Here is a 48782-nt window from a genome sequence, read left to right on the forward strand (position 1 = left end):
TGTTGGTCAAGCGGCTGGATTTTTAATTGCCACTTGGCTGATTTTTAGTTTACCAAATACACTCATGTACTAAGCAGGGCGTTAGTTGTATGATCACCATAATTACAAGTGTTCACTCTGGGCGCTTGCATTTATATTTGACTCGGAATTATACAGAATGTCCGGTGGATTCTCTCGTGAATATGAGTGCAGCAAAAGCACTTCATAAAAGTAAGCAGATACGGTCATCAATTGGAGTTCACTTTGGAAGGATAGCAAATAATGGGTCAAGTTCTAGTCCGATGTGACCTTTAGTTAAACAATTACCTAGCTAAGCACGCCTCTTTCATAGGGAGGGGTCAGAAAGAAGTGAGCGTATTGATCGGATTTCTGTCCTCAACCTAGGGGAAAAAGTCGCTTCTTGAAAATTACCGACAATGAGTTGACACATACCAAGGAAAGGGCTTTCTGGAAAGGAATTCTGAACTGTGTTATAATAAAGTTGACCCGTTGTCACATATAGAGAGGGGCTTTTTTATGGAGACAGTGTTGACGGATGAAGTCCAAGGAATGGTTGAAACGGAATTGCGTAAGGGAACAAGTAAATCACGGATTGCTCATTTGTTATCCGTTCCTTATGACGAAGCAGTCGATGTTATTGAAGAGGTTAGAGATAGAATTCGCCCAGATTTAGGGGACGAGATTCAATTTACCTTTAGAGGACATCCAATGGTAGGTGTTATTGAAAAATTGTTGAATAACTCTGCAGTTGTACATATTTATTGGTCTTTATCTGATGTTATTCTTCAGGATATATGCGAAGATAAGACTATTGTGAACTTTAAGGATATTTTGAAATTCGTTAAGGTACATGATGGGAAAATTTACCCCATAACAGATTTGCCTGGTAATAATTAGTTACTTGAGTATGGAAGAGGAAAGACAGAAAGCTGGGATTTCCCAGCTTTTTTGTTTGAGTGGAGGAAATTAATGAGAGAGTCTATCAAAGAGGAAATGCAGGCTTGTATAGCTAGGTTTAATCCGACAGATCGTTATCGTTTGAATGAACTATGGATAGAATTAGATGATAAAGAGCCTTATAAAAAAGAAGTAGCTGAGTCTATGTTATTGGAAAGACGGTTGAATGATGGAGAGAGGGCAGATTATCTGAGCTTTTTAGGAGAAATCGAGAATTCCTCTCGTCTTATTCCTTTCTTTTATCATGGAGAACTAAGGCAGATATGTTTAAAAGATTTAGTTCCTCTATTAAAGACACCTTATTGGACTAAATGGATAGAATGCTTAGAAAGATTAACGGATAGAGACCCAGTTTTCTCTGCCATGTGTTTAGATTCTTACAAAATGCTGGTGATTTCTTACTATCCTTATTTGGAAGAAAACTTCGGGAAAAGCCCAATGGATTTCCTTCCTGAGTGGGTTGAGAACTGGAGGAGAACTTATGCTTAAAATATATACTGATGCAGCTGTTAATGCTAGGGGGTTAGTGGCTTTAGCTTTTCATGTAGTGGATGGGAAGGGAGGCCAATTGGACCAAAGTAAAGAAGGAGAAAGGGGATTGAATAATCACCAAGCAGAATTTGAGGCCGTTTTGTGGGCTTTAAGGGAAATTCGATCGCTTTACGGTCAGGAGGAACGGCTATTTCTCTACACAGATAGTCAAATTGTTGAGAAAGCTTTAGTAGGTTTTATTAAAGACAAGTCTATGTTTACTGAGATTACAGAAGCTATCAAAAAAGAGATGGCAGAATTTCCTGCAGTATTTGTTCAGTGGATTCCAGAAAAGCAAAATGCCAAGGCAGATCAATTAGCTAAAGCTCGGTTACGACGTTTAAAGTAGCTTAAGATACACTTGTTGCTTATGTCACAGTGAGTGAAGATGGATTGCTAAAATATTTTAAATACAAAGACAATGAACTGCCCCCTAAAGTTGGATCAACAATCTGACCTTAAGGGGCAGTTCTATAATGGACTATTAGCCTAAGATGTTTTGGCTTGAGAGGAACTTTTCTAGCCTATTTATCGCTAGGGAAAACATGTGGAGTTTGAAGAGATTTTTTATAACGTTCCTGGCGTTTCCTATGACGGTCTTTTAATAAAGAGCAATCCCATAAGCTGGCATAGCGGTCTAACGTAGAAAAAAGAATAGTATCGGCATCATCTATTCTATTGGAGGTTAGGGCCAGTAAAAAATCATCATCATAGGCGAGTAATTTGAAGAGCTTAGAGGCAATTTTGTTTGCCCAATGGATTCTTTTTTCTTCATTTTTGTCATGCAGACAAGCTAGACATTCTTCAAAATAGATAGCTTTTCTAAGGCTTAAGAGATAAGGAAAGTAAAAATGGTGGAGTAAAAGATAGATGTATTGAGTGGGAGTAAATCCTCTAGGTAGGAATCCTTTTGTATCTGTTTGAGGGAAAGAAAGCCAGTTGATTGGGTGAGGGATAGATGCGGTGATGGAACGGCGAATTTCCTCTTCATCCCACTCAAGTGGTTTAACGATTCGGATGACATGATAACAGATAGATATTTCAGGGAAAGTAATTGGACTAGTTGCAAAGTAAATTGGGGGTAAATTTGACGGTGATAATGGCTGAGCTAAAAAAGAACTAGGACAAGGGATTTCAACTTGGGACATTACTTTTGAAATAGGCTGATGGCAGTAGCGGTCAATAGTCAGGGCATATTGTTTAGCCTGCTTAGGGTCAGTAAGGGGAGTAGCGAAACAGATTGCATGAAAAAGAAGCCTTGACTCCAAGACAGAGTAAGGCTTCAATTGGTGACGTAATTGAAAAAGGTGATCGAACCATAGATCAAAGGCAGATTCTTGCATAGAACTTTCCTCCTAAGAGGCCGATTAATTTTTACGCTTGGCCCAGTATTGGAAGAGGTCAGTGCGAATAGCCCCATTATATAGTTTTCGACGTTTAGTAGCTTTTTGCCCGTAATAAGTTTCAAAAGAAAGATCAGAAGTAAGGATGTATTTACTCCAAGTATCAAGAGGTTTTAAGGCCTGCCCCATATCTTGATAGATGAGGTGCACCTTTTCCTCGTCTAATAAACGACCACCGTATGGCGGGTTAGTGACCAATATACCATTTTTTTCTTTGCTGGTAAAATCTTTAATTTGGCATTGCTTGAAATGAATATGATCTGCCACACCAGCTTCTTCTGCATTAGCTTTGGCTACTTCAATCATGCGGTGATCAATATCAGAAGCTTCGATTAAGAGTTCACTATCATAATCGATCGAATTTTCAGCATCTTCAATTTCTTTATCCCAAAGATCTTTTGGAAGGAAAAGCCAGTCTTGGCTGTTAAAGCTACGGTTTAGACCTGGAGCGATATTGAGTCCCATTAAGGCTGCTTCAATAGGGATAGTCCCAGAACCACAAAAAGGATCCGCGAAAGGTTTATCTTTATGCCAATTAGTAAAGCCCACAAGAGCAGCAGCCATATTTTCCTTCAAAGGGGCATCCCCCTTAGCTATACGGTAGCCACGTTTGAAAAGGCTAGAGCCTGAAGTATCTATAGTAAGCTGGACTTTATCTTTTCGAATAGCTACTTCTATAGGATAAAGAGCGCCAGATTCAGGTAAAAATCCACGTCTATGATAAACATCTTGCAGACGTTTGACGATAGCTTTTTTGACGATCGCTTGACAGTCTGGAACGCTATATAGTTTAGATTGGATGGACTTGCCTGAAACAGGGAAATTAGCATCTACTGGAAGCCATTTTTCCCATTCAAGGGCATAGCAAGCTTCGAATAACTCCTCAAAGCTGCTGGTAGTAAATTCCCCCATAACTATTTTCAAGCGGTCAGCAAAACGAAGCCACAAGTTCATTTCTGGTATAGTAGATAGATTTCCTTTGAAGAAAACCTTACCATTATCCACCTGAACATCGTAGCCTCTTTGACTGACTTCTTTTTTGACAAGAGATTCAATGCCACTTGCAACTGTGGCAAGAAATTGGATAGATTGTTTACTAGTCATATGTACTCCTTAAAAAAACCTGCTTATAGATTTCTGTAAGCCATGTTCTGTCCTAATAGAGCTGCAGGAACTTCTCTACTAGGGGTAATTATCTGTCTCCGGTTTCCCGGCTCCTCCACACGTTCAATTCCGTTAGAAGAGTGCCCCTACCAATAATGTTTGGGTTGCTCGCTCGAGGGGTTTACCGCGTTCCACTGCCGAGGTTTCCCTGGCACTTCGTCACTGTGGCACTTTTCAGGATTACTGAGGCATAGTTTCCCTTAGCCTGTTTGTCCGCCGTCAATATGTATTGCCTTAGCTTATTGTTTCGCTAAGCACGATCACTACTAGCATCTCAGCTAGTGCGAGCATGGACTTTCCTCACTTAACTTAATAAGCGCAATTACCCGAAATCTATAAATACAGAATAAGTGCAAGAATCAATCGACTTGCTCAAGGGTTTGAAGAGTGAGAGCAAGCCTTTAGGGGAGATTCATTAATCTTGTAAACGATCATCGAAAACGCGCTTTTCTAAATTAGACAAACGCTTGAGAATATCAAAGTTTGTTACTGCTGGGGTTGGACCTGTAGCAGTTATTGGGTTTGGCCTTGATTGGCTTTGTTGAGATAGTTCATCAATTTTTGCTTTTAAGCGAGCATTTTCGCTTTCTAAATAGTTGACTTGGTTTTTAAAAGTGGCGTAGTCTTTCATAATAATATCTAGAAAAGCGTCTACCTCTTCCATATCGAAGCCACGAAATGATTTTTTAAATTCTTTATCAAGGATGTCTTTAGGGGTCAATTGAATATCTGCCATGTTTTCCACCTCTTCAATGTATTTCTTCGATGAGCTTTAAAGCCAGATCAAGACGAGTACAAAACTCTTTATCCATCATACTAAATTGTTAGCAAACTTACAAATATTTTAAGGAATTTTTCGAAAAAAAACACGGACTTTTGAGCGAAAATTGCTCAATCCTCTTTGCCTATTGTAGAGCCTATTGACTCTTGAAGCTTATTGTAGAGGGATAAGCTAATAGGATTTATAGAATAGATAAACAAAGATAAGACAAAAAGAGACTTTTGCCATATAAAATTGGAATCGACTTGAAATAAGAAAGGGCTAGCTTATCGAAATTCTCTGCTTTTTTTGATACAATGAGTGCAATTAAGCAATCGGATGAGCTGATTAGTGAGGCAGTGGGATCAATAGACTAGACTTGCTCATTTATGGCAAGAGCTGATGTTTTCTCTGCCAGTCTTTTTTAGAAGACAAACTAGGAGTGAGATCTTCTAAAATATGAGCTATACAACAAAGATTTTTAAAAAGGATAGAGGAGAAAAAGGGGAGAAACTATGGAAGAAAGGTATATAAAAGTTAGCTTTTATCCCGAAAAAGAGGATTTGGCTGTTTTAGAAGCAAGTTTAATGCAATTAGGGTTCACCTCTTTGGAAATCCATGACCATGAGGATATCGAAAAGCTAAAAGAAGACTTGCCAAAGTGGGAATTACTGGATGAAGACATGCTTAACCATAAAGAAAGTCTAGAAGTGATAATTTATGTAGACTTAGAAGTATGGCAAGAGGGCTTTTATAAAAAACTCCTGGCTAGATTAGAAGAAGACAAATCTCGTGGACTTTTATCTCTAATTCCGAAAATAAAGAGCGAGAAATTAGAAAGCAAGGATTGGCAAGAGGGGTGGAAGGCTTATTATAAGCCTATTCACTTAACTAGGTTTATGGCTATTGTCCCTGTTTGGGAAGAAAATAGGGAAGAATTAAATCTGCCAGTAAAAATACTTTTAGATCCCGGCTTAGCTTTTGGAACAGGGAGTCATCCGACAACGAAAATGTGCTTACTTGCCCTAGAGCAATTTGTTCGACCAGGATATGAAGTGGTGGATGTCGGTTGCGGATCAGGTATTTTAAGTATAGCTGCTGGGGAATTAGGAGCTAGTCAAGTTTATAGTTATGATATCGATCCAAATTGCGAGAAAATCGTCTTAGAAAATGCACGTTTTAATGCTCATGCAGATCGTTTAAAAGTTGCTACGGGGAATTTGTTGGATGCATATACAGGGAAAGCAGACCTCATTGTAGCTAATATTTTAGCTGGAGTATTAGAGGAGATGGCCAAGGATGTGCCTAATGCCTTAAAGGATGATGGCCATTTGATTCTTTCAGGCTTTTTAAGTAGCCAAATGGAAAGGGTTTGTAAGCCTTTTGAAGAGGAAGGTCTAAAAGTTTTACAAGTCTTAAAAGAAAAAGATTGGACTTGTGTGGTCATGGCAAAGGAGGAGGATTAATGCAACATTACTTTATCGATGAAGTAGTCACTCTTAAGCAAATTTTGCCTTGTCCTGAAAACATTAGACACCATTTACGGGATGTGATGAGAGTCGATCAAGGTCAGATCATTCGTTTGCTTGATCAAAATGAAGAAGCCTTTTTGGCGGAGATTAGCTATCGAGATGGGGAAATTTTTCTAGAGATCCAGTCTAAGGAAAATTTGCAGGTAGAGCTACCAGTTCATGTGCATATTGTGTGTGGCCTGCCCAAGAAGGATAAGGCTGACTTTATTGTTCAAAAAGCAACGGAACTAGGGGCTTATGAGATTAGTTTTTTAGCCATGGAAAGATCAGTGACACAATGGGTTGATAAAAAAGTTAGTAAAAAGTTAGATAGGCTTCAGACGATTGCTCGTCAAGCAGCGCAACAAAGTCAAAGAACCCATGTTCCTAAAGTGAACTTTGTTAAAAATATAGGGGATTTATGTTTAGCAGATCATTTGCTTTATTTAGCCGATGAAGAACTTGCTAAAAAAAACACCAAGGCTTTTGACCTCACTGATCTAGCGAGGAGTCAAACACCAATACTTGCCATATTTGGCCCAGAAGGTGGTATATCCCCTAAAGAAAGGGAGTTCATTATTGGAGCTGGTGGGAAAGGGATTGCCTTGGGGCCTAGAATTTTAAGATGTGAGACAGCCCCCTTGTATTTTCTTAGTGGCCTGTCAGTTTTAGTGGAAGGAGGATGGTCATGGCTGTCGAAAAAGATTTAACCTATGAAGATGTCTTTAAGCTTTGTGAAGCTTATATGACAGAAAAGAGTTTAGAGACCGTTAAGAGAAGTTATGAACTAGCGAATAAGGCGCATGCCCATCAAATGCGAAAATCAGGAGATCCTTATATTATTCATCCTATTCAAGTAGCAGGAATTCTAGCTAAATTGCATTTGGATCGGGATACGGTTGTCACTGGCTTCTTGCATGATGTTGTAGAAGATACAGACTACACCTTAGAGGATATTAGTGAGCAATTTTCTCCAACTGTTGCCCAGTTAGTGGACGGGGTGACGAAATTAGGGAAAATCGAGTACCGTTCGGATGAAGAACAGCTAGCTGAAAATCATAGAAAGATGTTGCTAGCTATGGCAAAAGATTTACGGGTTGTGATGGTGAAACTAGCCGACCGTCTTCATAATATACGTACTCTGAAATTTCATCGCCCTGAGAAACAAAAGAAAATCGCTAAAGAAACCTTGGAAATTTATGCACCACTTGCTCATCGTTTAGGGATGAGTCGGATAAAGTGGGAGTTGGAGGATACCTGTTTACGCTATCTCAAGCCGAAAGAGTATTATCGAATTGTTCACTTGATGGATTCTAAGCGAGTCGAAAGGGAAGCCTACATTGCTAAGGTGATAAAAGAAATCCAAGAAGCAACAGAAGATTTGTCTATTAAAGAAAGTATCTATGGAAGGCCTAAACATATCTATTCCATTTATCGTAAAATGGAATCTCAAAGAAAAGAATTTTCAGAAATTTATGATCTCTTGGCCATTCGGGTGATTGTAAAGACGATTCGAGATTGTTATGCCGTCTTAGGTGTTATTCATACCAAGTGGAAGCCTATGCCGGGGCGATTTAAAGACTATATTGCCATGCCTAAAGCTAATATGTATCAGTCGATTCATACGACAGTTATAGGGCCTGATGGGCGACCAGTTGAAGTTCAAATACGGACTGAAGAAATGCATCGTGTAGCAGAATTTGGGGTTGCAGCACACTGGGCCTATAAAGAAGGTAGAACTCAAAAGGTTGAAGTTGAAAATGATCCCCTGCAAAAGCAGTTGGATTGGTTCAATGATCTGATTGAACTGCAAAATGATGCTAATGACGCTAAGGATTTCATCGAAGGCGTTAAAGAAGACATCTTTAAAGATAAGGTTTATGTGTTTACCCCAAAAGGAGATGTCTATGAATTGCCTAAGGGGGCTAGCCCATTAGATTTTGCCTATCATATTCACACAGATGTTGGACATAAAACGATCGGGGCTAAAGTAAATGGCAAGATTATGCCACTTAATTATCAGTTGAAGAATGGGGATATTATTGAAGTTTTAACCAATAGTAATTCGGCTGGCCCTTCTCTCGACTGGCTAAACCTTGTATCGACAAGAAAGGCCAAAAATAAGATCAAACGTTTCTTCAAAATGAAAGAGCAAGATCACTATATTGAAAAAGCTCGCGAACAAATTAATTTCCAATTGAAGGAACGAGGCTTTAATCCAAAAGAGGTCGTAACAAAAGCGAATATTAAAGAAGCTTGTAAGAGATTTAACTTTAATGGTGAAGAAGAGCTTTTGACAGCTGTGGGCTTTGGCGATGTTTCTGTTGGAAGTTTAGTGAATAAATTGACCGAAAAAATGCGGCAAGATCAAGATGAAGAAAATCTTCGCATGATGATGGAAAATGATCTCACTGAAAGTAAATATGCTTTACCGTCAGATGAGCAACAAAAAATGACGGTGAAACATCAAGGAGGAGCCATAGTTGAAGGGGTAGACAATTTATTGATTCGTTTATCCAGATGTTGTCACCCTGTTCCTGGAGATCCTATTGTAGGTTATATTACTAAGGGGAGAGGAATTTCAGTTCACCGTAAAGATTGCCCGAATATTATTTCAGCTGGCAAACATACTGAACGACTCATTTCCATGGAGTGGGAGGATACAAGTCAAGAAAAAGCGCTCTACAATACCTCTTTAATCGTGCGTGGCTACAATCGGAATGGCTTGTTGAATGAAGTCTTAAATGTTATTAATTCTAAGACGAAAAATTTGAATGGGGTTAATGGTAAGGTTTCAGATGACCAAACAGCAGAAATACAAGTCAGTATACGTGTAGGGAATGTTAAAGAATTGGATGCTATAGTCGACAAGATTAATAATATTCCAGATGTTTTTGAGGTGGAACGGATTATCAATTAATTGACCTCAAAATTTTATAGTAAAAACTGAATTCACAGAAAATCAATGGATACGCCTACTAAATATTTAGGAGGAAATGCGTTAAATCTATTCCCTATGAGTGACTTTGTAAAAGATAAGAAAGATTTATTTCATAGTATGGGAAGAAAGGAAGAAAAGATGAAAGTTGTTTTGCAACGTGTTAGCTCAGCAAAAGTAACTAGCGATGGGGACTTGCTAGGACAGATTGGCAGAGGTTTCCTCCTGCTAGTTGGTATTGCTGAAAGTGATGGAGAAGAAGATATTGACTATTGTGCTAAAAAAATAGCTAAAGTACGTTTATTTGAGGATAGTGAAGGTAAGACAAATTTAGATTTGCAAGCTATCCAAGGCGAAATTTTGTCTGTTTCTCAATTTAGCTTATTAGCGTCTACTAAGAAAGGAAATCGGCCAAGTTTTCTTGGTGCAGGGGATCCAGAACATGCCAAGTCACTTTATCTTCAATTCAACAAAAAATTAGAAGAGGCTGGTTATAAAGTTGAAACTGGGCGTTTTGGGGCGGATATGCAAGTTGAGCTTGTGAATGATGGGCCGATGACAATTTTGTACGATAGCAAAAATCGTCAATAGAAAAAAGGAGGTATTAAACCTCCTTTTTTTTCTGGGATAAATTTCTATGATATCCGCTTATTTTGTCTTACTTTGTGGGATTTTGCCTTGATTTTTAAAGTAATTTTCTAAACCATCGCTGATACGATAAACGAGCTGTTGCTGGTATTTCTTAGATTCAATGCGTTTGACGTCTTTTTTGTTATTCATGTAGCCCATTTCGAGAAGAACAGAAGGGCAGTCGCTTTCTCGAAGAACCATAAAGTCTCCGAATTGATCGCCATTATTTTGAATGTTAATTTTCTTTAGGGAATGGTTGATCACTTGGCTTAAGGCTAAATCATGTTTGTTGTAATAATAGCTTGTAATACCGGAATTTTCGTTGTTTTCTCCTGAAGAGTCAAAGTGTAAACTAATGAAGACATCAGCAGTTTCTTCATTGGCCAGCTTGGCTCTATTTCTTAGAGATAAATTACTGTCATCTTCTCGAGTTAATATAACATGGGCGCCTAAGCCCTTTAAACGTTTAGCAAGTGCTTTAGATACTTTTAGAGTGAAGTCTTTTTCATGTTTTTTAGTGTAATCGGATGAAGCGCCAGGATCTTCTCCGCCATGTCCTGGATCAATAACGATAGTAGAATCTTTGATGCTTTTTGGAATGTTAACTCTTTCTATAGGGGTGAAATTTGCCTTTGCTGCTGATTTTTTAACGAAGGCAAATAGGTCTTTATTGTAGGCGACTTCGTAAAAATCCTCAAGAACTCCTACGACTTGGAAAGTTTTTCCTTTTTTTACATGGTCAATTACAGTCGAGTTGGTATGGCTTTCAGCATATAGTTTTGCTTCATTTGCAGTGATTTTGATTTTACGGTCTTTCATTGGAATAGAGCTGCTGTTAGCTCCTTTTGCGATTTTGCCATCACGAACATTAACGGAATGGGCATTGATATAGGCGATAGATTTTTCGTGACGAACTTTTATCCATTCCTTATTTTCGTCTAGGACGACAAATTGATTTCCCTTTTTAGCTGTTGCGAGCAGATAACTTTTGGCATCTGGTTGTCTTCTTAAATTAGCTGTTCGACTAGAAACGATAGCCACTCTTTTGGAGGCTTTTGTCTGTTCAGCAAGTGTTGTTGTAGGCATAAAGCCAATTTGCCGACTGGGCGAGAGAATCTTTTCCCAATCACCTTCTTTGTGAATAGGATAGTAGACTTCACCTTTTTGAATAGGGATAAGGGGTGAGGCGTCTGAACGGTTAGATGAGTAGACAGGAACTTCTCCCTCAATCATCCGTTGCCCATTTCCCCATTGAAGGTGTGTAGCAAATAGTGTAACTACGACCAAGAATGCCATAAAAATAGATAAAGAGGCATTTTTTTTATGAGAGAACCAGGCCTTAATTGTCTCTAACATCTTCATCATCCTGTCTAATATTTTTATAAAAATGCTAATTATTACGATAATCCGCTATCATTATAACATGTTTAAAGAGAAATAAGCTGTTTAGACATGATTGCGTTACCATTATGTTACCAATTTGTAATTTTAAAAAATTGACAAAATGGGACGCTCCTATAGAAGTAAATCATTAAAGAAGGAGGCTATTTAGGAAGCTTGTTTGTTAGGGTAAATTTACTTTTCAAAAGCAAAAGCTCGTCACTATTGACAAAAAGTGGTAAATACAGTATAATTTTGGCATTCCTAAGAATACGTCATGATAGTGAGACAGGTTGATGTTTTGGAGACAGAAGAGAGTTAGCGGTAGGTGAAAGCTAACCAGACCAGGACTACAATGACACTCGCCATATCAAATAGCCTAGCTATTCGGAGCCACCGTTATCGGCAGAGGAAGTTAGTCTTCGAATATAAGGTGGTACCACGTGCATTGCTCGTCCTTTAGCTCTTAAGCTAGGGGGCTATTTTTTTAGGAATTTTATCCGTTTAACGAATGTATATACAAATAAGGAGGAGAATTCATGATCCAACGACCAAAAGGAACGGCAGATTGGTTTGGCCAAGAAATGGCTTATATGACAGCTATTGAAGAAGTTGTACGTGAAGTCAGTGAAAGTTACCGTTTCCAAGAAGTAAGGACCCCTATTTTTGAATCCTATGACTTGTTTAGTCGTGGAGTAGGGAATGGAACTGATATTGTGACGAAAGAAATGTATGATTTTAAGGATAAGGGAGATAGACATATTGCCTTGCGTCCTGAAGGAACAGCTTCCGTCGTTAGAGCTTATATTGAAAATAAATGGTTTGGTCCAGAATATCCTCATCCATTTAAAGCAACATATATTGGCCCAATGTTCCGTTATGAAAGGCCACAAGCAGGACGGATGCGGCAATTTCATCAATTTGGAGCGGAGGTTTTCGCTGAAAAAGATCCTAGAATCGATGCGGAAGTTATTGCAATGGCTTGCGAAATCTTTAATACACTTGGTCTAGGTCAACTTAAAATTGCCATTAACTCACTTGGCTTACCTGAAGAACGTGCAGCCTATCGGAACGCTTTGGTAGCCTATCTTGAACCTTTGGAAGAACAATTGTCGGCTGACTCTAAACGTCGTTACAAAGACAATCCTCTTCGTGTTTTAGATAGTAAAGATAAGGGAGACCAAGAGTTAACACAAGACGCACCAAAATTATCTGAATATCTCTCTAAAGAATCTAAGCATTACTTTGAAGAAGTTTTGCGTCACTTGGATCTTTTAAAAATTGCTTATGTCGTAGATGAACGTTTGGTTCGTGGACTGGATTACTATCAAGATACTGTCTTTGAAATCATGACGGAATCAGAAAAATTTGGAGCTAATACCACTATTTGTGCTGGAGGACGTTATGATGGCTTAGTTTCCTCACTTGGTGGACCTGAAACAGCCGGTGTTGGATTTGCTTGTGGCATGGAACGATTAGCTTTGTTGATGCAATTAGAAGAAGCCAATGATTCTTTAAGAGAAAATGAATTGGATGTCTATGTGGTGACAATTGGAGAAGATGCAAGTGATTATGGCTTCAAGTTGGTCAATGATTTACGATCTATGGGTTATGTTGTGGATCAAGATTATCGTGGCCGTGCTGTGAAGAAGCAATTCAAACAAGCCCAAAAAGATCAAGCGAAACTTGTTGTGACGATTGGTGAAAATGAAATCGCAGAATCTACTATATCCATAAAGGCTTTAAAAACAGGGAAAGAAGCTAGCCTTCCTATAGAGGATGTTGAAGAAGATTTTGATGGGATCTTTAATCGTTTAACGATTGATTCGTCTGTCATCGATGCTTATTTTAATGAATCCAAAGATTAAAGAATGAGGTGCAAGAATGGCAAAACGTACGAGATATAATGGAGAATTTCGTAAAGAACATATTGGGGAAAAAGTCACAGTTGACGGATGGGTTCAAACTAGACGTGATTTTGGCGGTTTAATTTTTATTGACTTACGTGACCGGACAGGTTTAGTTCAATTAGTTTTCAATTCCAGTGATAATGCGGAAGCTTTTGAATTGGCTAGTTCTTTACGTCAAGAATATATTATCGAAGCAAGTGGTCTGGTAAGAAGCCGTGGGGAAGGCTTGACCAATCCCAATTTAGCTACTGGGGATGTAGAAATTGCTGTAGATTCTTTAACCATCTTTTCTAAGGCTAAAACGCCAGCTATCTATGTCGATGATAGCCATAAAACAAGCGATGACTTGCGGATGAAATACCGTTATCTAGATTTACGTCGTCCAAGTCGAATGAATGCTTTGCTCTTACGGTCAAAAGTCACGCACGCCATCCGCCGTTACCTAGATAATCAAGGCTTTGTCGATATCGAAACACCATACTTAACACGTTCTACTCCTGAAGGCGCACGGGACTATTTAGTTCCTTCACGTGTACACGAAGGGCAATTTTATGCCTTACCTCAGTCCCCTCAATTGTTTAAACAGTTGTTGATGGCTTCAGGCTTTGACCGCTATTATCAAATTGCTCGTTGTTTCCGTGATGAAGATTTACGTGGAGATCGTCAGCCAGAATTTACTCAAGTAGACTTAGAAACTTCTTTTCTAAATGATGAAGATATTCAAACTTTGACTGAAGGGATGATCAAAGCTGCAGTCAAAGAGGCTTTAGGGAAAGATATAAAAACGCCATTCAAACGGATGCCTTATGACGAAGCTATGGATCGCTTTGGTTCTGATAAACCTGATACTCGTTTTGGAATGGAATTGATAAATGTTTCCGACATTGTAGCAGATAGCGATTTTAAAGTCTTTCGATCAACTGTGGAAGCAAATGGCCAAGTTAAAGCTATTAACCTAAAAGGGAAAGCAGAAGAATACTCTCGCAAGGATGCGGATAATTTGTCAACTTACGTGGCAAAATATGGGGCTAAGGGTTTAGCTTGGGTGAAGGTGGAAGATAAAGGCTTTAAGGGACCTATAGCAAAATTCTTAACAGAAAAAGAAGGAGACTTGCGTAAACGATTAGATGCAGAAGTAGGAGATATTCTCTTCTTTGTAGCAGATAAGCCTTCTGTTGTGGCTCAAGCTTTAGGCGAACTTCGTTTACATCTAGGACACAAACATGGCTTGTTAGATGAAAGCCAATTGAATTTCTTATGGGTTGTAGATTGGCCTTTATATGAATGGAATGAAGACGAGCAACGTTTTGATGCTATGCACCACCCATTCACTCGACCAGCCAACCCAGATCCACAAGCCTTGATCGACTCTCCTGAAAAAGCACGTGCCATTGCTTACGATATTGTGTTGAATGGCTATGAAATCGGTGGAGGTTCCTTGCGGATATTTGATCCAAAAATGCAAGAAGCTATGTTTAAGGTGATCGGTTTGAGTCAAGAACAAATTGAGGAACAGTTCGGTTTCTTTGTTCAAGCTATGGATTATGGCTTCCCTCCTCATGGGGGCTTGGCTCTTGGATTAGATCGTTTCGTGATGATCTTAGCTGGGGAGTCTAATATTCGTGAGGTCATCGCCTTTTCTAAGAACAGCCAGGCTGTAGATGTCTTAACGGATGCACCAAGCGAAGTTTCGACTCTTCAATTGGATGAGTTAGCGCTTAAGCTTCGAAAATAAGTTTATAATTAGAAAAAGGCCTCGTAAGAGTTTTACGAGGCTTTTTGTTATATAATAGATAGCGGTAACAAGTCCTAGCTAGAGGCTTTGTTAAGTAGCTTGTTTTCTTCCATATAGGCGAGGATGATAGCAGCGGATTCCTCTATACTCCGTTCGCTGGTATTGATCACGAGATTACAATCTAGCTTATTATAGAGATCCTTTGCGTAATCCAATTCTTCATTAATACGTTCTGGAGAGGCGTAATAAGAAGTTTCATCTAAACCGTAGCTTTTCATACGTTCAGTTCGGTAATTTTTTAGAACGTTTGGAGTGGTCATTAAGCCAATAATCTTATCATGGTCTACATGATATAGTTCGTAAGGAACGTCAGCTTCTGGCATGATGGGTAAATTGGCGACACGAACATTACGGTTAGCAAGAATCATGCTGAGTGGTGTTTTGCCCGTTCTGGAAACGCCAAGTAAGACGATATCAGCATCGACTAAGCCAGAAGGATTTTTACCATCGTCATTGTTGACGGTGAATTCGATGGCTTCTATTCGATCAAAGTAGGCGTCATTCAATTGGTGGCGAGTGATTGGCTCATCTTGTTGAGCTTGAGTGGTTTCTTCGATAACATCAAGCAAGGGGCCGATGACATCGTGTTGTGGAACAGGTTTTTTTCGGATGTAGTCTCTTAGTTCCTTATTCATGAAAGCATGAACATATATTTTTTCGTTATCGGGTATGTTCGAATAACGATTCATAATAGCTTTTATTTTTTCCTTGGAAGAAATGAATTGAAAAGGGATTATATCGACAGCGTTACTGAGATATATTTTCATTGCTTCTAATAAAATTGCATCCATAACGTCGCCAGCAGTGTCAGTAAGTGCTATAATGGTAGCTGAAATCAATTGTCTCTCCTCATTTCGATTGGTATATAACAAGTTTACCGCATCAGGTGAGAGAACGAAAGGAGAATATCGTGACTCTTGAAGAAACGCAACAAGTTGTTCGGATAATGAAGAAAAATGGATATAAAATGACGGATAAGCGTCGAGAAATAATTGAATTATTTGCCGAAGAAGATCGCTATCTGACAGCAAGAGAAGTTCAAGAGCGGATGGTTCAAAGGTTCCCACAATTAAGTTTTGATACAATTTATCGGAATATTTATACGCTGGCTGAGTTGAATGTTTTAGAAATGACTGATCTTAATGGAGAAAAATATTTCCGCTTTGCATGTTCCCATATTGGCCATCATCACCATCATTTCATTTGTAAGAAATGTGGACGGACAAAAGCTATACCATTTTGCCCGATGGATACTATTGAACAAGAGCTAGATGGGTACTCAATCACTGGTCACCGGTTTGAGGTATATGGACTTTGTGATCAGTGTCAACAATCTTCAGGCAACAAAATTTAAAGAGAAAGGTGAGTTACTATGTCAGAAATTACGACAGAATTGCTCAAAAAATACCAAGCAGATTATGACCAAAGCACTGGCCCTAAAATTTTGAGCCATGCTATTGCCAAACAGGGATACTTAGACAGTATTGAGGACAATTCGGTTCTTCGCCGTCATGATTTCGTCTTTTCAGATGAAACGAAACGTGGTGAAATTACTAACCAAAAACGTTCTGGCCGTTGCTGGATGTTTGCTGCCTTGAATACTGCACGTGTAGATACCATGAAGGAACTCAATCTAGAAAGCTTCGAATTTTCTCAAAACTACACTCTATTTTGGGATAAATTAGAAAAAGCAAACTATTTCTTGGAAAGCATTATCAAGACTGTTGATGAAGATTTAACATCTCGCCTTGTGATGCACTTATTGAAGGATCCTCTTCAAGATGGTGGACAATGGGATATGTTCTCTGGCATTTTGAAGAAATATGGTGTAGTACCTAAAAAAGTGATGCCAGAAACTTATCATTCTTCTAATACAGCTGTTTTAGATAGCTTACTGACAAAGAAGGTTCGTGAAATCGCTAAGGATATCAGAAACAAGCATGCTGAAGGTGCTTCTGAAGACGAATTGCGGACATTTAAGGAAGAACGTTTGAGTGTAATTTACACGATGTTAACTGAAGCGTTAGGTCAAGTGCCTACTCGTTTCTCTTATAGCTATCGTGACAAAGATAAAAAACATCACACGATTAAAGACATTACACCACAAGAATTCTTCGCTAAATATGTTGGATGGGATCTTGATCAACGTATTTCTTTGATTAACGCTCCTACAGCGGACAAGCCTTATGGTCGCGCTTATACAGTTAAATATTTAGGGACTGTTCATGAAGCAGAACCAATTCATTATATCAATGTGCCAATTGAAGTTTTGAAAGAAGCTGCTATCAATTCTATTAAAGCAGGTGAACCTGTATGGTTTGGTTGTGATGTTGGTCAAATTTCTAACCGTCAAATTGGGGTAATGGATAAAGACCTATTTGACTATGAAGCAGCTATAGGCGAACCATTTAACTTGAATAAGGCGGAACGTCTAGACTATGGTGAAAGTTTGTTGACTCATGCCATGGTATTCGTTGGGGTTGACCTGGATGAAAATGGTAAACCAATTAAATGGAAAGTTGAAAATAGCTGGGGTGATGAACCTGGTGACAAGGGGATCTTCTCCATGTCTGATGCTTGGTTTGATGAATTTAACTACCAAATCATGGTGGATAAATCCTATGTTCCAGCAGAATGGTTGAAAGCTTTAGAACAACCTTTAGTTGAATTAGAACCATGGGATCCATTCGGAGCTCTTGCAGTTTACTAGAGTGAAGAAGGAAGAGAGTCGATAGATTCATCTCATTCTAGTTTGTAGTGAATAATGATGATTCAATAGGCCGGGAGCTTATATCCCGGCCTATCTATTTGAAAAGATCAGTGGAGTTCTTTATCATGTAATGATGTGAACAAGGCTTTCGAGCTCATTTCACTGTTAGATGAAAGAGATAAAGGCTAAATTTGAAGGAATTCATAACAAGAAATGAATAAATGAAAGAAGGGATTTTATGATAGGAGCAATTGAAGCGGGAGGAACAAAATTTGTCTGTGCTGTAGGTGAAAAGGCTACAGATCTTCGTGATCGTATTGTGATTCCAACTCGTCAACCAAAAGAAACGATGGCAGAAGTTATCGCTTATTTTAAAAAGCACGAACCTTTAGAAGCTATAGGGATAGCCTCTTTCGGACCGATTGAAGTGGATAAAACATCTGATTACTACGGTTATATAACAACAACGCCTAAAGCAGGATGGGAGAATTATGATTTACTTTCTCCATTAAAGGACGCTTTTCCTGGGACAGAACTAGCTTTTGATACAGACGTCAATGGAGCCGCTTTAGGAGAATATACCCATGGGGCAGGTCAAGATGTTCGTTCTGTTTTGTACTTAACTGTGGGAACAGGCGTTGGCGGAGGTTTTGTCAGTGACGGAGAAATTCGAAATGGTTACGGGCATCCGGAAATGGGTCATATTTTGGTGACTAGACGTTCTGATGATAATTACAAGAGCCGTTGTCCTTACCATTCTCATTGCTTAGAAGGGTTGGCGGCTGGACCTACAGTTGCAGGGCGTTTAGGTAAGAGCAGTCATGAAATTGATGCCAGTCACCCAGTATTTGAGGCTATTGCAGATTATCTTGGGCAAGCTCTTGTCAGCTATACGGTGACTTTACGACCTGAACGAATAGTGATTGGTGGAGGATTAATGAAGGTTCCAGGACTTTTAGATAAAGTATGCCAAGCCTTCGAAAAAGATTTAAATGGCTACCTTCCTATTCCAAAAGATTATATTACAAGTCCTGCTTTAGGGGATGATGCGGGTATTACTGGGGCATTCTTGCTTGGCCAAGAAGCTCTATTAAAAGAGTAAAGGATTTTTTCATTTAGAAAAAACTCCTCTAGTTTCAAGAGAGAAGCTAGAGGAGTTTTTTTTAGTTGGGCTATGGCCGATGCACTTCGTGAGTCTTTAACCATTCTTCAATAGTTAGAGTCGAGTGGCCATTTAGTTCTGGGATATGTTTTTGACGGATAAGTTCGAGAAAATGCTGATGAATTTGTTGGCATTCCTCTTCGCTTAGTTCAACCCATTGTTTAAAGAATTGAATGAAAAGCTCTGTTCGAGGAACTAAATTTTCGCAAACATCCATTATGAGATGAACAGCAAAACCTCTCGGAAGGGAGAGTTGGTGTTTAAAAGATAGTTGGACTAAATAATTAGCTAAAGGAGAGATCGGTATAGACTGGTAGAAGTTATTGGTTAAAGAAAATAGTTGATCCAGATCTGTTATAGGATAAGGGTCGTATTGTGCTTGACTCTTGATTAAGATATCTTGTCTTTGCTTTGTCATATACTTTTTCATGACAAAGTTGTCCTGATCGACAAAAAAGTTGCAAATAAGTCCAGGAGCTTTTTGAGCGAAGAGATACCATTCGTCATCTGTTGAAAAGAAGTCAAAGCCTAATTTTCTTAAATAGTTAACGAGTTGAGAAAGAGGAAGAATACCGAAAATAGCCATTAAGGCATTAATAGCATCTATAGCAAGAATGTTCCATTCGTTAATAGAACGGAAATTTTCATTTTTAGCTTGACGAAGCAAGGCTTCTATATAAGCTGGTTTACAAGAAAATCCAGGATCTTTTTCATCCTCTATTTGGTCGAAAACCCCAACGGAAGAAAAAGCGTTTAAAGCGCCAGAAACAGCCAACCAATCATCGGGATGAACGGTAGATTGGTGAATAAAAGGCTGCCTAATAAAGAGTTGGTTCACTTCGGCTGGAATGAAAGAAATGAGACGGCTGAGATAGTCCTCATCATAAAATTGTTGGTAAAAAGCTTGACGTAAATCTTCAGGCTTGTCTGAATCCGGAAAGGTCATGCTTAACATTTGCAAAGTTTGTAGTAATCGCCCCTGTTCAGCTTGATCGATTAGGCTATGGCTTTCTCTTAATGTAGAAAGGGATTCTGTTGGAGCTAATTGCAATAATTGGTCAAAAGTCATGCCTTTAGGGGGAGTAAATGGGGGGTAAGTCTTCATCGTTTAGGGCCTCCTTAAATCTTGCCCGCTTATATAAAAGGGCTCTCGTCTTTCATTATACAGGATATGCATAAAAAGGAAAATAAATTTAGAAATTTGCCTTTAAATGAGAATCCCCTGAGTTTATGACAGAATCTATTTTGTTTCGTACTAGGGATGGGCGAGGGATTTCTTTAATGTAACTAGTTGATGATTCTTTTAAGCAAAAAACTCCAACCGGAATGGCTGGAGTTTGTGATAATGGAATTGAGGATACAAAACAATAAACGTTATTTAGATTTTAACAAGGGTTTCACACGTTTGGCTAAGATAAGAGCTAAAGCCAATTTTACACAGTCAAACGGTAGGAAGATAAGCATCCCCTTGTAGATCCAAAGGCCAATACTACCTGGTACGTGTAAAACATTTGTTAATAAGACGATCATGTAAGGTAGACCCACTGTGTATGGTAAGAAGAGGGCGATTAAGAATAAAACAAGAGCCTCTTTAGCCGTTAATGTTTCCAATGGATGACTTTCTAAGTAAAGGCCAATGACTAAAGCAGTCACGATAAAGCCGATTAAGAAACCAAAGGAAGGAGTTGTTAGTGGGTTAGCACCTTGGAAGATTTTAATGAGTAAATGTACACTCATAGCTAAACTGCTGAATGGGTGTGGTAATAAGAGGGCTGTTAAAACAACAGCGAATGTTTGCAAGGTAATAGGTACTGGTCCTACTGGAATGGAGACGTAACCTAAAACAATAGTAAGTGCTGCAAATAGAGCAGATAAAACTAACCAATATACTTTTGATGCTTTCATATATTTCTCCTTTTATTGAGGTTATTGAAAAGGAGAACCTGACATTAAAAGACGAACATGCAAAGTATTAACGTTCATTAGGAAAAGTAAATGTATCGTGGAAAGTCACTTCGCCATAGCCGAGTTCTAAAATATCTCCATCTTTTTTTTCTAGAATTAAATGGCCATGGTCATTGATGGTGATGACCTTTCCGACGATAGTTTTGCCATTTTGCGCATAACAAACTTCCTGATCAAGCAGGAGACAATGCTTTCGATATTCATCGAGGAAGTTTTCTTGTCCTGCGTTACTGACTAAAGGTATTAGCTCTTCCATTAAACGGACGAGAAAGTTAGTACGTTTGAGGTCTTTGCCTTCTTGGTATGGAGCAAGACAACCCATGATCTCCTTTAATTCATCGGGAATCCCGTCTTTAGGGTCCATTAAGTTAATTCCTATGCCGATAAAGACTCGATCGATTAAGCCTGTTTCCATATTACTGATTCCCTCACATAAAATGCCACAGACCTTTCGATTGTTTAAGTAGAGATCATTGACCCATTTGATCCACAAATCTATGCCATAAACATCTAAGACAGCCCGCCTTACTGCAACAGCTGTAGCTGATGTAATTAGCCCTGCGTCCAGGTTAGGGTCCTTAATCGGAACTGAAAGGGTCAAATAAAGTCCAGTGGATTGAGGAGAGAAGAAGGATCTTCCATATCGTCCTCTTCCAGCTGTTTGACCTTCAGCAACTAACAGATAGTTCTTCCCTTGTAGTTCAGCGTTTTGACTCATACGTTTAGCTTCGGTATTAGTGGAATCAATTTGCTTATAGATGTAGGGGATGATATCTAGCTTGGATTTTTTAAATAGATAAGCTAACCACTTTGGATGGAGCGTATCTTGAGGTCTTGCTACTTTATAACCTTTACTTTGAGCTCGATCAATTAAGAAACCGTCTTTTTCAAGTTCATTTAAGGCTTTCCACACTGCTGTTCTGCTAACCGAAAGTTGACTGGCTAAATCTTGTCCAGAATGAAAGCTAGAAGATGAATTAAGCAGGGTGAGTAATAGTTCGTCTTTTAACATAAGGTCCTCCTTGTTCATTATGTTAACCCAAACGACAGAATAAGTTAACAATACATTGAGTCTTTTAAGTGTTTTTTTATAATTAAGGAATTTAGCGCAAGCTTTAAGTATAGAAAAATCTCAAATAGCTAAGAAAAACCCCCAGTTCATTTTTGAGCTGGGGATATATGCGGTAAGACTTGAATGAGTATCTTATAGACTAGAGGATAGAAAAGGAAGCTAGCTTTTTTCTTTAGCGTCTAAGAGTTCTTTCACGAAAATAGTTGCTGCGAGCAAATCAGCAGATCCACCAGGGGAAATATGATGGTCGATAAGTTGCCGGTCAAATTGCTTTAACAAAGAGTAGAAATCTTTAGTATCGTCAAATTCTAAAATCAGCCGGCTGTTCTTTTGAACCATGCTTAAGCCCATTTGCCCCGCACGGTGAAGCACATTGGAGTCTTCCAAATGACACATTAAATAGAGTAAAGTTCGTAGCCAAGCTTCATCTTCACTTATAGAGGTATTTTGGCTTATTTTTCTATAATAGGGTAGGGCCAAGAGAAAAATACTTGGGTAGCCTGCTAGAGCTTCCCCACGTGGACCTAAACTCCCATAAGTTTGCAAGAGTTGGCTGCCGTGGCTTTGAGCGGGTAGATTTTTTAATTCTTCGATTTCTCTAGGCAAAGTATCTTGAACGAGTTCTTGGATCGTTTTAGGCCACATACCAAGCAATTCTTCAGAACCGGCTCTTGGATAGCTGTCGATCATTAAACGCCAACTGATGAGTAGCAGTCCAAAAGTGAAGATAGCCCCTTTGTGAGTGTTGACGCCTTCTGTAATGGCTGACATTTTCTCTTCACCTTTTAAACCGATCAGACGCGCCTTAGCAAATAGTCTGGTGTAAAAAAGGCAAGTATCTTCATCGTCTAGACGTTGCTCTTTTTTTGGAAGATGGTAGAATTCCTCCATAGTTTCACCTAAGCATAAAGCACTTCTTAGAAATGTATTTAAGCACATGTCCTGATGAGCGCCTTGGTTAAGGCTGTCCACTAAACCTGGCTTGGGGCTAAGGCTTGCTTCCTTCATCAAGGCATATTGAGCGATTTGCCAAATAGGTAGTGCTAGCTCTTTATTCTGCATGGCCAGTATGTTCCTGCTCAAGACTGGAGAGGCGATTTAAGATAAACTCTTTAGAATCCAAAAGGTGTTTGTCTAAAAGGGTGCACATGGTTAAAATATCCTTATTTTTTAAGGCTTGGTAAATATGTAAGTGATCTCGAAAGGCACGGAGACGACGCTTGTCATCTGAGACAGAAATATCTCGGAATCTAGTCAGATATTCTTTCAATCGCTTGATGGTATCCGTTAAGCGAGGCATATCCGCTATAGCCAAGACTTTTTCATTGAAACGGGCGAAGTAATCGTTGATTTGTTCCAGATGATGTTCGTTAATTAATTCTTGTGTTTCTTCCATTAACTTATCGAGTTCTTGTATATCTTCCCTTGTCATTTTCATCAAAGCATTGGTAAAGGCTAATTTCTCTAAAGCGCGACGAATTTCGTAGATCTCTTCAGCGTCCTTCAATGTGATTTTTTTGACAATCGTCCCATATTTGGGGATATTTTCTACTAATCCTTCATGTTGAAGTAATTCCAAGGCGTAACGAATAGGTGTCCGACTGATATTTAAACGTTTCGCATACTCTTTTTCGTTGATACGTTGACCAACAGGAATCCTACCAAGAATAATTGCCCTTCTAAGCCCTTTATAGACGATTTCTTTCAGTGGAAGATTCGAAAGGTAGTCTTTGCTATCGATCAATTCAACAAAGAATTCATCTGTTAGTTCCATAGTTTGCCCCTTTCTTTGTGTTTTGAGTGTTCTTTAAACAAAAGGCATTTGAATGCACTTGTCGTGCATGTCATAATGATATTGTATCATAAATCACAAAAAAGGAGAATGACAATGGAGTTGAAACATTCAGCTATCGCCGGGACTCTAGAATCAAGCGACTGTCAAGTTATCCTTGAACCAGGGACGAATGGGATTGAATTGACTATCCAAGGTGACGTTATCGCCCAATATGGACGACAAATCAAGGCTTCTGTTTTAGAAACATTGGAAAAATTAGAGGTCAAAGATGCAGTAGTCTCTCTACAAGACCAAGGAGCTCTTGACTGCACGATTAGATCTCGTGTACAAACTGCGGTTTTACGGGCAAGTGATCAAAAAGAAAACTTACCATGGGGGGTGCAAATTTAATGCAAGATCAACGTTTACGCCGTACCATGATGTTTTTAAATGCACAACGTTCTTCCTTGATCAAAGATGCTTATGTTTATGGGGCTGATTCAGTCATGTTTGACTTGGAAGATGCTGTGGCTCAAAAAGAGAAAGATTCAGCTCGTGTCCAATTGTATAACACTTTAAAGTCAATTGATTATCGTGGAGTTGAACGGTGGGTACGTATCAATGCGACAGACTCTGAATGGTTCAAAGAAGATATTCGAGCGTCTGTAGCAGGCGGTTGTGAAGGGATTCGTATTCCAATGACTGAAACTGCTGAACAAGTGCAATTGGTTGACCAATTAGTAACTGAGGCAGAAAAAGAATTTGGTAAAGAAGTAGGCTCTACTTTATTAATGGCAGCTCTAGAATCTCCATTAGCTATCATTAATTGCTATGAAATTTGTAAGGCTAGCGATCGAATGATGGGTGTGGCTCTTTCTGCTGGTGATTTTCGGAGAACGATGCATGCTCAAAGTACAGAAACGGGAGAAGAACTTGCAGCAGCTCGTGGGCAAATCGTTATTGCGGCTCGTGCAGCTGGTGTGATGTGTTTTGACACTGTATATACGGATATCGATAATTTGGAAGGGTTACGAAAAGAAACAGAATTAATTCGCAATATGGGCTTTGATGGTAAATCCGTTATTTCTCCTAAACAAATTGCGACTATTCATGATGTCTTTACTCCAAGCGACAAACAAATTCGGCATGCAGAACATATTGTTGAAGCTATCGAAGAGAACAAGTCTAAGGGGATTGGTGTCTTGGTTGTAGATGGTCAAATGGTTGACGTGGCCCATGTAGAAGGAGCTTATCGGACACTGACGATGGCCAAGGCTGCCGGGAAATATAAGGGGGATCTGGTATGAAGAATGCAGTAAATCGAGAAATCCCATCTGAAATTTTAAAAGACGGACTAGAAGCTTTTAAAGGAGCTTTTTATAGGGAAGGTTACCGTTATAAAAAGGCTGCGCCTACTATTCGGGCGGCTGTTCGTCCGAGTGAAAGCAAATTAGTTGACTCCATTGAAGAAGTGATTAAAAAAGTTGGCTTGAAAGATGGAGACAGCATCTCCTTCCACCATCATTTCCGTAATGGAGATTTTGTGTGCGCCATGGTTATGGCAGCCATCCATAAATTAGGGATTAAAGACCTAACAGTTATTGCTTCAAGTCTGGGTAAAGCGCAAGCATCCTTAGTTCCAATGATTGAAGATGGAACTATCACTGGTATTTCTACTTCTGGTGTACGTGATGAAATAGGTAAGGCGATTTCTTCAGGTAAATTGAAGAATCCAGCTTTCATTCGGACCCATGGTGGCCGTGTTCGGGCGGTTGAAACAGGTGATGTGCATATCGATGTAGCATTTATTGGTGCGCCAACAGCAGACCAATTTGGTAACGCACGTGGTAAGGGTGGAAAGAGTGACTGTGGTGTCCTTTCATACGCTGATGTGGATGCGAAATACGCAGACCAAGTTGTAGTAATCACTGATACTTTGGTAGACTTCCCGAACTATCCTGCTTCAGTAAAGGCTATTGATGTAGATTATGTTGTAAAAGTTGACCAAGTAGGGGACTCTAAGAAGATTGCAGGTAATGCTATTCGTATGACAAAAGATCCTCGCGAATTAATGATCGCTGAAAATGCAGCGAAGGTTGTTGCTAACACTCCTTGGTTCAAAGACGGTTTCCAATTCCAAACAGGGGCTGGAGGATCTTCTCTTGCGGTTACTCGTTTCTTGAAACCATATATGGATGCAGCTCATGTTAAAATTGGTTGCGCGCTTGGCGGTATAACTAAGCCAATGGTTGATCTTTTAAAAGAAGGCTATATTAAGGCTATTGCTGATACTCAAGATTTTGATGTCCCATCAGTTGAATCTGTACACGACACACCAGGTCATTTTGAGATCTCTGCTAGTGAATATGCCAACCCGTTAAATAAGGGGGCGTATGTCAATAGCCTTGATTATGTGATTTTAGGGGCTTTGGAAATTGATACTGACTTCAACATTAATGTGGTGGTTGGGTCTGATGGTATTATCCAAGGGGCTCCTGGTGGACATCCAGATACTGCAGCTGGGGCAAATTGCACGATCATCGTCTCTCCGCTCGTTCGTGGTCGTTTAGCTACTGTTCGAGATCAAGTAACTTCTGTAACAACTCCAGGTGAAACTGTTGATGTTCTCGTTACTGATTACGGTGTTGCAGTTAATCCAAAACGTCAAGATATTATTGACGCATTAAAAGATACTGATATTCCATTGAAAACTATTGAAGAATTGAAGGAAATTGCTTACTCTATTGTTGGCGAACCTGATCCAATTCCATTTGAAGACAAGGTTGTTGCCTTGATTGAATACCGTGATGGAACTATCATCGACGTGGTGAAACAAGTTCCTGAACGCATCGATTTTTAATTTGGCTATTCCGTTGATCCTCCCGAGATCAACGTAGCAATATAGGATCACAGACTTAGCAGCTCATATCTAACTTGTTAACCTTCATTATTGCCTATATGAAAGAACTACGATTGAGTTTCTGTGTTTCTATAAAAAAGATACCCCCTTTTACTTTTAGTGAGGGGGTATCTTTTTTTGGTGGAGCAGTAAGTTTTTAGCTAAGTTAGACATTCTAGAAGGTGAAATGCATTAACTTACTTGGTAACCTAAATTTCCCCAAAGTTGTCTATCGTTTCTTTTGAGCCTTGGATAAATTTTTTGAGGGATTTAGAATAAAATAAGAGATGCAAACATTTTCTAGGTAAAAGATTCGTCAACTTTTTTGATAAGTCTCATATGAGAGGATCTACCCATTCTTCAAGCTTGAATGAGGTGCAATGCTTACCTTAAATATAAAAAAGTTTAGTTGATGAGTTTATTGCTTTTTTTTAAGTAAATGATAGAGATAAAAATTAGCTAAAAAGCATAGGAAAAACAAATGATAAAAAGTGGGGATCTTTTATTAAGAACGGAAAAAGCCTCTATTATAAGCTTTTTTGAAAGATAAGTAGGATGGCAAAAATGGGAATTAGGACTTAGCTTTTTCTGATCTGGTATTGACCACTAGGAACATATTAGCTATAATGTGAAAAGAACATTTGTTAGATCGACCAATCGTTGAATGGTCCTGCAAGCGTTACTTTAACTACACGGAGGGAGGGAAACATCATGTCAAAAACGATTGTTCGTAAGAATGAGTCGCTTGACGACGCTCTTCGCCGTTTTAAACGTAATGTCTCAAAATCTGGAACTTTAAGAGAAGCGCGTAAACGCGAATATTACGAAAAACCAAGTGTGCGCCGTAAGAAAAAATCTGAAGCAGCACGCAAGCGTAAACATTAATAAATGAAATCCCCTAGATTCCTAGGGGTTTTTTTGTGCAAATAGCTGGTAAACTTGTGATAGTTTACGGAAAGCTTTTTTATTTATTGCAGCTTTAGTCCTAAAGGGTAAGGGACTTAAGCTTGAGAATGTAGTGATAAATAGCGTATAATGTGGAAAGAAAGGGGTAATGACCATGAGTCTCAAAGATACCTTAATGACAGATTTAAAACTAGCGATGAAAGCTAAAGACAAGGACCGTTTAAATGTGATTCGCTTGTTGAAGACAGCAGTTCAAATGGCGGAAATTGATAAGGGTAGTGAATTAGACCACTCGGATGAATTAACAATTCTGTCCAGAGAATTAAAACAAAGAAAGGAATCCTTGGCAGAATTTGAAAAAGCTGCTCGTGAGGATTTGATTGCATCTATCAAAAAAGAAATTGAAATTGTTGAATCTTATATGCCTAAGCAATTGTCAGAGGACGAGATTGAAAGTAAATTAAAAGAATTGATGGAGCAATTAAATGCTCATAGTAAAAAGGATTTTGGACGCTTAATGGGTGCGTCTACAAAGGCAATGAAGGGACAAGCTGATGGGAATAAAATCCAACTTGTCTTGAAGAGATTGTTAGAAGAATAACAGCTAGATTTAAAATAGAAATGAGGTTAGGGATTGCAAGAAGCAGAAAACGTTAAGCTTGAATTTCATCACCCGGAACTTTTACCAGCGTTGTTTGGGGTAGGGGATAAACATATCCAGCTGATTGAAGAGGCTCTTTCGGTTGATTTATTGATTCGGGACACGATCCTCTCAATTCAAGGAGACCATGAGCAGGCTATTCTGGCTCGTCATGTACTTAGAGCTTTGGAAGAAGTTTTGTTGAGTGGGCATCCCTTGACGCCTACTGACGTGTTAACAGCTTTGAATATGGCTCAACATGGGACGATAGAACTTTTTATTAGCCTATATAGAACAGAAATAGGCCGGACGGTTGATGGAAAAGCTATTCGTCCTAAGTCGATTAATCAAGAACGCTATGTTAAAGCTATTCAAAAAAAGGATTTGGTCATTGGTGAAGGGCCGGCAGGGACAGGGAAGACTTTTTTGGCGGTAGTTCTTGCTGTTACTTATCTCAAAAAAGGTTTGGTCAAGAAGATTATCCTTACCCGTCCTGCAGTTGAAGCAGGGGAAAATCTAGGTTTTTTGCCGGGAGATCTAAAAGAAAAAGTCGATCCTTATTTAAGACCTTTATATGATGCACTTTATGCCGTATACGGTGTGGATCATACGGAGCGTTTGTTAGAAAGAGGGATTATTGAAGTAGCGCCTCTAGCCTACATGAGAGGACGTACCTTGAATGATGCTTTCATTATTTTGGATGAAGCCCAAAATACTACTCCTTCGCAAATGAGAATGTTCCTGACTCGGCTTGGTTTTGGATCAAAGATGGTTGTCAATGGAGATACAACACAAATTGACCTGCCTAAAGGGATTAAAAGTGGGTTAATCGATGCGAAGGAAAAACTACACTCCCTATCACATGTATCTATTGTTGAACTAGAAGCTGTCGATGTGGTTAGACATCCGCTAGTAGCTGAAATTATAAAGGCTTATGCCCAAGGAGAAAAAGATGAACACTGATTTTTTTGATGAAACAAATGAGTTAGATTCCTCTCTAAAAGAGCTTATTTTAGGGGTGTTGGAATTAGCAGCCAAGCATCTAAAATTAAAAGCTAATGCAGAATGTTCGGTGACTATTGTTTCGGCAGAACGTATTCATGAAATTAACCGAGATTATCGCCACATTGATCGGGTAACAGATGTTATTTCTTTCGCTTTAGATGATACTTTGGAAGAAGAAGGGCCTATTATTGTGGACGATTCCATTACAGACTATCCCCATCATTATGGCGACATTATCATTTGCTTAGAAAGGGCTAAGGAGCAAGCTGAAGCTTATGGACACTCCATAGAAAGAGAATTAGGCTTTTTAGCTTGCCATGGTTTCCTTCACTTGATGGGCTATGACCATCAAACAGAGGAAGAAGAAAAGGTAATGTTTGGCCTTCAAAGAGTGATTTTGGATGAATATGGACTCAAAAAATAAGACCAAGCCCTCCCAGTATAAGAATTCTTCGTATATCGAAGCGGTTAGTCATGCTTTAGATGGCATAAAAGTTTTATTGAAAGAGGAAGCTAATCTTCGCTTTCATTTTATCGTGGCTATTCTAGTGGTTCTTTTAGGTTTTTATGTCCATTTATCGAGAATGGATTGGCTTTTTCTTGTCCTCGCACTAATTTTAGTGATTGTCATGGAGTGTCTGAACTCTATGGTCGAACGTTTAACCGACCTAGTGGTTAATGATTGTTATCATCCTTTAGCCAAAGTGGTTAAAGATGTAGCTGCTGGGGTAGTTCTTTTGACTTGTATCGGGGTGGCAGTCATAGGCGTTTTACTGTTCACCCCTTATATTTTTAAGTAAATAAAGAAAGGAAGATGCCATATCGGAGCTTTTCATTCAGGATTTGTTTCTATTGTTGGGCGACCTAATGTTGGGAAATCAACATTAATGAATCAATTTTTAGGCCAAAAAGTAGCCATTATGTCCGATGTCGCTCAAACAACCCGTAATAAGGTTCATGGAGTTTATACCGACAAGGATCACCAAGTAGTTTTTATAGATACACCTGGGATTCATAAACCTAAACATCAATTAGGAGAATTCATGGTTCAATCAGCCTATAGTTCCCTTAATGAAGTCGATTTAGTATGCTTTTTAAGTATTGTGACTCAAAAGTTAGGGCCGGGAGATCAATTTATTTTAGAGAAGTTAAAGGGACTGAAAACACCAGTTTATCTTGTGGTAAATAAGATAGATCAAGTTACGCCTGAAGAACTTTTAGACCATGTCAATAGCTATAAAGATCTTTTCCCTTTCAAAGAAATTGTTCCAGTATCTGCTCTTAATGGCAACAATGTGGACCATCTCCTGGACTTGATTAAAAATGAAATGCCGGCCGGTCCGCAATATTATCCGAAGAATCAAGTGACGGATCACCCAGAATATTTTATTGTAAGTGAGTTTATTCGGGAGAAAATTATTGCCCATACCCGTGAAGAGGTCCCTCATTCGGTAGCGGTTCAAGTAGAGTCCATGCAAAAGAATGAACAAGGTATCGTCGATGTTCATGCGACCATTTACATCGAAAGATCTAGTCAAAAGGGGATTATCATCGGGAAGAATGGTCAAATGCTTAAGCGTATTGGCACAGAGGCTAGAGAGGATATTGAGCGCTTATTAGCTAGTCGTGTTTTCTTGAATCTTTGGGTGAAAGTGAAAGCCAAATGGCGGGATAGTCAGAGTTTCTTAGATGAATTTGGCTATGCTAAAGGAGATTATGAGTAGGTGACTCAATTTAACCAATCTTTTCATGGTCTTGTGCTATCTGTCAATCCACACAAAGAAAAAGATGCTTTAGTGAAGATCTTGACAAAAGAATATGGGAAACGCACTTTTTTTGTCCGTCGTTTAAAACAGGCAAACCATCCCTTATCGTCTAGTTTGCAGCTTGGCGTGTATTCCAGCTTTTTGGGGGATATAAATCAAAAGGGCTTAAGTTTTTTAAGGGACGCTAGTGTGAAAGAAAATTTTAGTGGAGCTCGTTTCGATCCTAATCGCTCAGCTTATCTCACTTATTTTTTAAATCTTGTGGATGCTTCAGACTTAGATGGTCAATCAAGTCCGAAAACTTTCGAGCGCTTACTGGCTTGCCTAGAGCAACTCGAGAAAGGACAAGTTGGAAAAGTTTTGCAAGTAGCTTTGGAATGGCAGATGTTAGAAACTTTTGGCTTGGGTTTTTCTTTTAAAAGGTCAGCTGTTAGTGGCCTTGTATTGAATGGCGATGATTTAACTTTTTCCTTATCTCCCTTAGGCTTTTCCTTCTATAATGAGCTATCAGCAGGCAGTTGTTTATTATCTAAACCGGCTGCAAGGTTATCTTGGCTATTAGGGCAAGCCCCTATTCATCGCTTAAGGAAAGTGGAGGTAGAGGACATCCTTTTAGACGAAGGATTAAAAGTTTTGGGGATTATTTACAGTGAATATGCAGGGTTAAATCTTAAAAGCAGACGCTATTTAAAGAAAATGGACGATTGGCTCAAGAAAGATTTTTCTGTATGGGCAAATAGAGGAGAAAAGCAGGAGTAAGACTATTTTGATGATAAATGGGAGGGAAAATGCTTGGATAAAGCTTGCATTTTCCCTTTAACTTACCTAAAATAATGGGTAGAAACAACTTTAAGCGAGTCGGGATGGTGGAAGCCGATAGTTGGTATTTGGCGCAAGAAAATATGATGTGAATAATGAGAGCTGTCATTGACAGAAATAGGGTGGAACCGCGAGAAATCGTCCCTGTGTCGTATAGACCATGACGATTGTTTGCAGTTCTTTTTCTTTTCTTTAGAGTTTTTATTGAGTCATTGAATGTGGGAGGTTATGATGAACGAAGCGGTTATTATTCCAGTTGATCAATTCAAAAAAGGTGAATTACAAGTTGTTTGCCTGAGTCCAGTAGAAGTTACCGTAGTTTTGAAAGATAAGAGTCAAGAGACTTTTAGAACAGAAGCTAAAACAAGCCACTATAGCTTGAAGCATTCCTTAGAAGAAATTGAACAGGTAGAAGTTAAGACTATAGAAGGTTTACAATACGAATTTTTACCCGCTATCAAGGCGTTGTAGGAGGAAATAGAATGAATCAGCCAAAAACATTTCAAGAAGTCATTCAAAAATTACAGGCTTTCTGGGGCAAACAAGGGTGTTTACTCCTTAACAGTTATGATGTAGAAAAAGGTGCGGGAACGATGAGTCCATATACTTTTTTAAGAGCTATTGGGCCAGAACCTTGGGCAGCTTGCTATGTTGAACCGAGTCGTCGTCCGGCAGATGGTCGATATGGGGAAAATCCTAACCGTTTATTTCAACACCACCAATTCCAAGTAGTGATTAAGCCTAATCCAAGTAATATTCAAGAACTTTATTTAAAAAGTTTGGAAGAAATAGGTATTAGTACCAAGGAACATGATATCCGCTTTGTGGAAGACAATTGGGAAAATCCTTCCATGGGTTGTGCCGGTGTGGGATGGGAAGTTTGGCTAGATGGGATGGAAGTTACCCAGTTTACTTATTTCCAACAAGTAGGTGGATTAGCTTGCCAACCGGTTACTAGTGAGTTGACTTATGGTTTAGAACGTTTATGTTCCTATATTCAATCTGTTGATAGTGTATATGATATTGAATGGACCAAGGGTGTTAAATATGGAGATATTTTCTTCCAACCTGAAAAAGAACATTCAACCTATGCATTTGAAAAGAGCAATATTGACTATTTAAGACGTTGGTTTGATGAATATGAGGCAGAAGCACTAAAATTAATTGAACTTGGTATCGTTCATCCAGCCTATGATTATGTTTTAAAATGTTCTCATAGTTTTAACCTTCTAGATGCTCGTGGCGTCGTTTCTGTGTCAGAAAGAGCCCTTTATTTAAAACGAGTTCGTTCTATGGCAAGAGCTATCGCTAAGGCCTTTGTGAAAGAGAGAGAGGCGCTAGGATATCCTTTATTAAAAGGAAAAGAAGCAAGTGAAAGCCTTAAGGAGGAAGACTAATGCATCAATTTTTACTTGAATGTGGTTTAGAAGAAATGCCATCATCGGTTATCGTGCCAGCAATGGAGCAATTGGATCAATTGGTTCGGCAAACATTAGATGATGAAGGGGTTCAATTTGAAAGTATTGAGCATTTTTCAACCCCAAGACGTTTAGCTATTCGGATTAATGGTTTACCTGATCGCCAAAAGGATAAAGTAGTCAAACATAAAGGACCAAGTTACCGGATTGCCTACCAAGAAGGACAGGGATGGACTAAAGCTGCCCAAGGTTTTGTTAGGGGTAAGGGGGCTAGTCTAGAGGATATCATTGTTGAAAAAGTTGGCGATGAGGACTATATTTTTGTCGAAGAAAAAATCGAAGGGAAGTCTATAGAAAGTATTGTCTCTCATTTTGCCGAACTTATAGAAAAGATTAAATACCCTGTTTCAATGCATTGGGGCACACATACTTATGAATATATAAGGCCAGTTCACTGGTTAGTAGCCCTTTTAGATGATCAAGTCATCCCTATGCAAGTGTTTGATATTCAGTCTGATCGTAAAACAAGAGGGCATCGTTTCTTCGGGCATGAGGTATCTTTAAATCACTCCAAAGATTATGAAGAGCTTCTAAGAGATCAACATGTGATTGCTGATAGAGCAGAACGCCAGTTGATGATTCGACAACAATTAAGTCAATTGACTGAAGAAAAGGGTATGCGTCTAGAGGAAGATCAAGAGCTATTAGATGAAGTGACTGATCTTGTTGAATATCCTCAAGCTATTATGGGGGATTTTTCTGACAAATATTTGCGTATCCCTGATGAAGTTTTAATCACAACGATGAAAGATCACCAACGTTTCTTTGCGGTTAGGGATCAAAAAGGAGCCTTGTTGCCACACTTTGTGACTTTCGCCAATGGTAGTAAAGTATCCATTGATTTAGTTCGAAAGGGAAATGAAAAAGTGCTGGTGGCTCGTCTTGAAGATGCTCTCTTTTTCTATCAAGAAGATATGAATAAATCCATTGATTTCTTTAATCAAGGACTTGAAAAATTATTGGTGCACCGTTTAATCGGGACGATGGCCGAAAAACAAGTTAGGGTTAGCTCGCTTGTAGAAAGTTTCTCCAAGCAAGTCAACTTGTCAGGGGAAGAACAAGATAAACTAAAACGAGCGGCAAGTATTTATAAATTTGATTTGATTAGCCAAACTGTACAAGAATTACCTGAACTACAAGGTAAAATAGGGGGAGACTTAGCGCTTTATTTTGGGGAAGACCCTCTAGTTGCTCTTTCTATTAGAGAGCAATATCTGCCTACAGGGGCATCCAGTCAATTACCAAGTCATGCTGTTTCGGCCGCTTTAGCCTTTCTAGATAAATTGGATAGTATTATTACTTTCTTTAAAGCAGGCTTAAAACCTTCTAGTTCTAATGATCCATACGGCTTGCGTCGCCAAGCTAATGGGATGGTAGATATCTTGATTGATCAAAGATGGTCTATCGATTGGAATGAGTTGTTTTTAAATATGGCAGAACTTTATCATTTAAGCGATGAAGAAGTTGAAGAAGTGTTCCATTTCTTGCTCGACCGCTTGGCTTATAAGTTGGGAGATCAAGGGGTTCGTGATGATGTCATCGCTGCCGTTAAGGAAGCTCATCCAACAGATTTTGTTCGGATGTATGAAGCGGCTCATGCCCTTCAAAACGATTTTATTAAAGAAGAATTTAAAGTGATAGTAGAAAATCTCAGTCGTGTTAGTCGCCTTTTGAAAAAAACAGAAGAGGAAGGTAAAAAGATAGGAGAGGTGAATCCAAGTCTCTTTGAGAGCAAGAGCGAAGCTTCCTTAAACAAGTATTTGCTAGAGTTTAAGGCGAGTGACCTTTCTAGTGATTATAGAAGCTTGTGGACTTTGGCACCAATAATCCAATCCTTCTTCGAAGAAAATATGATTATGGTAGATAATCAAGAGGTTCAAGCGAATCGTTTAGGACTTCTTAAAAACTGCCGTCAGCTGATTAAACGAATTGGTGATTTTTCTCTATTACAAGTCAAAAGATAAGGAGAAAAGCATGTCATTTTTTTACGATCGTGCAAAAGTCTTTGTGAGAGGCGGTAAAGGCGGAGATGGAATGGTTGCTTTCCGCCGAGAAAAATATGTTCCTGATGGTGGTCCAGCAGGTGGTGATGGTGGACGTGGTGGCGATGTTGTTTTCCGTGTAGATGATGGCTTACGTACACTGTTAGATTTTCGCTTTAATCCCCATTTTTATGCTGATGCAGGTGAGAATGGTAAGTCTAAGAGCATGTATGGACGTGGAGCGGATGACCTTGTGGTTAGAGTGCCAGCCGGAACGATAGTTAAACGTGAAGAAACCGGAGAAGTGATAGCGGATTTAACTGAACATGGGCAATCAGTTGTTGTCGCAAAGGGCGGTCGTGGCGGACGTGGTAACAAGCGTTTTGCCACTCACGCTAACCCAGCACCAGCCATTGCAGAAAATGGAGAGCCTGGGGAAGAATGGACACTAATTTTGGAATTAAAACTGATTGCGGATGTTGGGTTAGTTGGCTTCCCTTCTGTTGGGAAGTCTACCCTCTTATCCGTTGTATCAGCGGCTAAGCCAAAGATTGCAGACTATCCATTCACTACCTTAACGCCACAATTGGGGATGGTTGAAGTGGCCCCCGGGGAATCATTTGTTATGGCAGACCTGCCTGGCTTGATTGAAGGGGCTTCAGAAGGGGTAGGATTAGGGATGCAATTCCTTCGTCATGTCGAACGTTGCCTTTTATTAGTACATGTGCTCGATATGAGTGGGCAATCATCTAGGGATCCTTTTCATGATTACCAAGTTATCTTAAAAGAGTTAGGGAAATATCATGAGAAGCTTTTGAAACGCCCGATGATTATTTTAGCGAATAAGATGGAAACGCCAGAAGCTCCTGAAACGTTGAAAGTGTTTAAGGATAAATTTAAAGATTGCTATGGCTATGAAGCTGAAGTATTTGAAGCATCTACCTATAAGAAGCAGGGGATTAAGGCTTTCATAGAAGCTGTATACAAATCGTTAAAAGAAGCCGAATTTGTGCCACTGGAAGAAGAGAAAGTAAATGAAGCGCGCTTGTATCAAATAGAGGATGACTTACCATTTACTATTCATCGTGAAAGTGATGGATCGTTTGTCCTTTCCGGTCAAAAAATCGAAAAATTGTATGCCATGACTAACTTTAATCATGATGAAAGCATCCGACGTTTTTCACGTCAGTTACGTGGAATGGGTGTTGATGACGCCTTACGTGAAAAAGGAGCGAGAAACGGAGATCTTGTGCATTTAGTAGACTTTACCTTCGAATTTTTGGACTAGGAGGGATCGTCTATGCAAGATAACAAAAATAAAAGATGGTTATCTTTGGATGGGATTCGAGGCTTAGCTATTTTGAGCATTATTGCCTATCATGTCTCGCCTCATCGTTTTTCAGCAGGATTTTTAGGGGTAGATGCCTTTTTATTCCTTTCTGGATATTTGACTTTACTGGGGTTGAAAAAGCAAGAAGCCCAATCAAAAGGCTTAGCTTTTGGTAAATTAGTGAAGAAGAGGGTGAGAAAAGTATGGCGACCAATGGCTATTTTGTTTATTGGTATACTGGCCTATCTTTTCCTTTTCATTCCCGATTTTCTCTTTAATAGTCGCGCCAATGTCGTAACGTCTCTCTTATTTGTGAGCAATTTCTACCAAATCCATCATGGGGTGAGCTATTTCTCCCAATTTTTAACGCCGAATGTCTTCACTCATCTTTGGTATCTGGCTCTGTATATGCAATTGACCTTAATATTTCCCTTACTTGTTCATTTGCTTTATCAATTAGTGAAAGATAGATCGTATCATCGATGGATCTACTTGGCTTTGGCTATTCTTTCTGCCTTATTAATGGGCATTAAATTTCATCCAGGAGCAGATCCAACCCGTGTTTATTATGGGGCAGATACAAGGGCATTTTCCTTTCTATTGGGGGCTTTTTTAGCCGAAATATGGGACTATAATTCAGAATTAGATGAGCGTTTAAAGGCTAAAAGTAAATTTTTCCCATTCATTTCCCTTGTTACAGCGCTAGCTATTTTGTATTTGTCGATCAATTTGACGGATGCTTCGGCTGTTACCTATCGATTTGGTATGTGGTTTTTCGATTTGCTGTTGATGGGCTTTGTCTTAAGTTTAAGTCAAGATAATCAACTAACGAATCGACTATTAAGGACAAGACCTTTACAATATTTTGCGAGTAGGAGTTTATATCTTTATCTGTGGTATTACCCGATTTTGCTTATTTATGAAAAGAAAATGGGTGCTCTAGAATGGCCAGCATTTTGTCATATAATTTGTCAATCCTTATTTATTGTTGCTTTAGCCGAACTCGCCTATCGTATAGATCAGCGGAAAGTAATGGTGATTTTTAGCAAACGCTTTTGGAAGAAAGTTTATCAATTAGTGAATAAATCTTTCAAGCATGGTCATTTTTACGCTGCGGAAACTTTAGCTGTTTTACTTATTTTGTTCATTCCATCTCTTGCTTTAGCAGGGTTCTTAACTGCGAAATCAGGTCAAGATCCTCGAGCTTTAGCTTTTGAACAAGAATTAAAAGAACAAAAGAAAGATTTAGATAAGTTAAAGCAAGATACATCTAGGAGAGCAGTAAGCAATAAAGTCAAGTCAAAAGCGAAGCAGGATGCCTTTGAAGACTCTGGAAAATCTAAGGATCAAGCACGAACGAGTAAATCATCTAAGAAATCCCATAAGGATCAGTCGACCCCTATTAATCACGTGAAGGGTTTAAGTCGTCATGAACAATTAGTGACTAGTCAATTAGATATTACCTTTTATGGGGATTCAGTATTGCTCGCTAGCCAAGAACCTCTCTTGACTATATTCCCAAAAGCAACAATTAATGGGAAAGTTGGGCGCCAGCTCTATCAAAGTATTGATGATGTGAAGTGGTTGGCTGACCAACAGAAATTAGGCGATGTCGTAGTTTTTCTTTTGGGAACTAATGGAGGATTTTCAGATGATCAGCTAGATCAACTGATCAAAAATGTGGGTAAGCGCCCCGTCTTTTTAGTCAATGTTAGCGAGGATCGTTCTTGGGAAAGCGAGGTCAATCATTCCCTTTATAAAGCTAGCAAGCGCTATAAAAATGTTTATTTAGTCAACTGGAAGAAGATAGCGACTGAGCATCCAGAATACTTCAGAGAAGATTTAGTTCATCCTACTGAAGAAGGGTCTAAAAAATTAGCTATAGAAATTGCTAAACAGATTACTCAAGTCCTAGATAAAAAAGATCAGGGTCACAAAAAGAATAAAGACAAAAAAACGACTAAGAAAAGTAACACATCAAGTAAAAAATCGAGCAAAAAGAAAAGTTCTCTATCGATTAAACCAGCGAATTAGTCGATTAGGAAAAGCTGATCGACAAAAGGACTCATTAGGGAGCTGTTGCCTCTTTAGTGAGTCCATTTGTCTGTTTTAGGGGAATAAAGGAGGGTTTATGGAATTAGAATTTTTAGGTACTGGTGCTGGGGTGCCGTCTAAGCAAAGAAATGTGACCAGCATTGCACTAAAACTCTTAGACGAAAGAAATGAAGTTTGGCTATTTGATTGCGGTGAAGCAACGCAACATCAAATTCTTCACACGACGCTTAAGCCAAGAAAAATAAGTAAAATATTTATCTCCCATCTACATGGGGATCATATTTTTGGCTTGCCTGGATTTTTATCTTCTAGGTCACATCAAGGAGGTGATGAGCCTATTGATTTATATGGGCCAAAAGGACTTAAAGAATATGTTGAAACTAGTTTGAAGTTATCTCAAACGAAAATAGGCTATGCCTTATATTTTCACGAGATTGAGGAAGACGGGCTAATTATGGAAGATGAGAGTTTTAGAGTGCTCGTTAAAAAATTAGCACATTCGGTTCCCTCTTATGGTTATCGCATTGAAGAGAAAGATCAATTGGGGCACTTGGATGCTCAAAAATTGATGGAAGATGGCTTGCCAGCAGGACCACTTTTTGGCCAATTAAAAACAAAAGGGCAAGTAGAGTATGCTGGAAAAACATATAATAGGGAAGATTATCTTAGTCCAGATATCAAAGGACGAATCATTACCATCATTATGGATACCAGATCTTGTCCGTCAGAGAAAATATTGGCTCAGGGAGCTGATATGTTAATTCACGAGGCTACTTTCGGGCTCGATGATACTAAACTTGCTTATCGTTATTTCCATTCTTCCATTCAAGATGTGGCTAGTCTAGCTAAAGAGGTAGGAGTAAAGAATCTATGTTTAACGCATATTAGTTCTAGATATGTTGGCCCTCTCCTCAAAGAATTTATCAAAGAAGCAAAAGCCGCTTTCCCATCTGTGCGAGTTGTTAAAGATTTAGAAATCCTTCCAGTAGAAAGGCGGGAGATTGATGGGTAATAAGTTAAGCGGAAAACGAATTATGATTACAGGAGCTAGTTCAGGTATAGGGAAGGAAATAGCCTTTTTATGCGCCAAAGAGGGGGCTCATTTAATCTTACTTGGCCGAAATCATGAAAGATTAGTGGAGGTCGCTCTAAAGTGTGGAAAAGACTGTGATCTTTTGGAGTCGGACTTGCTTAAGGAAGAAGACGTTAAAAAGATTGCTAAGAAAATAGCTGAAGAAAAGAGATTGGATGTTTTGATTAACTGTGCTGGATTTGGACGAATGGAAGCTTTCGATCAACTTTCAGCAGGAGAAATGGTAGACATGTTTCAGGTGAATGTCTTATCGACCATTTTTTTGACGCAAAAAGCTGTAGAAAAAATGAAGAAACAAGGGTATGGACATGTGATGACGATCGCTTCTCAAGCAGGTAAGATTCCAACACCTAAGTCTTCTATATATTCAGCGACAAAAAGCGCCCTCATTGCCTATCATGATGCCTTACGCTTAGAACTGTATAGGACCCCTATACATATCACAACGGTAAATCCTGGTCCAGTAGATACACCTTTCTTTGATCTAGCAGATAAGTCTGGGATGTATCTAAAACGAATCAAACATTTTGTTCTAAAGCCCGATCAATTGGCTCAAAAAATGCTTAAAGCGATTGGTAGCTCTAAAAGAGAAATCAACCAACCTTTTCTAATGGAATTAGCAGGACGATTCTATCGCCTATTTCCTAAATTGGGAGATTTTATTGTTGTGCATCTTTTTTCGTTTAAATAAGGAGGTAGAGTATGAAGTGGCTGTTGCCAACTCCTTTAAGTGAGGAAGAAAGACAATTTATTGAAAAAACCGCGAAGGAATTGGATATAGATTCAGAACTAATTGCTCTACTCTATAGGAGAGGAATTCGAAAAGAAGAGGAGATGGAGACTTTTTTACATCCATCGTTTAAAGACTACCATGATCCTTTTTTATTACATGACATGGGCAGGGCTATTGAACGCTTGCGGGAAGCTTTAAATAAGGACGAGCCAATTTTGATTTATGGAGACTATGACGCTGATGGCATGACAGCAACTAGTATTGCCTTGGAAGGGTTAGAATCTATTGGAGCGAATGTTCACTACTACCTTCCCAACCGTTTTACAGATGGTTATGGGCCAAACAAAGAAGTGTACAAATATTATATCGATCAAGGTATTCAACTTATTTTAACGGTCGACAATGGCGTGTCCGGTCACGAAGCGATTGCCTATGCGCAGGAACGTGGGGTAGATGTGATTGTCACTGACCACCATGATCTACCGGATGAATTACCCAATGCCTATGCGATTGTCCATCCTAGACACCCTGGCGCACAATATCCTTTTGGAGATTTATGCGGAGCTGGTGTAGCCTTAAAATTAGTTCATGCCTTAACGGGTGAATTCCCAAGTGATCTGGTTGATTTAGCGGCTATTGGGACGATAGCTGACTTAGTGAGTTTAACGGATGAAAATCGATTTATTGTAAAATCTGGTTTAGCCATGATGAATGAGGGGCATCGCTTAGGACTCCAAATTTTGCTTCAGCAATTGCCTCGCCCTCTTGAAGGGCCAATGACTGAACAAACTGTAGCTTTTACAATAGCTCCCCGTCTCAATGCATTAGGACGCCTGAAAGATCCTAATCCTGCTGTTGAATTGTTGACGACTTTTGATGAGGAGAGAGCCAGTGAATTAGCTCAAGAACTGGAGAAAGTCAATCAAGAACGGATGGATTTAGTTAATGAAGCTAGTCAACGTGCCATGGAAATGGTCGGCCAGAACCCTAAAGAAAAAATTCTTGTCGTCTATCAAGCTGATTTTCATCAAGGCATTTTAGGGATAGTTGCCAGTCGTTTGTTGGAACATTATCAACGTCCTGTTATTGTTTTAGGAGACGATAGCAAGGGAGGGAAAATAAAGGGATCTGGTCGTTCTACGCCTTCTATCCATCTTTTCCATCTCCTTCAAAAAGTATCAGATAGTTTGCTCGTTTTTGGTGGACATGCTCAGGCTGCAGGGATGACTCTTGAAAAAAATAAGCTGGAAGAGTTTATCACAGCCTTAGAGGATCAAATGTCAGACCGCTTATTAGAGGAAGCTAGTCAAGAAGTTGATATGCTACTTAGCCCAGATCGCCTGACTGAAGATTTCTATAAGAACTTAAACCGGTTAGCACCTTTTGGATCGCATTTTCCGCTACCCTTACTAGGATTGATGAAAACGAGTATTCATGATGTTAAAGCAATCGGTTCTCAAAAAGAACATTTAAAAGGGAAAGTAGGACCGCTAGCTTTTATTGCTTTTCGATTCGGTAATCAAGAAAAACTTTTGCAAGAATCCGAGGGGCTAAATGTCTTTGGTCATCTTGGACTAAATTATTGGCAAGGGAAAGCTCAAGTCCAACTGCAGGTAAAAGGCTTTGAAAGGATTGGTAAGCGCTGGGTTGATCAACGCAAATCCAAGATTGAATCCTCTTGGCTACATTTAGAGAATACCCTATATGTGATTGAAACAACTCGGATAAAAAATTGGTTACAGCCAAAACTTGGGAATGGGTCATTTGTGACAAGCTATAATGAATTAGATCAAGTAGAAGGTCAATTTGAAAGAGTTGTGTTATTGGAATGTCCACTGGTATCTTTTGAGCATAGAAAGTTATCTTTTTCAATGGCTGATGAAATTTGGCTGATTGCATTTCGCTTTTATCATTACCTCGAAAGAGCTATACCAAGCAAAGAAAAGTTTGCATCCGTTTATCGGCAATTAAAGCCAGGTCAACCACAAGCTATTCAGGATCTGTTAGATAGCGAGCAATTGGAAATGGATGAAGACAAGCTCCGTTTCGTCTTGAAGGTGTTTTCTGAATTAAATTTTGTTATACTAGAAAAGGATCAAGTGACTAGGGCGCTACACCCTAAAGCCATCGACCTAAATCAATCAGAGCTTCTTCAAAAACGTATAGAAGCTGCAAAGGTTGAGCGATTTTTTGCCTATCAACCGCTGAAAACAATTGTATCAACTATTAGCATTAAGAATGAGGATGAGTGAGTATGGATTTCTATCAATATGTGGCTTCGATTCCAGATTATCCAGAAAAAGGAATTATTTTTCGGGATATTACACCATTAATGGCGGATGGGGAAGCTTATCGTAAGGCCACACAAGCAATTGTGGACTATGCTAAAAATAAAGATGTAGAAATGATTGTCGGCCCAGAAGCAAGGGGCTTTATTGTGGGTTGCCCTGTTGCTTATGAATTAGGTGTGGGATTTGCCCCTGCTCGTAAGAAGGGCAAGCTTCCTCGTGAAACTGTCGAAGTAAGTTATGACCTTGAATATGGGCAAGCTTCCTTGAATTTACATAAAGATGCTATCAAAAAGGGACAACGAGTTTTAATTTGTGACGACCTTCTAGCGACGGGAGGAACTATTCAAGCGACAATCGATTTAGTTGAAAGCTTGGGTGGTATCGTTGTCGGCACAGCTTTCTTGATTGAGTTAAAGGATCTCAAGGGGCGTGACCGGATCAAGGGTTATGACATTTTCACCTTAATGGAATATTAGGTCAAAAAAAGAGCCTACGTTGTTTTACGTGGGCTCTTTAACTTTTCTGCAATAGGGTATGGTAGGGTGAAAGAGAAATGGACTATCAGTCTTAGTAGACTCGAGGGCGATAAAGACCGACAACTTTTCCTAAAATTGTCACATGATCTAAAATAATAGGATCTAAAGCGTCATTTTCAGGTTGTAAACGAAAATAACCATCTTCTTTAAAGAAACGTTTGCAAGTGGCTTCATCATTTTCTGTCATAGCGATAACAATATCTCCATTATTAGCGGATGAAGTTTGTTTTACAATCACTTGATCCCCATCTAAAATCCCTGCTTGGATCATGGAAGTTCCTTGGATGGTTAACATAAAAAGTTGGTCATCTTTTGATTGCCATTCACTTGGTTTAGGGAAGTAATCCACGATATTTTGGGTGGCTAAAATAGGTTCCCCTGCTGTTACAGTACCGACTAGGGGAATTTGATCCGATTGAAGGCCAAGTGCTTCGTAGGCTTCAGGCAAAAGTTCGATAGCCCGAGGTTTACTTTTATCTCGAACAATATAGCCATAGTCAGCTAAGCGCGTTAAATGTCCATGAACGGTAGAGGCAGACGATAAACCCACAGCTTCACCGATTTCTCGAACAGTAGGTGGGTACATGCTATCTTGTAAATAGTCGTAAATGAAGTGGAGGATTTCGCGTTGACGATCAGTAAGTTTCTTCATAATAGCCTCACTTTCTAAGTCTCGATCGTATTAGGAATGATTCTATGACTATTATAACTAATAAGCGAAAAGAAAGCAAACAAGTGTTCGATGAAAAGCTATTATTTCCTTATTGTTTTCACAGACTAATATGCTAAACTAAAAGTATTGAAGTTTTGGGGAGGGAACTATGCTAGCAAAGGAAAAACTGGAACGTCTCTCGCAATTGGCTCAGTTGAAAAAAGAGGGCAAATTGACCAAAGAAGAAGAAATCGAGCAGGCAGAACTTCGAAAAGAGTATCTCAGCAAATTCCGTCAATCGATGAGAAATCATATCGAGGGGATTAAGGTTGTCGATAAAGAGGGTCGAGATATTACACCTAAAAAGTTAAAGGCTGTTCAAAAAGAAAAAGGTATTCATCAACGTCATCTGGAGGGAAAATAATGTTTGATCAAACTGATTATTTAGCAGTCAATACCGTAAGAGCATTAAGTATGGATATGATTCAAAAGGCGAATTCTGGCCACCCTGGCTTACCTTTAGGGGCTGCCCCAATGGCCTACACGCTCTGGTCCAAATATTTGAGCGTAGCACCTAAGCATCCAGAATGGGTCAATCGTGATCGCTTTGTTTTATCCGCTGGGCATGGCTCTGCACTTCTCTATAGTTTGTTGCACTTATCTGGATTTAATCTTTCCATTGATGATTTGAAAAACTTCCGTCAATATCAATCTTTAACGCCAGGTCACCCAGAAGTACACCATACAGAAGGTGTAGAAGCTACGACAGGTCCTCTTGGACAAGGTTTAGCAAATGCAGTCGGAATGGCAATGGCAGAAGCTCATATAGGTCAACTGTATAACCGTAAGGATTTTCCAATTATGGATCATTTTACCTATGCCCTTTGTGGCGATGGAGATCTAATGGAGGGGGTTGCCTCTGAAGCGCTTTCTCTAGCAGGACACTTGAAATTGGGTAAATTGATCGTTCTTTATGATTCAAACGATATCAGTTTAGATGGCCCTCTAGATAAGGCATTTAGCGAAGATATGGGGCAAAAGGTTACAGCACTGGGTTGGCAATACCTACGTGTAGAAGATGGAAACAGTTTAGATGAAATTGCTAATGCGATAGAAGAAGGGCAAGCTGATTTGACCCGCCCTACATTGATTGAAGTGAAAACAGTCATTGGCTATGGAGCTCCTTTAGCTGGAACCAATAAAGTGCATGGGGCGCCTTTAGGAGAAGAAGGCGTAGCAGCAACCAGAGAAGCTCTTTCCTATCATTATGATCCATTTGTTGTACCAGAAGAAGTAGCTCATCGTTTTGAAAAATTAATGGTTCATACTGGGGAAGAGGAATACTTAGCTTGGAAGGACTTGTTCGCCCAATATGCAAAAGTTTATCCAGAAGAAGCAAAAGCTTTTGAACTAGCGTTTGCTGGTAAGCTACCAGAAGACCTCAGTGACCATATGCCAAGTTATGACTTAACTGATCCTGCAAAAGCTAGTCGGGTAACTTCTAAAGAAGCTATTCAAGCTCTAAGTCAACAAGTGTCCAGCCTGTGGGGAGGATCAGCTGACTTGTCTTCTTCCAACAATTCTATGATTACAGATGGAGGGGACTTTGACTCCGAGCATTACGATGGCCGTAATATTTGGTATGGCGTTCGTGAATTTGCAATGGGGGCAGCTTTAAATGGTATTTTACTTCACGGAGGTAGCCGGTCCTTTGTTAGCACATTCTTTGTCTTCTCTGATTATTTGAAACCAGCTATTAGGGTAGCTGCATTAAGCCAATTACCAGCTATTTATGTCTTTACTCACGATTCCATTGCAGTGGGTGAAGACGGACCAACTCATGAACCAATCGAGCAATTGGCAGGTTTCCGTGCAATGCCAAATCTGGATACGATTCGTCCAGCTGATGGAAATGAAGTAGCTGCAGCTTGGTTAGCGGCTATTGAAGCGGAAGATCACCCGACCGTTCTAGCTCTTTCTCGTCAAGCATTGCCAGTCCTAGAAGGAAGCAAAGACTTAGCTAAAGAAGGACTTAAACAAGGGGCATATGTTCTTTCTCCTAGCGAAAAAGATCTAGCAGATGGTATTTTAATCGCAACAGGGTCTGAAGTTCATCTAGCTCTTGAAGCTAAGAAGCTTCTTAAAGAAAAAGGGGTAGATGTGTCTGTTGTGTCTATGCCTAGTCAATACCGATTCAAGAAGGCATCTAAAGCATATCAAGAAAGCGTATTGCCTTCTGCTGTTCGCCATAGATTAGCTATTGAAATGGGATCTTCTCTATCTTGGGGTGAGTTTGTAGGCTTAGATGGCGATGTTTTAGCTATTGACCGTTTCGGCAGTTCTGGGTCAGGTTCTACTGTGGTGGAAGCTTATGGCTTTACAGCAGAAAATATTGCTAAACGCTTCTTAGCCTTGAAAGATTAGTCAGCTCTTTTAATATGGAATAAAATTTTGTATAATATTAGTGAGTAGAAGGAATTGAGGGATTTTTATGTCTAATGGAATGTGTGTTTTCTTAGTAATTGTTGCATTGATGGTTGGGGCTGTTTTAGGCTTCTTTGGAGCGCGTCGTTATATGATCAAATATTTCCAAGAACATCCACCAATTGATGAAAATATGTTGCGGACGATCATGATTCAAATGGGTCAAAAGCCTTCAGAGCGGAAGATTCGTCAAATGGCTAATGCCATTAAATTGCAATCTAAGGCCCAAGGGAAGAAATAGTCGGACTCAATTGAATGAATTCTATCTGTGGCTGATTCATGCGCAAGCGAATCAGCCTTCTTTTTTCATCTGGGTGATAGCGCTTAAAGAAAAAAGACAGGCTTTGTTTGCCTGTCTACTGGTCAATTTTAAAATTCCTTGATCTTTTAACGGATTCTTTTGCAATATTACTGAATCAGATGATGGTTTTCGTCAATTTTAGAATACACATCGTCTAGGTGTTTTGCAAAGTTTGCTTGGTCTTCTTTTGATTTAACATAGAAAGGTTTATCGAAAATAACGGTCATTGGTCGTCTGAGTAAAAAATCTTTTAGACTTAATGGCCCATTATAAACGGTTGGAAGGATTGGGCATTTCGATAGTCTAGCAATGCTAGCGGTTCCTCCCTTAATGTCTGAAGCATGACGTGTCCCTGATGGAAAGATGATGAGGGTAGCCTGATCTTCTTTTAATCGTTGGACGGGTATTTTAATAGCTGATGGACCAGGTTTGGCTCGGTTAACTGGGAAAGCTCCCATATTTCTGAGAATAAAGCCCAAGGGTTTAAAGTTAAATAATTCAACTTTTGCCATAGCAGTAATTCTTTTGGGATCAGCTGCTATAGCTACCGCAACCGGATCAAGCCAGGAATGATGGGGAGCTGCAATAATGTAGCCTGCAGATGATGGAATATTTTCTTTTCCAACAACTTTAATGCGACCATTTAATGATAAGACGAGACATTTAAGAATAAATAAGACCACTCGAAAGAACATGTTTAACCTCCATTCTTTACTGAGTAGTCTAGAGGAAAAATGAAGATGAATCAAGTCCTAGGACAAGATTTGTTAAGGAATGGCAGAGGAGGAAGCGATAGTGAAGTGGAATGTATCATCGAAGACCATCGAAGAAGCAAAGCAATTGATAGATGAAGGTCGTTTGCATCATTTACAACCTTTTCATGATGAAGCGGCTTTTCGCTTTCAATGTGTGGATGATCGGCCTTATCAAGTCATTCTAGATGGAACGGGTAAGGAAAAAGATTTCTGCCCATGTGAGGAGTTTAAAGAAAAAGGCTATTGCTGCCATACAGTAGCAGGGGAATTGGTCTTGAGAGATTTAATAGGCACCCGTCTCTGGACAAAAGGATTGGACGAATTAGCTGTTTTTGGTCATAGTCGGTTTAGTCGCCCTCAAACCGAACTGATTCTTCTTCATCAAAATCGTTATGATCATCGGGGGGAAACTGAGGTAAAAAAGGGGAAACTTAGCTTTCTTTTGCATAGCGAGACTGTTCGTTATCAACAAAAAGATGTCTTAGTTTTTTTGATCCATTTATCTTTTTGCCCGAAAAATTATCAACTTTTAGACTGGCTTGATGCGCTTGAAAAAGGTAGAACTGTTAAGGAAGAAGATCGTTTAGCAGAGGATGAAAAAGAGGCTCTTTTAGGTCTGTATCGCTTAATTAAGCATGATGATTTAACAAAAGAAATCGTTTATCAAACGCGTTGGACACAAGATTTAGCCCTGCCATTTATGTCTCTTCAAGAGATATTAGACTGGAAAGAACAGTTTGAGAAAAGGGTTCTTATCAAGTCGGATATTCATTTTCAAAAGGCGACAAATAGCAAATTATTTCATGTCGATATAGGGGAAGAAATTGTCTTAACAGTCAAAAGAACTTTTCGCTTTTCTTTTGAATATGCTGGCTATTTTACGGATGACAAGCATTTTAATCTTCTTTCCAGAGAGCTAGCTTCCTTTTTAGAAGGTTTAGCCAAGTTTTGGCAACTTTTAGATAGAGGGCAAGGCTATTGCTTTCAAAAGGGGAGTCATCGTTCGATTGGGGAAAGTCAAAGTTCTATGGTACAAGCGACCTTTCCTATCTTAGAAAAGCTCGTGGATAAAGAACTGCCTCGATTAAATGACGATCTAGCGATCAATTTGTCTGCAACACGAGAAGATGAATGCATTAAGATAGATGTTTTGTTTGAATATGGGGATGAGATATCTATTCCTATTATCGTTGAAGAGAATCCCTTAAGTTTTTCTATATGGAGAAATCCTGAAGAGAAAACATTTTTTGAACGTTGCCTCAGTTTGGGAGCTGTTTGGAAAAATCAAGCTTTTTATTTTTCAGTCAAAACACAAGCTGATCGCTGGAAATTTATGGTGGATTTTAGAATGAACTTAGCCACTCAATTGTGAAAAAAAAAGACGCCATGTAAATT

Annotated in this window: 47 protein-coding genes and 1 other RNA gene; 35 read left to right on the plus strand and 13 right to left on the minus strand. The window is 39.2% G+C overall.

Features of this window, described 5'->3' with window-relative positions; all coding sequences use genetic code 11:
- Window positions 1-516 precede the first annotated feature (516 nt).
- From D3H64_RS09390 to D3H64_RS09400, 3 genes are all read left to right on the plus strand, one after another.
- Window positions 517-897 (plus strand): DUF2187 domain-containing protein, encoded by a 381-nt coding sequence (locus D3H64_RS09390; protein ID WP_121565963.1) that lies wholly within the window; start codon window positions 517-519, stop codon window positions 895-897.
- A 72-nt stretch (window positions 898-969) separates the two neighbouring features.
- A complete protein-coding gene (locus D3H64_RS09395; protein WP_121565964.1) occupies window positions 970-1446 on the plus strand; it encodes a hypothetical protein in 477 nt (158 codons plus the stop codon).
- Window positions 1439-1837: a ribonuclease HI family protein gene (locus D3H64_RS09400; RefSeq protein WP_121565965.1), complete on the plus strand. Its 399-nt coding sequence runs from the start codon at window positions 1439-1441 to the stop codon at window positions 1835-1837. Before D3H64_RS09395 ends, D3H64_RS09400 begins: the two co-directional genes overlap by 8 nt.
- Window positions 1838-2012: 175 nt before the next feature.
- On the opposite strand, the gene D3H64_RS09405 is transcribed toward D3H64_RS09400, so the two are convergent.
- The 4 genes from D3H64_RS09405 to gpsB form a co-directional block, all read right to left on the minus strand.
- Window positions 2013-2831 carry a hypothetical protein gene (locus D3H64_RS09405; protein ID WP_121565966.1) on the minus strand — a complete coding sequence of 273 codons (819 nt, stop codon included), beginning with the start codon at window positions 2829-2831 and terminating at the stop codon, window positions 2013-2015.
- 24 nt (window positions 2832-2855) lie between these two features.
- Complete coding sequence (locus D3H64_RS09410; RefSeq protein WP_121565967.1) at window positions 2856-3995, minus strand: class I SAM-dependent RNA methyltransferase; 1140 nt, start codon at window positions 3993-3995, stop codon at window positions 2856-2858.
- Window positions 3996-4026: 31 nt separating this feature from the next.
- An RNA gene (gene rnpB, locus D3H64_RS09415) (RNase P RNA component class B) lies at window positions 4027-4389 on the minus strand.
- 81 nt (window positions 4390-4470) lie between these two features.
- On the minus strand, window positions 4471-4791 hold the full coding sequence (gene gpsB / locus D3H64_RS09420; protein WP_121565968.1) for a cell division regulator GpsB: 321 nt from the start codon (window positions 4789-4791) through the stop codon (window positions 4471-4473).
- A 539-nt stretch (window positions 4792-5330) separates the two neighbouring features.
- On the opposite strand from gpsB, the gene prmA reads away from it, so the two are divergent.
- From prmA to dtd, 4 genes are all read left to right on the plus strand, one after another.
- A complete protein-coding gene (gene prmA, locus D3H64_RS09425) occupies window positions 5331-6281 on the plus strand; it encodes a 50S ribosomal protein L11 methyltransferase (protein WP_121565969.1) in 951 nt (316 codons plus the stop codon).
- Window positions 6281-7036, plus strand: a complete 756-nt coding sequence (locus D3H64_RS09430) for a 16S rRNA (uracil(1498)-N(3))-methyltransferase (RefSeq protein WP_121565970.1) — start codon at window positions 6281-6283, stop codon at window positions 7034-7036. The genes prmA and D3H64_RS09430 overlap by 1 nt, the downstream gene beginning before the upstream one ends.
- Window positions 7015-9246 carry a bifunctional (p)ppGpp synthetase/guanosine-3',5'-bis(diphosphate) 3'-pyrophosphohydrolase gene (locus tag D3H64_RS09435; protein ID WP_121565971.1) on the plus strand — a complete coding sequence of 744 codons (2232 nt, stop codon included), beginning with the start codon at window positions 7015-7017 and terminating at the stop codon, window positions 9244-9246. Before D3H64_RS09430 ends, D3H64_RS09435 begins: the two co-directional genes overlap by 22 nt.
- A 159-nt stretch (window positions 9247-9405) precedes the next feature.
- Complete coding sequence (gene dtd / locus D3H64_RS09440) at window positions 9406-9855, plus strand: D-aminoacyl-tRNA deacylase (protein ID WP_121566008.1); 450 nt, start codon at window positions 9406-9408, stop codon at window positions 9853-9855.
- 57 nt (window positions 9856-9912) lie between these two features.
- Here dtd and D3H64_RS09445 read toward each other — a convergent pair whose 3' ends face one another.
- Window positions 9913-11250 (minus strand): N-acetylmuramoyl-L-alanine amidase, encoded by a 1338-nt coding sequence (locus D3H64_RS09445; RefSeq protein ID WP_158589278.1) that lies wholly within the window; start codon window positions 11248-11250, stop codon window positions 9913-9915.
- 563 nt (window positions 11251-11813) lie between these two features.
- Here D3H64_RS09445 and hisS point away from each other — a divergent pair.
- Both hisS and aspS read left to right on the plus strand, forming a co-directional pair.
- Window positions 11814-13142, plus strand: a complete 1329-nt coding sequence (gene hisS / locus D3H64_RS09450; protein ID WP_121565973.1) for a histidine--tRNA ligase — start codon at window positions 11814-11816, stop codon at window positions 13140-13142.
- A 16-nt stretch (window positions 13143-13158) separates the two neighbouring features.
- The gene (gene aspS / locus D3H64_RS09455) at window positions 13159-14919 is read left to right on the plus strand and encodes an aspartate--tRNA ligase (protein ID WP_121565974.1); all 1761 of its coding nucleotides are present in this window, start codon (window positions 13159-13161) and stop codon (window positions 14917-14919) included.
- A gap of 74 nt (window positions 14920-14993) precedes the next feature.
- On the opposite strand, the gene D3H64_RS09460 is transcribed toward aspS, so the two are convergent.
- Window positions 14994-15818: a pyruvate, water dikinase regulatory protein gene (locus D3H64_RS09460; RefSeq protein ID WP_121565975.1), complete on the minus strand. Its 825-nt coding sequence runs from the start codon at window positions 15816-15818 to the stop codon at window positions 14994-14996.
- A 71-nt stretch (window positions 15819-15889) separates the two neighbouring features.
- On the opposite strand from D3H64_RS09460, the gene D3H64_RS09465 reads away from it, so the two are divergent.
- The 3 genes from D3H64_RS09465 to D3H64_RS09475 all read left to right on the plus strand — a co-directional run bounded on the left by D3H64_RS09465 (window position 15890) and on the right by D3H64_RS09475 (window position 18791).
- Window positions 15890-16333, plus strand: a complete 444-nt coding sequence (locus tag D3H64_RS09465) for a Fur family transcriptional regulator (RefSeq protein ID WP_233554937.1) — start codon at window positions 15890-15892, stop codon at window positions 16331-16333.
- Between the two features lie 18 nt (window positions 16334-16351).
- Window positions 16352-17689 carry an aminopeptidase C gene (locus D3H64_RS09470; protein ID WP_121565976.1) on the plus strand — a complete coding sequence of 446 codons (1338 nt, stop codon included), beginning with the start codon at window positions 16352-16354 and terminating at the stop codon, window positions 17687-17689.
- Between the two features lie 238 nt (window positions 17690-17927).
- Window positions 17928-18791, plus strand: coding sequence for an ROK family protein (locus D3H64_RS09475; RefSeq protein ID WP_121565977.1), 864 nt, complete (start codon window positions 17928-17930; stop codon window positions 18789-18791).
- A 70-nt stretch (window positions 18792-18861) separates the two neighbouring features.
- Here the strand turns inward: D3H64_RS09475 and D3H64_RS09480 are convergent, their stop codons facing one another.
- The 5 genes from D3H64_RS09480 to D3H64_RS09500 all read right to left on the minus strand — a co-directional run bounded on the left by D3H64_RS09480 (window position 18862) and on the right by D3H64_RS09500 (window position 23662).
- A complete protein-coding gene (locus D3H64_RS09480; RefSeq protein ID WP_121565978.1) occupies window positions 18862-19956 on the minus strand; it encodes a hypothetical protein in 1095 nt (364 codons plus the stop codon).
- A gap of 269 nt (window positions 19957-20225) precedes the next feature.
- On the minus strand, window positions 20226-20756 hold the full coding sequence (locus tag D3H64_RS09485; RefSeq protein WP_121565979.1) for a biotin transporter BioY: 531 nt from the start codon (window positions 20754-20756) through the stop codon (window positions 20226-20228).
- A 67-nt stretch (window positions 20757-20823) separates the two neighbouring features.
- Complete coding sequence (locus D3H64_RS09490; RefSeq protein WP_158589279.1) at window positions 20824-21828, minus strand: biotin--[acetyl-CoA-carboxylase] ligase; 1005 nt, start codon at window positions 21826-21828, stop codon at window positions 20824-20826.
- Window positions 21829-22047: 219 nt separating this feature from the next.
- Complete coding sequence (locus tag D3H64_RS09495) at window positions 22048-22950, minus strand: triphosphoribosyl-dephospho-CoA synthase (RefSeq protein WP_121565981.1); 903 nt, start codon at window positions 22948-22950, stop codon at window positions 22048-22050.
- Entirely contained in the window at window positions 22940-23662 is a 723-nt protein-coding gene (locus tag D3H64_RS09500; protein WP_121565982.1) for a GntR family transcriptional regulator, read from the minus strand. Before D3H64_RS09500 ends, D3H64_RS09495 begins: the two co-directional genes overlap by 11 nt.
- 114 nt (window positions 23663-23776) lie before the next feature.
- Here D3H64_RS09500 and citD point away from each other — a divergent pair, with 114 nt between their 5' ends.
- The 19 genes from citD (at window position 23777) to D3H64_RS09595 (ending at window position 43135) form a co-directional block, all read left to right on the plus strand.
- The gene (citD, locus tag D3H64_RS09505) at window positions 23777-24073 is read left to right on the plus strand and encodes a citrate lyase acyl carrier protein (protein ID WP_121565983.1); all 297 of its coding nucleotides are present in this window, start codon (window positions 23777-23779) and stop codon (window positions 24071-24073) included.
- A complete protein-coding gene (locus D3H64_RS09510) occupies window positions 24073-24969 on the plus strand; it encodes an aldolase/citrate lyase family protein (RefSeq protein ID WP_121565984.1) in 897 nt (298 codons plus the stop codon). The genes citD and D3H64_RS09510 overlap by 1 nt, the downstream gene beginning before the upstream one ends.
- Window positions 24966-26522 (plus strand): citrate lyase subunit alpha, encoded by a 1557-nt coding sequence (citF, locus tag D3H64_RS09515; protein WP_121565985.1) that lies wholly within the window; start codon window positions 24966-24968, stop codon window positions 26520-26522. Before D3H64_RS09510 ends, citF begins: the two co-directional genes overlap by 4 nt.
- A 750-nt stretch (window positions 26523-27272) precedes the next feature.
- The gene (gene rpsU, locus D3H64_RS09520; protein ID WP_121565986.1) at window positions 27273-27446 is read left to right on the plus strand and encodes a 30S ribosomal protein S21; all 174 of its coding nucleotides are present in this window, start codon (window positions 27273-27275) and stop codon (window positions 27444-27446) included.
- A 175-nt stretch (window positions 27447-27621) separates the two neighbouring features.
- Entirely contained in the window at window positions 27622-28068 is a 447-nt protein-coding gene (locus D3H64_RS09525) for a GatB/YqeY domain-containing protein (RefSeq protein ID WP_121565987.1), read from the plus strand.
- Window positions 28069-28101: 33 nt separating this feature from the next.
- Window positions 28102-29070 (plus strand): PhoH family protein, encoded by a 969-nt coding sequence (locus D3H64_RS09530; protein ID WP_121565988.1) that lies wholly within the window; start codon window positions 28102-28104, stop codon window positions 29068-29070.
- Window positions 29060-29536, plus strand: a complete 477-nt coding sequence (gene ybeY / locus D3H64_RS09535; RefSeq protein ID WP_121565989.1) for an rRNA maturation RNase YbeY — start codon at window positions 29060-29062, stop codon at window positions 29534-29536. The genes D3H64_RS09530 and ybeY overlap by 11 nt, the downstream gene beginning before the upstream one ends.
- Window positions 29514-29912 (plus strand): diacylglycerol kinase family protein, encoded by a 399-nt coding sequence (locus tag D3H64_RS09540; RefSeq protein ID WP_121565990.1) that lies wholly within the window; start codon window positions 29514-29516, stop codon window positions 29910-29912. Before ybeY ends, D3H64_RS09540 begins: the two co-directional genes overlap by 23 nt.
- Before the next feature lie 21 nt (window positions 29913-29933).
- Window positions 29934-30836 carry a GTPase Era gene (gene era, locus D3H64_RS09545; RefSeq protein WP_121565991.1) on the plus strand — a complete coding sequence of 301 codons (903 nt, stop codon included), beginning with the start codon at window positions 29934-29936 and terminating at the stop codon, window positions 30834-30836.
- Window positions 30837-31637 (plus strand): DNA repair protein RecO, encoded by an 801-nt coding sequence (recO, locus tag D3H64_RS09550; protein WP_121565992.1) that lies wholly within the window; start codon window positions 30837-30839, stop codon window positions 31635-31637.
- Window positions 31638-31928: 291 nt separating this feature from the next.
- Window positions 31929-32168 carry a hypothetical protein gene (locus D3H64_RS09555; protein ID WP_121565993.1) on the plus strand — a complete coding sequence of 80 codons (240 nt, stop codon included), beginning with the start codon at window positions 31929-31931 and terminating at the stop codon, window positions 32166-32168.
- 11 nt (window positions 32169-32179) lie between these two features.
- Window positions 32180-33094 carry a glycine--tRNA ligase subunit alpha gene (gene glyQ / locus D3H64_RS09560; protein ID WP_121565994.1) on the plus strand — a complete coding sequence of 305 codons (915 nt, stop codon included), beginning with the start codon at window positions 32180-32182 and terminating at the stop codon, window positions 33092-33094.
- Window positions 33094-35139, plus strand: a complete 2046-nt coding sequence (glyS, locus tag D3H64_RS09565; protein WP_121565995.1) for a glycine--tRNA ligase subunit beta — start codon at window positions 33094-33096, stop codon at window positions 35137-35139. The genes glyQ and glyS overlap by 1 nt, the downstream gene beginning before the upstream one ends.
- A 10-nt stretch (window positions 35140-35149) precedes the next feature.
- Window positions 35150-36445 (plus strand): GTPase ObgE, encoded by a 1296-nt coding sequence (gene obgE / locus D3H64_RS09570; RefSeq protein WP_121565996.1) that lies wholly within the window; start codon window positions 35150-35152, stop codon window positions 36443-36445.
- A 12-nt stretch (window positions 36446-36457) separates the two neighbouring features.
- Window positions 36458-38521 (plus strand): acyltransferase family protein, encoded by a 2064-nt coding sequence (locus D3H64_RS09575; protein WP_121565997.1) that lies wholly within the window; start codon window positions 36458-36460, stop codon window positions 38519-38521.
- A gap of 97 nt (window positions 38522-38618) precedes the next feature.
- Window positions 38619-39554 (plus strand): ribonuclease Z, encoded by a 936-nt coding sequence (gene rnz / locus D3H64_RS09580; protein ID WP_121565998.1) that lies wholly within the window; start codon window positions 38619-38621, stop codon window positions 39552-39554.
- Window positions 39547-40326: an SDR family oxidoreductase gene (locus tag D3H64_RS09585; RefSeq protein WP_121565999.1), complete on the plus strand. Its 780-nt coding sequence runs from the start codon at window positions 39547-39549 to the stop codon at window positions 40324-40326. Before rnz ends, D3H64_RS09585 begins: the two co-directional genes overlap by 8 nt.
- Window positions 40327-40337: 11 nt before the next feature.
- A complete protein-coding gene (gene recJ / locus D3H64_RS09590; protein ID WP_121566000.1) occupies window positions 40338-42620 on the plus strand; it encodes a single-stranded-DNA-specific exonuclease RecJ in 2283 nt (760 codons plus the stop codon).
- Between the two features lie 2 nt (window positions 42621-42622).
- On the plus strand, window positions 42623-43135 hold the full coding sequence (locus D3H64_RS09595; RefSeq protein ID WP_121566001.1) for an adenine phosphoribosyltransferase: 513 nt from the start codon (window positions 42623-42625) through the stop codon (window positions 43133-43135).
- Window positions 43136-43226: 91 nt separating this feature from the next.
- Here D3H64_RS09595 and lexA read toward each other — a convergent pair whose 3' ends face one another.
- A complete protein-coding gene (lexA, locus tag D3H64_RS09600) occupies window positions 43227-43847 on the minus strand; it encodes a transcriptional repressor LexA (protein ID WP_121566002.1) in 621 nt (206 codons plus the stop codon).
- 169 nt (window positions 43848-44016) lie between these two features.
- Between lexA and D3H64_RS09605 the strand changes: the two genes are divergently transcribed.
- From D3H64_RS09605 to D3H64_RS09615, 3 genes are all read left to right on the plus strand, one after another.
- Window positions 44017-44271 carry a DUF896 domain-containing protein gene (locus tag D3H64_RS09605; RefSeq protein ID WP_121566003.1) on the plus strand — a complete coding sequence of 85 codons (255 nt, stop codon included), beginning with the start codon at window positions 44017-44019 and terminating at the stop codon, window positions 44269-44271.
- On the plus strand, window positions 44271-46271 hold the full coding sequence (gene tkt, locus D3H64_RS09610) for a transketolase (RefSeq protein ID WP_121566004.1): 2001 nt from the start codon (window positions 44271-44273) through the stop codon (window positions 46269-46271). The genes D3H64_RS09605 and tkt overlap by 1 nt, the downstream gene beginning before the upstream one ends.
- 67 nt (window positions 46272-46338) lie before the next feature.
- Window positions 46339-46572, plus strand: a complete 234-nt coding sequence (locus tag D3H64_RS09615) for a YneF family protein (RefSeq protein WP_121566005.1) — start codon at window positions 46339-46341, stop codon at window positions 46570-46572.
- A gap of 167 nt (window positions 46573-46739) precedes the next feature.
- On the opposite strand, the gene D3H64_RS09620 is transcribed toward D3H64_RS09615, so the two are convergent.
- Window positions 46740-47327 (minus strand): 1-acyl-sn-glycerol-3-phosphate acyltransferase, encoded by a 588-nt coding sequence (locus D3H64_RS09620; protein WP_121566006.1) that lies wholly within the window; start codon window positions 47325-47327, stop codon window positions 46740-46742.
- Between the two features lie 100 nt (window positions 47328-47427).
- Between D3H64_RS09620 and D3H64_RS09625 the strand changes: the two genes are divergently transcribed.
- Entirely contained in the window at window positions 47428-48759 is a 1332-nt protein-coding gene (locus tag D3H64_RS09625) for a hypothetical protein (RefSeq protein WP_121566007.1), read from the plus strand.
- Window positions 48760-48782: the final 23 nt, after the last annotated feature.

The sequence above is a fragment of the Atopobacter sp. AH10 genome, from assembly GCF_003664595.1.
GTDB lineage: Bacteria > Bacillota > Bacilli > Lactobacillales > Aerococcaceae > Atopobacter.

Bases quoted from the DNA above. Each gene is read 5' to 3' on its own strand.
- D3H64_RS09390 (WP_121565963.1), top strand. From the start codon at position 517: ATGGAGACAGTGTTGACGGATGAAGTCCAAGGAATGGTTGAAACGGAA.
- D3H64_RS09395 (WP_121565964.1), top strand. From the start codon at position 970: ATGAGAGAGTCTATCAAAGAGGAAATGCAGGCTTGTATAGCTAGGTTT.
- D3H64_RS09400 (WP_121565965.1), top strand. From the start codon at position 1,439: ATGCTTAAAATATATACTGATGCAGCTGTTAATGCTAGGGGGTTAGTG.
- D3H64_RS09405 (WP_121565966.1), bottom strand. From the start codon at position 2,831: ATGCAAGAATCTGCCTTTGATCTATGGTTCGATCACCTTTTTCAATTA.
- D3H64_RS09410 (WP_121565967.1), bottom strand. From the start codon at position 3,995: ATGACTAGTAAACAATCTATCCAATTTCTTGCCACAGTTGCAAGTGGC.
- gpsB (WP_121565968.1), bottom strand. From the start codon at position 4,791: ATGGCAGATATTCAATTGACCCCTAAAGACATCCTTGATAAAGAATTT.
- prmA (WP_121565969.1), top strand. From the start codon at position 5,331: ATGGAAGAAAGGTATATAAAAGTTAGCTTTTATCCCGAAAAAGAGGAT.
- D3H64_RS09430 (WP_121565970.1), top strand. From the start codon at position 6,281: ATGCAACATTACTTTATCGATGAAGTAGTCACTCTTAAGCAAATTTTG.
- D3H64_RS09435 (WP_121565971.1), top strand. From the start codon at position 7,015: ATGGCTGTCGAAAAAGATTTAACCTATGAAGATGTCTTTAAGCTTTGT.
- dtd (WP_121566008.1), top strand. From the start codon at position 9,406: ATGAAAGTTGTTTTGCAACGTGTTAGCTCAGCAAAAGTAACTAGCGAT.
- D3H64_RS09445 (WP_158589278.1), bottom strand. From the start codon at position 11,250: ATGTTAGAGACAATTAAGGCCTGGTTCTCTCATAAAAAAAATGCCTCT.
- hisS (WP_121565973.1), top strand. From the start codon at position 11,814: ATGATCCAACGACCAAAAGGAACGGCAGATTGGTTTGGCCAAGAAATG.
- aspS (WP_121565974.1), top strand. From the start codon at position 13,159: ATGGCAAAACGTACGAGATATAATGGAGAATTTCGTAAAGAACATATT.
- D3H64_RS09470 (WP_121565976.1), top strand. From the start codon at position 16,352: ATGTCAGAAATTACGACAGAATTGCTCAAAAAATACCAAGCAGATTAT.
- D3H64_RS09475 (WP_121565977.1), top strand. From the start codon at position 17,928: ATGATAGGAGCAATTGAAGCGGGAGGAACAAAATTTGTCTGTGCTGTA.
- D3H64_RS09480 (WP_121565978.1), bottom strand. From the start codon at position 19,956: ATGAAGACTTACCCCCCATTTACTCCCCCTAAAGGCATGACTTTTGAC.
- D3H64_RS09485 (WP_121565979.1), bottom strand. From the start codon at position 20,756: ATGAAAGCATCAAAAGTATATTGGTTAGTTTTATCTGCTCTATTTGCA.
- D3H64_RS09490 (WP_158589279.1), bottom strand. From the start codon at position 21,828: ATGTTAAAAGACGAACTATTACTCACCCTGCTTAATTCATCTTCTAGC.
- D3H64_RS09495 (WP_121565981.1), bottom strand. From the start codon at position 22,950: ATGCAGAATAAAGAGCTAGCACTACCTATTTGGCAAATCGCTCAATAT.
- D3H64_RS09500 (WP_121565982.1), bottom strand. From the start codon at position 23,662: ATGGAACTAACAGATGAATTCTTTGTTGAATTGATCGATAGCAAAGAC.
- citD (WP_121565983.1), top strand. From the start codon at position 23,777: ATGGAGTTGAAACATTCAGCTATCGCCGGGACTCTAGAATCAAGCGAC.
- D3H64_RS09510 (WP_121565984.1), top strand. From the start codon at position 24,073: ATGCAAGATCAACGTTTACGCCGTACCATGATGTTTTTAAATGCACAA.
- citF (WP_121565985.1), top strand. From the start codon at position 24,966: ATGAAGAATGCAGTAAATCGAGAAATCCCATCTGAAATTTTAAAAGAC.
- rpsU (WP_121565986.1), top strand. From the start codon at position 27,273: ATGTCAAAAACGATTGTTCGTAAGAATGAGTCGCTTGACGACGCTCTT.
- D3H64_RS09525 (WP_121565987.1), top strand. From the start codon at position 27,622: ATGAGTCTCAAAGATACCTTAATGACAGATTTAAAACTAGCGATGAAA.
- ybeY (WP_121565989.1), top strand. From the start codon at position 29,060: ATGAACACTGATTTTTTTGATGAAACAAATGAGTTAGATTCCTCTCTA.
- D3H64_RS09540 (WP_121565990.1), top strand. From the start codon at position 29,514: ATGAATATGGACTCAAAAAATAAGACCAAGCCCTCCCAGTATAAGAAT.
- D3H64_RS09555 (WP_121565993.1), top strand. From the start codon at position 31,929: ATGAACGAAGCGGTTATTATTCCAGTTGATCAATTCAAAAAAGGTGAA.
- glyQ (WP_121565994.1), top strand. From the start codon at position 32,180: ATGAATCAGCCAAAAACATTTCAAGAAGTCATTCAAAAATTACAGGCT.
- glyS (WP_121565995.1), top strand. From the start codon at position 33,094: ATGCATCAATTTTTACTTGAATGTGGTTTAGAAGAAATGCCATCATCG.
- obgE (WP_121565996.1), top strand. From the start codon at position 35,150: ATGTCATTTTTTTACGATCGTGCAAAAGTCTTTGTGAGAGGCGGTAAA.
- D3H64_RS09575 (WP_121565997.1), top strand. From the start codon at position 36,458: ATGCAAGATAACAAAAATAAAAGATGGTTATCTTTGGATGGGATTCGA.
- rnz (WP_121565998.1), top strand. From the start codon at position 38,619: ATGGAATTAGAATTTTTAGGTACTGGTGCTGGGGTGCCGTCTAAGCAA.
- D3H64_RS09585 (WP_121565999.1), top strand. From the start codon at position 39,547: ATGGGTAATAAGTTAAGCGGAAAACGAATTATGATTACAGGAGCTAGT.
- recJ (WP_121566000.1), top strand. From the start codon at position 40,338: ATGAAGTGGCTGTTGCCAACTCCTTTAAGTGAGGAAGAAAGACAATTT.
- D3H64_RS09595 (WP_121566001.1), top strand. From the start codon at position 42,623: ATGGATTTCTATCAATATGTGGCTTCGATTCCAGATTATCCAGAAAAA.
- lexA (WP_121566002.1), bottom strand. From the start codon at position 43,847: ATGAAGAAACTTACTGATCGTCAACGCGAAATCCTCCACTTCATTTAC.
- D3H64_RS09605 (WP_121566003.1), top strand. From the start codon at position 44,017: ATGCTAGCAAAGGAAAAACTGGAACGTCTCTCGCAATTGGCTCAGTTG.
- tkt (WP_121566004.1), top strand. From the start codon at position 44,271: ATGTTTGATCAAACTGATTATTTAGCAGTCAATACCGTAAGAGCATTA.
- D3H64_RS09615 (WP_121566005.1), top strand. From the start codon at position 46,339: ATGTCTAATGGAATGTGTGTTTTCTTAGTAATTGTTGCATTGATGGTT.
- D3H64_RS09620 (WP_121566006.1), bottom strand. From the start codon at position 47,327: ATGTTCTTTCGAGTGGTCTTATTTATTCTTAAATGTCTCGTCTTATCA.